Source organism: Tomitella fengzijianii (assembly GCF_007559025.1).
In the GTDB taxonomy this organism is placed as follows: domain Bacteria; phylum Actinomycetota; class Actinomycetes; order Mycobacteriales; family Mycobacteriaceae; genus Tomitella; species Tomitella fengzijianii.
Genome location: NZ_CP041765.1, coordinates 512458 through 569466 on the forward strand (window position 1 = coordinate 512458; position 57009 = coordinate 569466).

Genomic DNA, 57009 nt, shown 5'->3' on the forward strand with positions numbered 1-57009 from the left:
GCCCGTGCGCGGCCAGCGCGTCGGCCATCGGCCGCTTGACGCTGACCACGTCGGTGATCGGGCAGTGCGGGGCGTGCTCCGCGATGGCGGCGGCCACCCCGTCCACGGCCGGCAGCGGGACGGCGATGACGAGCAGGGCCTGCGACGCGGCCGCCCGGCGCAGGACCGCGGGGAGATCGCCGGACACGTCGTAGCCGGCCTCCTCGGCCTCGCGCACCGACTCCGCCGAGCGGTTGTACCCCCACACGGTGCGGCCGGCCGCAACGGCCGCACGCAGCAGCGATCCGCCGATGAGGCCGAGTCCCAGAACGCACACGTCGGGCCGATCCGGGTTTCCGGCCGCATGGTCGGAGGGGCCGGCCGCAGGGCCGACGGCCGGCGGCGTGCCGGCAGGCGATGGCGTCGTCACCGTTCCAGGTTGGCACATCCGACGCGGGGGTCGTAAACGGTGCGATCAGGGGCTACCGTTGCGGCATGGCTGCACAGGGTGTGGACACGGACGTCGAGCACGCGTCCGTCGACGGCACGGGTGACTTCACGGACGGTTCCGACGAGCTCTACGGCTTCGCCGTGGCGGTGGTGTTCGACGACGGCCGCTGGTCGTGCACCCCGATGAGCGATGAGGCTCGCGAGAGCCTCGACGCCGCCGTGACCGAGCTGCGCGGGCTGCGCGCATCGGGGCCGGCGTTCGGCCTGTTCGACGTGGACGAGGCCTTCTTCGCCATCGTGCGGCCCGGCCCGGAGACGGTCCGCTTGGCGCTGTCCGACGCGGTCTGCGCCATCGACTACGACCTGGCCGCGGACATCCTCGACGTGCTCGGGGTGGACGTCCCGGACCTCACGCCCGACGAGGTGGACGAGGCGGACCCGTGGCCCGAGGGCGACCTCGCGGTGCTGGCCGACCTGGGCCTGCCGGAGCCTGTGCTCAGCGTGATCATGGACGAGGTGGACCTGTACCCGGATGAGCAGCTGGGCACCGTCGCGCAGAACCTCGGGTTCGCCGACGAGTTCGCCGCGGTGCTCGACAGGATCGACCGCTGAACGATCGCCTGCGGGCGTCGCCGTCGCGCGGCGGCCCCGGTCGGCGCGACGAGGAGATGATGCGCGCAGCCCTGGACGCGGCGCGCACCGCCGGCGGTGCGGACGTCCCCGTGGGGGCCGTGGTCTTCGACGCGGCGGGGCGGGAGTTGGCGCGCGCGGTCAACGCGCGCGAGACGCTGGCCGATCCCACCGCGCACGCCGAGATCATCGCGCTGCGGGAGGCGGCCCGCAGGCATGGCGACGGATGGCGCTTGGCCGGCACCACGCTCGCTGTCACGCTCGAACCGTGCACGATGTGTGCGGGCGCCCTCGTGTTGGCGAGGGTGGGCCGCGTGGTGTTCGGGGCGTGGGAGCCCAAGACCGGCGCCGTCGGATCGCTTTGGGATGTGGTGCGCGACCGCCGGCTGACGCACCGTCCCGAGGTGCGCGGCGGCGTGCTGGAGCGCGAGTGCGCCGACGTGCTGACGGGATTCTTCGGCGAGCGCCGCTGAGACGGGCCCCGGTGCAGGTCACGGTGGCGGTTGTGTGATGACGGCCGTGTCCGTGTACAGTACTTCCCGGTGGCGTGACCGAGCGGCCGAAGGAGCTCGCCTCGAAAGCGAGTGAGGGGCAACCCTCCGTGGGTTCAAATCCCACCGCCACCGCGCTGGAAGTGCCGGGGCACCGTGTGAACGGGGCCCCGGCACTTTTCATTCGCGGCGGGCTTCCTGCAGAACCCGGGCACTTCTTGTGCGACCCGAGCGCCTGATCCAGGGGCATCCGCGGGAGACGGTGCTCGGAGCGGGGCGCAGGCGGTCGGACTATTCGCACAATGCGTGGCGGGGCACCCCGGGCAGGTAGCGGGCCCATTCCTCCTCGGTGAGCGGGGTGCCGCGGGTGGCGCAGATCTCCGCGGCTGCGGAGTCGGGATCCGTCGACCACAGTCGTACGGCACCGTCGGGCCCGCCTGCCGCGAGCAGCCCGTCGCGGCCGAATTGCGCGTCGAACGTCCTGTCCCCGTAGGCGGTGAGCTTTGCCGCGGTGGTGGGCATGGCGATGCCGTCCACGTTCCACATCCGGACCGTGCCGCTGCTGGTCGCGGCGACCAGCCGGGTGCCGTCGCCGTTGTAGTCGAGCGAGTAGACGGCGCCGCCGGCGTCCGGGAGGGCGCCGATCTCCCGCGGCGCGTCGATGTCGCTGACGTCCCACTCGCGTACGGTCTGGTCGGCGCCGCCCGCGGCGAGCAGGGTGCCGTCCGGGCTGAAGGTCACGGCCTGCGCGTAGGTGGTGAAGCCGGTGAGGACGGTGCGCAGGACGGGGCGCGCGGGGGTCGTGATGTTCCAGAGCTCCACCGTGTTGTCGGCGGTGGCTACCGCAATGGTGCCCCCGTCCGGGGCGAACGAGATGGACTGCGGGTAGTTGGCGGCGTCGAACCGCGCCACCGGGCGCGGGTGGGCCGGATCGGCGACGTCGAGCAGGTGCACCGTCTTCGCGGACTGGTCGGACACCGCAAGCAGCCCGGCGCGGGGGCCGAACGCCACCACCGCGACGATGCCGTCGACCACATGATCAGTCCTGCTCAGCTTCGCCGGTGTCTCCGGCGCGGTGACGTCCCACAGGTACACCGCGCCAGTGGCCGCGCCCGCGGCGGCGAGCCTGCGGCCCTCGGGGGTGGTGCCCAGGGCGGTGGCCCCGGTGAACCGGTCTTCGCCGTCCGGGATCAGGTCGGCCAATCGCCGCGCGGTGTCGGGGTCGGATATGTCCCACAGGTGCTGCCCGGTGCCGTGGGCGCCCGCCCCCACGAGCAGCAGCGTGCCGGTCGCGTCGATCGGGTCGGTGAAGATGGTGTCCGCGGCGCCCCCGAGCACCGGGCCGGGCAGCGGCCACAGGCGGCTGACACCGTCGACGCCCGCGCTCAGCAGCCGGGTGCCGCCGGACATGAACCGCGTGGACGTCACGACGGCACGCCCGGCGAGTGTGTCGATGAGCGTGTCGTCCGCGGTCGACCAGATCCGGATCGTGTTGTCGGAGCTGCCCGCCGCCACCTGTGTTCCGTCGGCGCTGACGGTGACGGAGTTGACGTAGCTGGTGAAACCGGTCAGCGGAGACAGGGGCCGGGGGTTCCGCGGATCGGCTACGGACCAGCGTTCGACCCTCCGCGCCGTGGTTCCGGCGAGCAGGGTGGAGCCGTCGGGGGTGAACACGAGGGACAGGCGGGCGTCGGTCGATTGCGGGTCGGGCGGGATCTCGAAGAGCGGCACCCCCATGTCCGGCTCCGCGATGCGCGCGGCGTCCCAGACGCGCAGCGTGCTCTGCGTGCCGCCGGCGGCGAGGAGCCGGCCGTCCGGGCTCACCGCCAGAACCTCCCGCCCGGTCCCGGGCAGCGTGATCGCGGGCAGGGGCCCCGGGCGGGCGGGGTCGGCGATGTCCCAGCGCAGCAGCGCGGAGCCGCTGGTGCCCGCCAGCAGGTACCGCCCGTCGGGCGTGAACGCGAGGTCCTGGATCGAGCCGTCGGCGGGCGGGTCGAAGCCCGCGAGCAGCCGCGGGGCCGCCGGGGCGGACACGTCCCACAGCTGGGTGCCGCCCTCGCCGCCGACGGCGGCCAGGTCGCCCGCGGGGCTCACCGCCAGCGCGTACGGCGGCGCGTCGGCGTCGAACGCGTCGAGCACGGACAGCGGTGTCGGGTCGGTTCCGGCGTCGGCCGTGCGGTAGATGCGCACGTCGCCGTCGGACGTGGCGGTGGCGAACCAGGTGCCGTCGGGCGAGGGCACCGCCTTCATCCCGCCGGCCGTGCCCACGATGCGGGTGGACGAGTGGACGGCCGTCGCGTCGAGAAGCGCGGACCGCGCCTCGAGGACGGGCGCAACCCGGTACGACGCGAGCGCCATCTGGGCCGCGAGCGCCGGGTCGGCCGGGCGCAGCTTCTGCGACTCCGTGGCGATCTGCCGGGCCATGGCTTCGTTTCGTGCGGTCACCGCAGCGCCGCGCGCCTGGTCCGCGTCGTACTGGGACACCCCGGCGACGACGGCCGCGGTGACGGCGACGATGGAGACGACCGCGAGGGCGACGACGAGCCTGCGAAGCACCCGGAAGCGGCGCTGCTCCTGCTCGGCGCGCGCGTTCTCCTCGGCGGAGGAGGCATCGAGATACCGGCGTTCGACGGGGCCGATGAACTGCTCGGATCCGACGGTGTCCGACCACTCGCGCATGATCGCCAGGCGGTTGCCGGACAACAGCGTGCCGGGATCGTGGTCCGAGGACTGCCACAACGCGGCAGCCTCGGTCAGCTGCCGGCGGACGACCAACCCGGCGCGGTTCTCGTCGATCCAGTCGTGCAGGCGCCGCCACGCGGTGAGCAGGACCTCGTGCGAGAGTTCGATGGTGTCGTCCCCCACGGTGAGCAGCCGCCGGTCGACGAACGCGTCGATCACCTCGCCGGTCTCCGCGGATCCGGCGCCTTCGCCGGAGAGCCCGGTGAGTTCGGTGAGCGAGGCCCGACGCCGCAGCGCCGTCCCGGCGTCGTCGCCGAGCGTGTCTGGGCCGACGGTGACCAGCCGCAGGAACACGCGTTGCGCCGTGATCCGTCGCGCCGGGCTCAGCGAGGCGTAGACGGATTCCGCGCTCATCTCGACGGCGCCGCCGATGCCGCCGGACGCGTAGTAGTCGGCGACGGTGAGCGTTTTGTGGCGGGACCGGGACCAGGTGGTCAGCAGCGCGTGCGACAGGAGTGGCAGCATGCCGGGGCGTGCGGCGCCGGGGGCGGAGCCGGGCGGGCGCGCCTCGTCGATGAGCATGCGCACCAGCGCCTCGTCCACGGTGGCGCCGGCCTTGCGCGCCGGTTCTGCGATGATCTCGCGGAGCTGTTCGTCGTTCATCGGTCCCACCACCACCGGGGATCCGAGCGCGGGGACCAGGGCGGGCTCGGCAGCCGCGCTGCCGTAGAAGTCGGCGCGCAAGGCCAGCACCACGCGCACCGGCGGCCGGTCGCCGGACGGTCCCTCGGTGAGCGCCGCGATGACCGCGGCGCGGTGGGCGTCGGTGAGGCCCAGGGTCCACAGCTCCTCGAACTGGTCGACGATGAGCACCGGGCTCGTGGTCGAGGCGGAGGCGGTGCGCAGATCCGCGAGTGCGGTCACGGCGAGCTGGGGTGTGGTGACCGTGACGGCAGCGGCGGCGCCGCACACGCCGTTGCGGAGGGCGGGGACCACCCCGGCGCGCAGGACGGACGACTTCCCGGAGCCCGACGGCCCGATGACGATCATCGGGGTGAGCGGGTGATCGGGGGCGACCAGCCGTTCGACGATCGACCGGGTCAGTTCCGCGCGACCGAAGAACCACTCGGCGTCGGCCTCCTGGAACGACTCCAGCCCGCGGTACGGCAGGGCGGGCCGTGGTCCCGTCCTGCGCGAGCCGCTCCCGCGGGCGCGGGCGACGGCGTCGTGCCACCGCGTCCGCCCGTCGTCATCGGTGACTCCGCACGCGTCGAGCATGGCGTCGAACATCGGGAGGCTCGCGGTATTGGGGAGGTGCTGGCCGGACAACCACCCGGAGATGGTGCCGTGCAGTCCGCCGGAGCGGGCGACGACGTCGCGGACGGTCAGACCCGCGGCCTTCCGCAGAGCGGTGAGGGCTGCGGCGAACTCGGCGCGTGAGGCCACGCCGTCGGGGTCGGTGGGGGCTTTCCGGCGCGCGCCCTGGGGCGTATTGCTCTGCGACGTCACCCGCTCAATGGTAAGGAATAAGCTGCTCGTGCGCGGAGGAACTCCCTGGTCCGGCGGTGTATGGCGGTCGCGCGCCGTATTGACTTCGTACGGGTGCGCCGCAGGATGCGGAAGTTGTCGCACCGATCGGCCACGATGAAGGCGTCGGGTTTCCTGCCCGATGAATTATGGACGGCGTCATCGGCGCGGGTCGCCCGGCGTGCAGGGATGGGAGTGGGTATGACTGTGGACGGATCGATCGCATACGGCGGCCGGGCTGAACCTCGGCTACGCCTGGTGGGTGCCGCCGGCGTTCAGGCGCGGGGCCCTGCGCTGTCCGCGCGCGAGGTCGAGGTACTGCTCGCCTGGTTCAGGTCGGACTCCAAGGCGGAGGCCGCGCAGGATCTGTTCATCTCCGTGGGCACGTTGAACACCCACCTGGCATGCGTGCGCGCCAAGTATGCGAAGGCCGGGCGCGTCGCCTCGACCAAGGCCGCGCTTGTGGTGCGCGCGCTGCAGGACGGGCTGGTCTCGCTCGACGACTGGTGAGCGCGCTACGAACGCACGAGCCGCCGGATCGCGGCGGTGGCCTCGTCCAGTTTCTCGTCGGCGTTGTCGCCGGACGAGATCGCGTGCGAGACACAGTGATGCAGGTGGTCGTCCAGCAACGCCAGTGCGACGGACTCCAGTGCGCGGTTGACGGCGGAGATCTGGGTGAGCACGTCGATGCAATAGGTGTCCTCCTCCACCATGCGCTGGATTCCGCGCACCTGACCCTCGACCCTGCGCAGCCGCGTGCGCACGGCCGCTTTGTCCGCTGCGTACCCGGGCTTGCCGTCCGTTCCGGGGGTGTCGGTGGATTCCGTCATCGTCCTGCCTGGCCTTCCGTCCGATCCGTGGGCGGTTCTCCGCCGTTGGACCACTGTTGATCCCATGGTACCCGTAGGGGGTATGTACGGCCACTCCCGTGGCCGCCACCCGGGGCACGTTTGGTTTGATGGCCCGGTGACCGACACCGGCGAGTTCTTCAGCGTCAGCACCCGGATGGAATCGGGTCTCGGCCGCACCGGCAGAATACGCACCCCGCACGGCGACATCCGCACGCCCGCATTCGTCGCCGTCGGCACCAAGGCCACGGTCAAGGCGGTGCCGCCGGAGTCGATCGCCGAGCTCGGGGCGCAAGCGGTGCTGGCCAACGCCTACCACCTCTATCTCCAGCCGGGGTCGGACATCGTAGAGGAGGCCGGCGGCCTGGGCGCGTTCATGAACTGGCCGGGCCCCACCTTCACCGACAGCGGCGGCTTCCAGGTGCTGTCGCTGGGGGCGGGGTTCAAGAAGGTGCTCGCGATGGAGTCGGTGTCGGTGCAGGCCGACGACGTCATCGCGGCGGGCAAGGAGCGCCTGGCGCACGTCGACGACGACGGGGTCACATTCAAATCGCACCTCGACGGGTCGCGGCACCGGTTCACCCCCGAGGTCTCGATGGGGATCCAGCACCGGCTCGGAGCGGACATCATCTTCGCCTTCGACGAGCTGACGACGCTGATGAACACGCGCGGCTACCAGGAGGAGTCGGTGGAGCGCACCCGGCGGTGGGCGCAACGGTGCCTGGACGAGCACCGGCGGCTCACCGCGGAGCGTGCCGGAAAGCCGCGCCAGGCCCTCTTCGGGGTCGTGCAGGGCGCGCAGTACGAGGACCTGCGCCGGCAGGCTGCTCAGGGGCTCGTCGCGTTGCGCGACTCCGAGGGCGGCGGTTTCGACGGATACGGGATCGGCGGCGCGCTGGAGAAGCGGAACCTCGGCACCATCGTCGGCTGGGTGAGCGAAGAGCTGCCGGAGGACAAGCCGCGGCACCTGCTGGGCATCAGCGAACCGGAGGACCTGTTCGTCGCCGTCGAGAACGGCGCGGACACCTTCGACTGCGTCCAGCCCTCCCGAGTGGCGCGCAACGCCGCCCTGTACGCGCCCGACGGCCGGTTCAATATCACCACGGCGCGCAACCGGCGCGACTTCGGGCCCATCGACGCCGACTGCGACTGCTACACCTGCGCGCACTACTCGCGCGCCTACCTCCACCACCTGTTCAAGGCTAAAGAACACCTGGCTGCGACGCTTGCGACGATCCACAACGAGCGATTCACCGTGCGGATGGTCGACGGGATTCGCACGGCCATCGACCGCGGCGAGTATGCGGAGTACAAGCGAGAGGTGCTCGGGCGGTTCGCCGGCGGGAGCTGACGGGTCAGGCGGCGTCGCCGGGGTGGGCGCCGTAGCCGGGCTCGCGTGCCTTGAGCGCCGCGATCACGCGGTAGGTCACCGGCATGATCAGCACCTCGACGGCGGTCTTGTAGACGATTCCGAGCACGACGTACGTCGTCATGTCGCCGGCGCCGCTGAGTCCGATGGCGCCCGCCGCGATCAGGCAGAACACCAGCGTGTCCGCGAATTCGCCCACCACGGTGGAGCCGATCAGGCGTGCCCACAGGTGGCGCTCGCGCGTGACCGCCTTGATCCGGACCAGGACGTAGGAGTTCAGCGTCTGGCCCACCAGGTATCCGGCCAGGCTGGCGGCGAGGACCTGGAAGAACGCCTGCGTGACGGTGTCGAAGGCCTCCTGGTTCTCGTAGAAGTCCGCCGCGGGCAGGATCGACGTCACCCAGAAGGCGAGCGCGCCGAGGGCCGCCACGCCGAACCCCAGGAAGATGGCGCGCCGCGTGGCGCGGAACCCGTACACCTCGCTCAGCACGTCGCCCAGCACGTAGGCGAGGGGGAAGAGGAAGAATCCGCCGTCGGTGATGATCGACCAGTCGCCGATGATCGGGCCGAACTCGACGCCCTTGGTGGCGCAGAGGTTGGAGATCAGCAGCAGCGGCGCGAAGATCGCGATGATCGCCGGATAAAACGAGCGGCCCACCGCGGCGAAGGCCGCTCCGCCCGCGGCGCGGTCTGCGGGTGCGGCCTCGGCCGGCGTCGTCGGAGGGGTGCGGTCGGAGGATGTCACGTGACCAATTGAAACACCCGTCAGGCCGGGGGATACACCCACGGCTCGAGGGGGAGGGCGGCGGGGGAGAAGCGGTCGCGGAGCATCTCCACGGCCACCGGTTCGCCGGGCTCGGCCAGACGCAGTGAGACGGCGATCGTGGACAGCGCCCACGCGGCAGTGGCCTCGGGAGTGGCAGCGGTACCCGACGCGTCGGCGAGGTCCGCGAGAGTCACCGCGCCGTCGCGCTTGGCCAGCCGCTTGCCCTGCGGCCCCAGCGCCAACGGCACGTGTGCGTACTCCGGCACCGGAAGCCCCAGCAGGGTTGCGAGATACGCCTGCCGGGGTGCCGAACTGAGCAGATCGTCGCCCCGCACCACCTGGTCGATGCCTTGCGCGGCGTCGTCCACCACCACCGCGAGGTTGTAGGCGGGGGTGCCGTCGCCGCGGCGCAGCACCAGGTCGTCGACCATCCCCGTGTACTCGCCGTGCAGGACATCGGTCACGGTGAACCCCGCGGCTCCCGCGCGCAACCGCAGCGCGGGGTCGCTGCGCACCGCGCGGCGCTCCGTCCGTTCCGCCGCCGTCAGGTCGCGGCAGGTCCCCGGGTACGCGCCGTCCGGCGCGTGCGGCGCGGAGGGCGCCCGCAGGATCTCTTTGCGCGTGCAGAAGCACTCGTATACGAGCCCCGCGGCGTCAAGCCTGTCGATGGCCTCGTCGTATCCGGCGCGGCGCTGCGACTGGCGCGACACCGGCCCGTCCCAGTCGAGCCCCAGGGAGCGCAGGTCGGCGAGTTGGCGGTCCTCCGCGCCCGGGCGCACCCGGTCGAGGTCCTCCACGCGCAGGAGGAACCGACGGCCGGTGGTGCGGGCGAAAAGCCACGCGAGCAGTGCGGTGCGCAGGTTCCCCAGGTGCAGGTCTCCCGACGGGCTGGGGGCGAACCTGCCCGCCCCTTCGTCGTCGCGGTGCGGGCCGGAGGAGGGGGCCGGTGCGGGGCCGGCGGGCAGTGCGGGCTCGGTCATCGACACCGATTGTGCCCTGTGCGCAGCGGCGCGTCGCACGTGATCTACGCGACTATGACAATACGGTGGAGGTGCCGCGACGACCGTCGCCGGCCGCCGCGCCGCCGCCATCCGGCCCGGCGATCGTGTGCGGGTAGCAGGAGGCGTTGTATGGATCCGAGAAAGCTGTTGGCGGAGGCGCTGGGCACGGCGCTTCTGGTGTTCGTCGGTGTCGGAGTGGCGACGTTGTCGTTCGGCTTCGGGCTCACCGGCCAGTCCCCGGCCGCGGGGATCGTGGCGACTGCACTGGCATTCGGCCTGATCATGCTGATCATGGCGTACGCGATCGGTCCGATCTCGGGAGCCCACATCAACCCGGCGGTGACGCTCGGCTTCGTCGTGTCCGGGCGGATGCGGATCACCGAGGCGGTCGCGTACTGGGTGGCGCAGATCGCCGGCGGCATCATCGGCGCGGGCGTCCTCCGCGGGATCTTCGCGACCACGGACTTCTACAGCACCGACAAGGTGGGCCTGGGCACCAACGGGTGGGGCGAGGGCGTCTCGTTCATCGGTGTCGACTGGGTGGGCGCGTTCTTCATCGAGATCGTGCTGACGTTCATCTTCGTGTCGGTGGTCCTCGCCGTGACGACGAAGCTGGGCTCCACCGCGGCCTCCGGCGCGGCGATCGGCCTTGCGCTGGCGACGGTGCACCTGGTCGGGGTCGCGGTCACCGGAACCTCGGTGAACCCGGCCCGCAGCATCGGGCCGGCGATCTTCGTCGGCGGGGATGCGCTGAACCAGCTGTGGCTGTTCATCGTCGCCCCGCTGATCGGCGGCGCGCTCGCGGCCGTCGTCGTCTGGTTCCTGTATTCGGGCAAGTCGTCGGAGGTCGGCGAGGACCTGGTCGAGCCGGACGTGGTCGAGGGGCCCGCCGCCGGGCAGGCGTAGGCGGTTCGGCGGGTCGGGCGCCGGGGCGGGTTCGATGCCCCGGCGCCTTTCCATGCCCGCCGTTCAGAGGCTTCCGCCGGTGTCAGTCGCGCAGCCTGCTCAGGTCCGTGCGCAGGATCATCACGTTGTAGTCGGACCACGTGGTGCCGGTGAAGTACAGGGTGCTGTCGCCGGAATCGGACGATTCCGGGTGCATGAACGCGCCGTAGAACGCCGGCACCTGGACCGGGCTGATCAGCGTGGTGGTGTCGCTCCACGGCCCGGTGAGGCTGTCCGCCGTGCGCACGACGAGGCCCTTGATCGGGTGGGTGTACATGGCGATGTACTTGCCCAGGTAAGTGTTGTAGGCGACGGAGAGCTCGCTCACCTTGCCGTCGATCACCACTGCGGCCTGCTCGGGCGTCGCGGCCCAGCCCGAGCCGTCCCAGTAGGTGTAGGCGGCGGCGTTCTCGATGTCCTTCTGCTGCACGCGCGACAGCCGGGCCGAGCCGCTGCGGCCGGACGGCGTCCCGAAGAAGTACACGTAGCTGTCCGGGTCGCTCACGTCGGCGCCGTGCTCGCGGACGAAGGCGCCCATCTGGAAGTCCGCGTTGCCGCCGGCGTTCAGCCGCACGGATGAGAGCGCGGCCGTCGCCGTTCTGAACGCCTTGGCGCCGGTGCCGGGTGCGACGACGTTGCCGGCCATGTCCTGCACCGACCCGAAGGTGGGCGAGACCCAGTTCTCGCCGTTGTCGTCGGAGTACGCGACGGCCGAGTAGTTGGTGGTCCACTCGCCGGGCGCGCCCCAGCTCTTGACCGACATGAAGTTGATGTACTGGCGGAATCCGCCGGCGGAGCCGGCGTGCGGGACGGCGATGCCCGCGGTGGGGATCACGGTGTGTTCGACGCCGGGCACTTTGAGGCTCGGCAGGATCTCCTTGGCCTGGCCGGGGGAGGCCATCGCCGCGCCGTCGATGCTCATGCCGTCGGAAAGGTCGTCGTCGTCGCTGCGCAGCAGCACGTTGGAGCGCCACTGCCCGACGAGTCCGTTGCAGATCGGATCGTCGTTGGCGCCGGTGGTGTCGCCGAAGGCGAGCATCGTCTGCCCGTTGCCGTTGTCCCACATGATGCCCAGGTCGGTGCCGATCACGTTGAAACGCGGCACGGTCTCGTTGGTGCCCGACGGCCCGGTGATGTGCGCGATGGCGTCGGTGGTGCCGGAGACGTACGGCAGCATGCCGTCCTGGCCGTTGAGCCACGGGACCGGGTGCATCGGGCCGCCCGAGGATCCGACGCTGCCGCTGCCCGTCACGCCGGTGCTGCCCAGCGCACAACCGAGGGAGCCGCCGCCGAAGCTGTCGCTGAGCCCGGTACTGGCCAGGCTGGACAGGCTTCCGCCGCCCTCGAGCGGGGCCGTGAGGGCGCCGAGCGCGCTGCTGCCCGCGGTGCCGATGCTTCCGGCGCTGCCGAGGCTCTGCATGCCGTCCTCGCCGAGCGGCGTGCCGTCCAGGCTGGACTGATCGGTGACGCTTCCCATCGACCCGTTGTCCACGGGTGCCGCGCCGGCCGGGGCCGCAGCGAGCGTGGCGGCCGTTCCGGCGGCGACGGTTGCTGCGAACAGCGAGCGGGACAGGCGGCGCGAGGCGCGGCGTGTGAGCGGGTGGTCCGGCATGGCGGCCCTTCTTATCGGCGATACGGTGTGCGACGTCACTCTATGCGACTTCATGCACCGGAACTTCACGTGCCGGAACCGTCAGGATCGCACGCGCACCGCCGTTGCGGGCCCGGGAACGGAAAAACGCCCGCGGACCATGTGCACGGTCCGCGGGCGTTCCCCATCGGCGGAGGATAGGGGATTCGAACCCCTGAGGGCGTTAACCCAACCCGCGTTCCAGGCGAGCGCCATAGGCCACTAGGCGAATCCTCCGAGAGCAGCATAACCGGTGGGGTGCCGCCCACGCACATCACCCCTGGGGGTCGGCGATGCGGCACGTCTGCCTGCGGTTTCCGTGCGGACGGGGGTGCGGGTGGTCGCGCGTCCGGGGTGCCGTTAGACTGTCCACGGACCCCGCGCGGCGTCCATCCTGTGAACTCCCCCAGGGCCGGAAGGCAGCAAGGGTCAACGGGCTCTGGCGGGTGCGCGGGGTCCTTCACTTTGTATGCTTCTGCCCCCATAAGTCCGGGTGCTGACGGCACTCGCCTCGCGGTACGCATGTGTCGGGCCCCGGGAAAGGCTCCCCCATGTGGATCGATTCACTCGGTCGTGACGAACTCATCGTCGAGCATCAGCGTCAGAGCGCAAACTACACTGCACTGCTGGACGCCGCGCTCGCGCTGAATCTCACTCGGGGCAAGCCGTCGCCGGAGCAGCTCGACCTGGCCAACGGCCTGCTCTCGCTCCCGGGGGAGGATTACAGGGATCCGGAGGGGACGGACTGCCGCAACTACGGCGGCATCAAGGGCCTGCCGGCGCTGCGCGCGATATTCGGCGAGCTGCTGCACGTGCCGACGGACAACATCATCGCCGCGGGCAACGCGAGCCTCGAGATCATGCACGACCTCATCGTGTTCTCCCTGCTCAAGGGCACGCAGGATTCGCCGCGCCCGTGGTCGCAGGACCCGGGGGTGAAGTTCCTGTGCCCCAGCCCGGGATACGACAGGCATTTCGCCATCTGCGAGCAGTACGGGATCGAGATGATCCCGGTGCCGATGCGCGAGGACGGCCCCGACATGCACCGGGTCGCGGAGCTGGTCGCGTCGGATCCGTCGATCCGCGGCATGTGGGCCATCCCCAACTATTCCAATCCCACCGGCGCCGTCTACTCGGAGGACGTGGTGCGCGAGCTCGTGTCGATGCCCGCCGCCGCGCCGGACTTCCGGCTGTTCTGGGACAACGCCTACGCGGTCCACCCCCTGGTGGGCGAGCCGGCACCGGTGTGGGACGTGCTCGGCATGGCCGCGGAGGCCGGCAACCCCGACCGCCCCTACGTGTTCGCGTCCACCTCCAAGATCACGTTCGCCGGCGCGGGCGTCGGGTTCTTCGCGTCCTCCGCCGCCAACCTGGAGTGGTACCTGGGGCTGGTGGGCAAGAAGACCATCGGGCCGGACAAGGTCAACCAGTTGCGCCACCTGAAGTTCTTCGGCGACGCCGACGGCGTGCGCGCGCACATGGAACGGCACCGGGAGCTGTTGGCGCCCAAGTTCCGTGCGGTGATCGAGATCCTCGAGGACCGGCTGGGCGCCAACAAGGCGGCGTCCTGGACGACGCCGGACGGCGGATACTTCATCAGCGTGGACGTCGCGGGCGGCACCGCGAAGCGCGTGATCGACCTGGCTGCGGAGGCGGGGATCGCGCTGACCGCGGCCGGGTCCGCCTACCCCTACAAGGACGACCCGACGGACAGCAACATCCGTCTGGCGCCCAGCTATCCGTCGCTCGGAGAGCTGCGGACCGCGATGGACGGCGTCGCCACGTGCATCGTGCTCGCCGCCACCGAGAAGGCGCTGGCCCGGCACGACGAGGGCTGACGGACTGCCCGCGGCCGTTCTGAGGGGCTATCCGGCCAGCGGCTCGACGCGCAGGAGCATCGAGCGGGCTGAGAGGAAATCCGCGAGGGTCGTCCTGTGTTCGTCGCAGGCAGCCCAGATCTTCTCGCGGTCCGGCGTATGGATCCTGGGGTTGTTCCAGACGACGGCCCACAGCGCGGTCGCCCGGCAGCCGCGTGCGGAGCAGACCGGCGCGGGCTCCGGCCCGGCGGATCCTGCGGTTTCGGGGGCATCGGCGGAATCGGAAATGTGTGCCACGGGTTCCAGTCTGGACTTCCGGCGCCGCCGAATGTGAGTCACGACCGGTTCGGTTCGGGATCCCGGCCGGTGGAATTCCGGGCCGGTCGGTAACCTTGACCGGTAAGGCGATCACCCTGCGGAGGTCGCGGGCGGTGTGCGGGGACACCGCCACGCCTCCGGGGTTGATGCTGCGTGCGGAAGTGATGTGCGGGCGAGGAGTGAAGATGCGGGCGTCCCGACGGATGTTTTTCGGGCTCGTGTGCGCGCTGCTGGCGGTGGTGACACTGGCGGGGTGCACGATCGGCGGAGCGGGCGGTGGCGGCGCGGCCGGCACCACGGAGGCGCCGCCCCCGACCAGCGACGCGCGCATCACCGTCACCCCGGGACCGGACACCCCCGTCAACCCCCTCGACCCCGTCGAGGTGAAGGTGGACAAGGGCACGCTCACCGACGTCGTCATGTCCAACTCGGAGGGCGAGAAGGTCGACGGGGTGATGACCCCGGACAAGATCTCCTGGAAGACCACAGAGCCGCTCGGCTATGCGAAGAAGTACACGATCCACGCGACGGCGGTGGACGCGAAGGGCCTGTCCACCGACATCACCAAGTCCGTCTCCACGCTCACGCCCAGCAACAAGACCAAGCTCTATTTCGAGACGACGGGCGGCGGCGCGATGCAGGACGGCGCCACGTACGGCGTCGGGATGGTGATCGTCGCCCACTTCGACGAGCCGATCAAGGACAAGGCCGCCGCGCAGAAGACGCTGTCGGTGACGACCAGCCCGCATGTCGACGGCGCGTGGAACTGGGTCAGCGATTCCACCGCGCACTGGCGCCCGAAGGACTTCTACGCGCCCGGCACAAAGGTGACCGTGAACGCCAAGCTCTACGGCGTCGACGTGGGCGGGGGAATGTACGGCCAGGAGGACGAGTCGATCTCGTTCACCATCGGCGACGCGCACATCTCGGTGGCGGACGACAACACCAAGACGGTCACGGTCAAGAACAACGGCCAGGTGGTGCGCACCATGCCGACGTCGATGGGCATGGGCGGCACGCAGTCGATCGGCGGCCGGACCCTGTCGTTCTGGACTCAGCCGGGCACCTACACCGTGCTGGGCAAGGCGAACCCGGTCGTGATGGACTCGTCGACGTACGGACTGCCGATCAATTCGCGCCTGGGCTACAAAGAGTCGATCAACTGGGCCACCCGGATATCCAATGACGGGATCTACCTGCACGCGCTGGCGTCCACCATGTGGGCGCAGGGCAATACGGACACCAGCCACGGTTGCCTTAACCTCTCGCCCGGCAACGCGGAGTGGTTCTACAACTTCTCCCGCATAGGCGACGTGGTGAAGGTCATCAACACCGGCGGATCGCCGTTGCAGCTGTGGCAGAACGGCGACTGGTCGGTGCCGTGGGAAACCTGGGTGGGCGGCAGCGCGGTCTGATCGCGGGCGCTCACGCGTCGTTGGCGCAGCGGAATCCCAGGTTGGCGGAGGCCGAGTCCGGCGTGTTCGACGAGCGCGCCGCCACCCGATAACGGTTGCAGTACGAGTCGTGGCACAGGAACGATCCGCCGCGCATGACCCGTGCGCCGGTGGCCTCCGGCGGGCCCTGCGGATCCTGGTGCGGCGCGCGCGCGTAGTAGCCGGGGTCGAAGTGGTCGGCGCACCATTCCCACACGTTGCCTGCGGTGCCCCAGAGCCCGTACCCGTTGGGGCGATAGGACTTGACCGGTGCGGTGGTCAGGTGCCCGTCGTCGAGCGTGTTGACGTCGGGGAAGCGGCCCTGCCAGATGTTGCAGCGCCACTCGCCCCGCGGCGTCAGCTCGTCGCCCCAGGCGTATCGCCGCCCGCTCAGCCCGCCGCGTGCGGCGTACTCCCACTCGGCCTCGGTGGGCAGCCGTTTGCCGGCCCACGCCGCGTAGGCGGTCGCATCGTTCCAGGACACGTGCACCACCGGATGGTTCGAGCGCTCGCCGATGGTCGACCGGGGGCCCTCCGGGTGCCGCCAGTCGGCGCCGCGCACGGCCACCCACCAGTACGTGGTGTCGAGCCTGTGCAGGATGTCCTCCGGCCCGGCGGCCACGGCGAGGTGGAACACGGGGGACACGCCGAAGCGCTCGGACTCGGTGGTGTAGCCCGTTTCGCGGACGAACCGGGCGAACGCCCTGTTGGTGACGGCCGTCTCGTCGATGTGGAACGGCGCCAGTCGCACGGGGTGCACCGGCGTCTCGCCGTCGTTCGGGTAGCCCTCGTCGAAATGGTCGCCCATCGTGAACTCCCCGCCGGGCAGCAGCGCCTGGCCCTTGGTGCTGCGCGGGTTCCGGGGAACCGCGACGGGCGGACTGGAGACCGGGGCTGCGCCGGCCGGGGCGCTCGCGGCGCAGCACGGGCTGACCGGTCCGGCTGGGTCGGAGGGGCCGGAAGGTTCGGTGGGCGGTCGGTTCATCGCGTCGCCTTCGGGGTCGGTGCGGTCAGTTCGGCGAGCAGATCGGCGATGCGGTGCTCGAACTCGGCGCGGCGGTCCTCGCCCACGTCGAAGGCGGAGAGCATTTCGCGGCTGAACACCGACCAGCCGTAGATGACGGTGAGGGCGGTCATCAGCCGGGCGTCCAGGTCCGGGTCGGGATGCGGCTCGCCGGGGGCGGCGGTACCCGGGGCACGACGGACCTCGGCGATGGTGCGGTCCGGCGCGAACGCCAGCGGAGATGCGCCGTCGGGCCCGCTCTCGAGGGCCATCCACGCGATCATCCGCACGAAGTCGGTCTGCGTGGTGGAATCGAGGAACATCGACCGCATCGTGCCGGCGGCGTTGTCTGCGACGTGCTGTTTGCTGGACTGCAGTGTGTGCTCGATGACCTGGCTGACCAGCTGGTCTTTGCGGCCGAAGTGCCGGTGGATGAGCCCGGGGTTCACACCGGCGGTATCGGCGATGTCGCGCAGCGAGGCCCGGGATCCCTCGCGGGCGAAGTGGTGACGCGCCGCGCGGAGGATCGACCGGCGTACGGCGTCGCGACCGGTCGGGCGTTCCGGGTCCTGTCTCGATTGCACGAGTCTGACTGTAGTCGGTCGGCTACAGTGGTGGGCGTCACGGCTGTAGTCGGATGACTACAGTGCCGTGTTCCGCATGTTTCGACACCCACCCACGACACGAAAGCGAGTCGCCGTGGTCAACCGGCATTCCATTCCCATCGAGGCCCCCGAGTCGACGACGCACGCCGCCGTCGACTACCGCAGCCAGAACCCGCCGTTCCGGCGCCCCGACCCGATCCGCCCGCCGGAGGGCGCGCCCAACGTGCTGCTCGTGATGATCGACGACGTGGGCTTCGGCTCCGCGTCGGCCTTCGGTGGCCCCTGCCGGACCCCCACTGCGGAGCGGCTCGCCGATGACGGACTCACTTACACCCGATTCCACACCACCGCGCTGTGTTCGCCGACCCGCGCGGCGACGCTCACGGGACGCAACCACCACAGCGTCGGCTTCGGCGTCATCGCGGAGATGGCCGGCCAGGCGCCCGGCTACAACGGCACGCGTCCCGCGTCGGCCGCCACCGTGGCGCGGGTGCTGCAGGGGAACGGCTACGCCACGGGTGCATTCGGCAAGATGCACCAGACGCCGCCGTGGGAGATCTCGCCCGCCGGGCCGTTCGACCGTTGGCCGCTGCGCGAGGGGTTCGAGAAGTTCTACGGGTTCCTCGGTGCGGAGTCCGACCAGTTCGAGCCGGTGCTCTACGACGGCTTCCGCACGGTGGACCTGCCGGCGACGCCGGAGGAGGGGTACCACCTGTCCGAAGACCTCGTGGACCGCGCAATCGAATGGGTCGACTCGGTGGAGACGATGGACCCCGACAAGCCGTGGATGTGCTACCTGCCGTTCGGCGCGTGCCATGCTCCGCTGCAGGTGCCGGACGAATACCTCGACAAGTACCGCGGCGAGTTCGACCACGGCTGGGACCGCCAGCGCGAGATCACCCTGGAACGCCAGAAGGCGCTCGGCGTCGTCGCCGAGGACACCGAGCTTGCCCCGTGGGCGCCGGGCCTTCCGCACTGGGACGAGCTGGACGAGGACCAGCGGACCGTCGCGGCGCGGTTCATGGAGATCTACGCCGCCTTCCTCGAGCACACCGACGACCAGGTGGGCCGGATGGTCGACGCGCTCCGTGAGCGCGGCGACCTCGACAACACGCTGATCATCTACATGATCGGCGACAACGGGGCGTCCGCCGAAGGTGGCATGGAGGGCGCGTTCAACTACCTGGCCAACCTCAACGGGTACAGCTCCGGCACTGCGGAGGCGTTGGAGCGGATCGACGAGATCGGCCGCCCGTCGAGCTACTCGCACTTCCCGTCGTCCTGGGCGATGGCGCTGGACACCCCGTACCAGTGGGCCAAGCAGGTGGCCTCCCACTACGGCGGCACCCGCAACGGGCTGATCGTCCACTGGCCGAAGGGCATCACGGAGCCGGGACTGCGGCACCAGTGGCACCACTGCGTCGACATCACCCCGACCATCCTCGAGGCCGCGGGCGTCCCGGTGCCGCAGAGCGTGGACGGGGTGCGGCAGAAGCCGATGGAAGGCACCGCGATGAACTACTCGTTCAACGCGCCCGAGGCCGAGGACCGGCACGTCACCCAGTACTTCGAGATCTTCGGCAACCGCGGCATCTACGACCACGGGTGGACGGCGGTGACGGCGCACCGTGCGCCGTGGCTGATGGCCACGCCGGTGCACGATCTGCCCGCTCTGGACAAGGACCGCTGGGAGTTGTACGACACCACCACAGACTGGTCGCAGGCGCGGGACCTGTCGGCGGAGTACCCCGACAAGCTCGCCGAGCTGCAGAGCAAGTTCCTCGTGGAGGCCGCCCGCCACCAGGTGTTGCCGCTCGACGACCGCACCGTGGGACGCTACCCGGACCCGGCCACCGGCCCGCCGCATCCGATGCGCGGCCGCACCGGGATCACCCTGTACCCGCACATGGACGGCCTGGTGGAGAAGGCGGCGCCGAACTTCTTCAACCGTTCGTTCACGCTCACCGCCGCCCTGGCGCCGAGCTTCGCGGGCGGGGCCGGTGCGGAGGGGCTGCTGGCGAGCATCGGCGGCCGATTCGCGGGGTTCGCCTTCTACGTGCTCGAGGGCCGTCCCGTGTTCTGCTACAACTTCGTCGGCCGCAACCTGACCTACGTCCGGGGCGGCGAGGCGCTGCCGGCGGGCGCGGAGACGGTCACCGCCGACTTCGTCTACGACGGGTCCGGTTTCGGCAAGGGCGGAGAGCTGACGCTGTCCGTGGACGGCGTGGCCGTCGCGTCGGGCCGCATCGAGAAGACCGTGCGCGCCATGTTCAGCATGAACGAGCAGTTCGACGTGGGCCGCAACCGCGGCAGCGCGGTGAGCCCGGAATACGCGGGTCGCGGCGCGTTCGCGTTCGGCCCGGCGCTGAAGCATGTGCACGTGGAGTTGCCGCAGGCACGCGACATCCCACCGAGCGAGAAGGCCCGGATTGCGATGGCCACCCACTGATCGGATGGTCGCGACGGTTCAGGACGGATCCAGTCCGGACAGGGAACAGGGAGGTCACTGATGGGAACACTCGACGGGCGCGCGGCCATCGTCACCGGCGGGGCGATGGGCATCGGCCGGGGGATCGCGCACTCCTTCGCCCAGGAGGGCGCCTCCGTGCTGGTCGCGGACATCGACGAGGGCCGGGCGCAGTCCACCGTCGACGAGATCGCCGCTCAGTGGGGGACACCGGCGCACGCGCTGCGCACCGACGTCACCAGCAAAGATGATGTGCACGCAATGGTGGATACGGCTGTGGAGCGGTTCGGCCGCCTCGACATCCTGGTCAACAACGCCTGGAAGCCCAGCGGGTACGCGCGGCTCGAGAACATCACCGACGAGCAGATGCGCGGCGGGTTCGAGATGGCGCCGATGGCCGCGTTCTGGTCGATGCAGCGGGCGCTGCCGGAGCTCGCGCGCGGTGGCGTGGGGCGCGTGATCAACATCTGTTCACTGAACGGGGTCAACGCGCACATGTACTCGGTGCACTACAACGCGGCCAAGGAGGCGCTGCGCACGATCACCCGCACGGCGGCGCGCGAGTGGGCACCGAGGCAGGTGTGCTGCAACGTCATCTGTCCGGGGGCCAAGAGCGACGCGTTCGCGCGCGTGGCGGAGGCCAACCCGCAGATGGCGGCGAGCATGGATTCGGCGAACCCGATGGGGCGGATCGGCGACCCGGTCGACGATATCGGCCCCGTGGCGGTGTTCCTCGCCGGCGACGGCGCCCGCTATGTCACCGGCAACACGATCCACGCCGACGGCGGCGGGCACATCAACGGCGTCCAGTGGGCGCCCGACGTGGACTGACGTCCCGGAACTGCGCGAAGGGCGGGTGCTCCATGAGGAGCACCCGCCCTTCGCGATTCCGGGACTGCGGTCAGACCAGGGTCACTTCTTGATCCAGGTGTTGCCCAGCAGCATGATGCCGTCGTTGCTCGGCGTGGCGCCGTAGACGTCGGGGTTCCAGGCGACGAAGTTCGCGCCCCAGCCCAGGCTCAGGTACGGCACGTCGTCGTGGATCTTCTGCTCGATGGCCTTCAGCGCGGCCTTCTCGGCTTCGTCCGTGGTGGCGTGCTGCGCGGTGTCGAGCAGCTTGTCCATCTCGGGGCTGTCGTAGCCGAGGATGTTGTTCGACGAGTTGCTGCGCAGCGCAGCGTCCAGGCGCATGAACGGCACCGCGTCCGAGATGCTGTACGAGCCGTAGGTCAGGTCGAAGTCGTGGTCGACGTAGAGGCGCTTGACCATGTCGGTGATCGTGGCGGTGTACTGCACGTCCACGTTGAAGCCCACCGCGTTGAGCATCGCCTGGGTGGAGGTGGCGATGGCCTGCGAGACGGGGTTGTTGACCGTGACGTAGCTGATGTTGCCGTCGAACCCGTTCGCCTTGGCGGCGTCGACGAGCTCCTTGGCCTGCGCGGTGTTCTGCTCGAACGCGGGGACGTCGTTGTGCCACTTGGACCACTCGGCGAAGATCTTGGTGGTCGGGTGGGCGTCGCCGCTGAAGGCCCGCTGGTTGATCACCTCGGGGTCCATGGCCAGGGCGATCGCCTTGCGGATGTTCGGGTCCGCACCCGCGTGACCCTCACGGTTGTTGATCTGCAGCACGTCGGCCACGTTCAGCGGCTCGTAGAACCCGGGGTACTTGTCCTTGGCGTTGGCGACCCACTCGGCGGAGCGCAGGAAGGTCATCTGGACGCCGCCGGAGTCCATCGCCTGGATGCGGGGCTGGCCGCCGGCGATGTTGACGAACTTGAGCGTGTCGAGGTAGGGCTTGCCGTCCCAGTAGTCCGCGCGCGGGGCGAGCTCGAGCGACTCGGCGGGTGCGAAGTCGGCGACGGTGTAGGGGCCGGCGCCGATGGGCTTGAAGTCGTTCGGGTCCGCATAGGCGGCCGGGGCGAGGATCATGCCGTAGCCGAAGGTGAGCACCGCGGGGAACTCCGACCACGGCGCGTTGAGGGTGACCGTGACGGTCTGCGGGTCGGTGGCCTCGATGCTCTTGACGCCGGCCTTGAACTGCTGGCTGTTGGCGCCGCGGTTCTCGGTGAAGCGGTTCATGCTGTCGACGACGGCCTGGGCGTCCAGGGGCGTGCCGTCGGAGAAGGTGACGCCGTCGCGCAGGCCGATGGTCCACGTGAGGTGGTCGTCGCTTTCGGTGAGCGACTCGGCGAGCTGGGGAACGTACTCCTGCTTGGTCGCGTCGAAGCGCACGAGAAGGCCGTAGATGTTGGCCATCTCGGTGCCGCCGGTCGAGCCGGCGGGCTGAGTCTTGGTGGGGTCGAGGCTCGACGGCATCGAATAGCCGGCGAAACTCAGGGTGCCGCCGCTGACGGGCTCACCGGCCTCCGGCTGGTCGCCGACGATGCCGGCCTGCGTGACCTCCGCCGCGCCGCCATCACCGGAACCGCTGGAACCGGATCCGCCGCCGCTACTGGCGCAGCCTGCCAGCAGCGCGGTGCTCGCGAGCATCGCCGCTGCGGCCACTCCCATCTTTTTGCCCCGTAACCTGCGTGTCATGGGTTCCTCCCGATCGCCTGTGACATCGACGGACGTGTCAACCGTCTCCGGTGTCACAGTCTGTGACGGGGTGCACAGCGATATGGCCCGGATCCCACTCTCCGGGAATTATCGGTCCGTGATGCGCAATGGCGTGGCGATCGGGCTTTCCGATCGCCACGCCATTGCGATGCCCGGCAGTCAGTGCAAGGTCACTTCTTGATCCAGGTGTTGCCCAGCAGCATGATGCCGTCGTTGCTCGGCATCGCGCCGTAGACGTCCGGGTTCCAGGCGACGAAGTTCGCGCCCCAGCCCAGACTCACGAACGGCGCATCGTCGTGGATCTTCTGCTCGATCGCCTTCAGCGCCGCCTTCTCGGCGTCGTCGGTGGTGGCCTGCTGCGCGGTGCTGAGCAGCTTGTCCATCTCGGGGCTGTCGTAGCCGAGGATGTTGTTCGACGAGTTGCTGCGTAGCGCGGAGTCCAGACGCATGAACGGCACCGCGTCCGAGATGCTGTAGGACGAGTAGGTGATCCCGAAGTCGTGGTCGACGTAGAGGCGCTTGACCATGTCGGTGATCGTGGCGGTGTACTGCACGTCCACGTTGAAGCCCACCGCGTTGAGCATCGCCTGGGAGGAGGTGGCGATGGCCTGTGAGACCGGGCTGTTGACGCTCACGTAGGTGAGGTTGCCGTCGAACCCGTCCGCCTTGGCGGCGTCGACGAGCTGCTTGGCCTGCGCGGTGTCCTGCGTGTATGCGGGGACGTCGTTGTGCCACTTGGACCACTCGGCGAAGATCTTGGTCGTCGGGTGGCCGTCGCCGCCGAAGGCCCGCTGGTTGATGACCGCGGGATCGATGGCCAGGGCGATCGCCTTGCGGATGTTCGGGTCCGCTCCGGGGTGGCCCTCGCGGTTGTTGATCTGCAGCACATCGTTGACGTTGAGGGGCTCGTAGAAGCCGGGGTACTTGGCCTGCGCGGCTTTCACCCATTCCGGTGACCGCAGGAAGGTCATCTGGACGCCGCCGGAGTCCATTGCCTGGATGCGGGGCTGGCCTCCGGCGATGTTGACGAACTTGAGGCTGTCCAGATACGGCTTGCCGTCCCAGTAGTCCGCGCGCGGGGCGAGCTCGAGCGCCTCGGCGGGCGCGAAGTCGGCGACGGTGTACGGGCCGGCGCCGATGGGCTTGAAGTCGTTCGGGTCCGCGTAGGCGGCCGGCGCGAGGATCATGCCGTAGCCGAAGGTCAGCACCGCAGGGAACTCCGACCACGGCGCGTTGAGGGTGACCGTGACGGTCTGCGGGTCGGTGGCCTCGATGGTCTTCACCGCGGCCTGGACCTGCTGGCTGTTGGCGCCGCGGTTCTTGGTGAAGCGGTTCATGCTGTCGACGACGGCCTGGGCGTCCAGGGGCGTGCCGTCGGAGAAGGTGACGCCGTCGCGCAGGGCGATGGTCCACGTGAGGTGGTCGTCGCTTTCGGTGAGCGACTCGGCGAGCTGGGGAACGTACTCCTGCTTGTCGGCGTCGTAGCGCACCAGAGTGTCGTAGATGTTGGCCATCTCGGTGCCGCCGGTCGAGCCGGCGGGCTGGGTCTTGGTGGGGTCGAGGCTGGACGGCATCGAGAACCCGGCGAAACTCAGGGTGCCGCCGCTGACGGGCTCACCGGCCTCCGGCTGGTCGCCGATGATGCCGGCCTTGGTGACGTCACCGGACCCGCCGCCGGAACCGGTGCTGTCGCCGCCGGATCCGGAGTCGCCGCTACTGGAGCAGCCGGCGAGCAGTGCGGCGCTGGCGAACAGCGCGACTGCGACGGTGCCGACCCTTCTCCGCCTTGAATATGCCATCGACTTCCCTTCGGTTGATCCGCAGCGGACATGCGTCGACCCCGACCTGCAGGCCCCTGCGGCATTGAATTCGATGGAGTGATTTATAGCACAGACGAACCACATTGCGGAATGGATCTCTCATGGGGGAAGACGAAAGAGGGGGCGTACGAGTGTGACTCGTACGCCCCCTCTTTCAGGATCGTTCCGGGCTCGGTCCGGAGCTGCGGATCCTTGCTGGTCAGCCCTGTGGGCGACCGGATGCGCGGGTGGCGCGGCGGCGGCCCTGCGTCTGACGGGACTGACTCTGCGACTGACCGGACTGGCCCTGCGACTGCCGCGGCCGGCCCGGGGCCTGGCGCTGCTGTCCTTGCCGGGACTGGCCCTGACGGGCCGGGGCGTGCTCGCCGCCGCGCCCGGCGCCGGACCGTCCGCCGCGCCTGCGGCCTCCGGGGAGGCTGCCGCCGGTCCGTCCCGCCGGTGCCGACCGCGGAGCGTTCTGCGGCACGGCCGGGGCCGGTTCGCGGTGCGGGGCAAGGTCGCCGACGAGTGCGATGACGGCGGCCGACGACGCGCTCGCCGGCTGCGGCTTCGCCGTGATGCGGGCCTTGCGGAGCAGTTGCGCGACATCCCGGCGCTGTTCGGGGAGGACGACGGTCACGACGTCCCCACTGTGGCCCGCGCGTGCGGTGCGGCCCGAGCGGTGCAGGTATGCCTTGTGCTCCGCCGGCGGATCGACATGGACCACCAGCTCGACCTCGTCCACGTGCACTCCGCGCGCGGCGATGTCGGTGGCGACCAGGACACGCACGTCGCCGGATGTGAACGCGGCGAGGTTGCGGTCGCGGGCGTTCTGGGAGAGGTTGCCGTGCAGGTCGACTGCCGGAACACCGGAGGCGGTGAGCTGCTTGGCCAGCTTCTTGGCCTGGTGCTTGGTGCGCAGGAACAGGATCCGGCGTCCGGTGCCGGATGCGAGGTACCGCACCAGCTCCTTCTTGGCGTCGACGCCGGCCACCTCGTACACGTGGTGGGTCATCGCGACGACCGGCGATTCCGCGGAGTCCACCGAGTGGTGCACGGGGTTGTGCATGAACCGCTTGACCAGCTTGTCCACGCCGTTGTCGAGGGTCGCGGAGAACAGCAGGCGCTGCCCGGACCGGTCGGTGGCGGAGAGGATCCGCGTCACCCCGGGGAGGAATCCGAGGTCGGCCATGTGGTCGGCCTCGTCGAGGACGCTGATCTCCACGGAGCCCAGGTCGACGTGGCCCTGCCGCATCAGGTCCTCGAGGCGTCCGGGGCAGGCGACCACGATGTCGACGCCGGAGCGCAGCGCATCGACCTGGCGTCCCTGCTTGACCCCGCCGAAGATCGTCGTGACGCGCAGGCCGGCGGCGGATGCCAGCGGCTGCAGCGTGTCGGTGATCTGGGTGGCCAGCTCGCGGGTGGGCGCCAGGATGAGTCCGCGGGGCCGCCCGGGGCGCGTGCGGTTGCCGCTGAGCGCCAGCCGAGCTGCCATGGGAATGGAGAATGCGAGTGTTTTGCCGCTGCCGGTCTTGCCGCGCCCCAACACGTCCCGGCCGTCGAGGGTGTCGGGGAGCGTGTCCGTCTGGATGGGGAACGGGCTCGTGATCCCGGCGGTGGTGAGGGTCTCGACCAGGGGTGCCGGAACGCCGAGGGCGGCGAACGACGGTGAATCAGTCCGGCCTCCGGCGTGTCGGTCGTCGACGTCGGGAGCTGTGGTGACGGTCATGGATGGGGCCTGCCTTTCACTGGCATAGGGGCGCACGGCAGACGGATGCGCCCCGCCGTGGGGGCGGGCCTCGTTGCACCGTGCCGCGTGCGCTGGGGCGAGATCGCCTGTGGGCGAAATCGATCGCCGCGAGAACCGCTGGTGCTTGAACGAGCACTGTCGATCAGGATCCGGCGGCATCGCAGCGGCCGGTCCTTGTGGGGCCGGATGAGGGCTGACGATCGCCGGAGTGAAAGAGCATTCCACGACGTTGCCGGCGGGACTGCGCCTCTGCAGGCGCCCGTGTCCTCGCCGGGCAGGCCCAGTGTAGCGGTCGTCGGTCGGGCGAGGCCGCATGCGCACCGGGCGGTCCGCCCGGTCGCGTGGGCGGTGAAAGTGCAGCTCAGTCCGGGTTTCGGGCCGGGCGGACCGGGCGTGAGGGGGATCGGGCCGTGGTGAAGATCACGGGCGTGCGCGGATTGGTGTCACGCAATCGTGTCGTAACCGCGGAGGATGTGGTTAACTTGGAGACGGTCGCCGTGTTTGTGTATGTGTTTCCACGCTCGCACATTTTTCAAGGGCGTGATGGATTTCCTCTTGTGGAGCCGTCAACATCGCCGTGTGACACCGGCCCTGGGGTTCGATGGACGAGCCTCAGACGTGGACACTGTAAGAGGAGTAAGGCATGGCAGAAGGCACTGTGAAGTGGTTCAACGCTGAAAAGGGCTTTGGTTTCATCGCCCCCGACGACGGCACCGCCGACGTGTTCGTCCACTACTCGGAAATCCAGACCAGCGGTTTCCGCAGCCTGGACGAGAACCAGCGTGTGAGCTTCGAGGTGGGTCAGGGCCAGAAGGGCCCGCAGGCCACCGGCGTCACCCCGCTCTGAGGGCAGGTGCCAGCAGGACCCACGGCCGCGTGAGCGGTCGCCGGGAGAACGAGAACGAGCTTCCGTTCCACCCTTGAGGTGAACGAGTTCGGAGCGAAGGCCCCCACTCCGTCAACGGAGTGGGGGCCTTCGTGATGGCGGGGGCTGCTGCGCCCGCCCGCGATCACTGCGTCGCCGCGCCCATCCGCCGGATCGCGTCGAGCATGACCGCCGGCGCGTCGGGCGCATGGTCGCCCGGGCGGTAGGTGATCCGCTGCCACGGCCCGGAGTACGGGAACATGCCGCGGCGGCGGTAGAGCTCCCAGGAGACGGGGGAGCGGTGCATCGTCCCCGTGCTGAGGCCGCTGAACGGCACCAGCCACGACAGCTGCAGCATCTCGACCCCCTCTCGGACGACGGCGTCGTCGACGGCGAGGGACGCGACCCAGCGGTGCTTGCCCGGCGCGGTCACCCGCAGGCCGATGCGCTGCGCGCCGGCCGGTACCGGAACGGGTTCCGCGGTGATGGTCCGGCCCCACGCGTTCTGCTCCAGGTGCAGCAGGCCGTCCTCGATGTAGAGGACGTACCCGGCCTCCTGGCCGCCGTGCGCGACGAACACCCCCTCGTCGCCCGGGCGGTAGCCGCCGTCGCCCAGGTCGACGTCGACCGTGAACGAGCGGCCGTCGATCAGCTGCGAGGCCCGGAACCGTTCCAGCGGAGGGGTCTCCGGGAGCAGCACCGTCTCGCACGCCAGGCGTTCCTCGGCCGGGTCGCGCTGAAGGAAGTGCAGTGGGCTGCCGTTGGACATGGGGTAGACCATGTTGGCGGCGGCGGCGCCCTCCCAGCGGGACACGAGATCGGCGACGGTGTCGGGGCGGTCCGCTGCGACGTCGTCGAGCTGGATCGGGTCGCGCTCCACCTCGTAGAGCGCCCACGTGTCTTCGGCGAACGGCGTCAGCTTCGTGCGCTGGGCCACCACCTCGTAGTCCCCCGCGTAGTAGGCGCGTTCGCCGAGGCACTCGTAGTACTGGTCGCCGTGCGCGCCCGGCGCGTCCGCGCTGCGCAGGGCCGGCACCATCGACGTGCCGTCGAGCGGGCGTGCCGCGGCGCCGCCCCTGGTGTTGGGCACCTGCACACCGGCGAGTTCGGCGAGAGTCGGCAACAGGTCGGTCACGTGCGCGTACTGGCGCCGCACCGCCCCGCGTCCGGAGTTCTCCCCGCCCAGCTCGCCGAGGCCCGCAGGCCAGGACATGACGAACGAGACCTGGTGCCCCCCGCGGTAGGTGCTGAACTTGTGCCGACGGAAGGGGGTGTTGGCCACAGTGGCCCAGGCGGTGGAGTACTGCGGCCAGGTGGTCGGGCCGCCGAGGGCATCGAGCAGGCCGATCTCCTCGGCGATCCGCTCGTCGGTGCTGGGGACGCGGGAGCGATTGAGATTGGAGAGGTGGTTCATGATCCCGACGTCGCCGCCCCCGCCGCCGGAAGCGCCGTTGTCGGAGAGGAACACGAAGATGGTGTTCTCCAGGCGGCCGAGCCTGCGCTGGATGTCGCGGATGCGGCCCACCGACTCGTCGATGCTGACGATCATCGCGGCGTAGTTCTCCATGTGCCGGGCCGCGAGCCGCTTGCCGTCCTCGGGCAGCGAGTCCCAGGCGGGCACGTCGGGGCCGGTCTCGTCGTCGAGGGGCGCGGTGCCCACCTCAGCGGGGGCGATCCCGAGCTCGTCCTGGCGTTGCCGCCGCTGCGCCCGGGTCTGTTCCCACCCGCCGTCGTACTGTCCGCGGAAGCGTTCGGCGGCACCGGTCTTGATGTGCATCGGCGTGTGCACGGCGGCGTGCGCGAAGTACATCATCAGCGGCTTGCCCGGGTCGGAGGCGTGCGACTCGGCGATCATTCCCACCGCACGGTCGGTCAGGTCGTCCGTCAGGTAGTACCCCTCCGGGTACTCGGTGACGTGGACGGGGCTGTTGCCCTCGAACAGCTGCGCGGGGGCGTGCAGGTTGGCCTGGGCCTCGAGGAACCCGTAGTACTGGTCGAAGCCGCGCTGCAGCGGCCAGGAGTTCCGGTCGCCTGCCGCGTGCATGTCCTGTTCGCGGCACAGGTGCCACTTGCCGATCGCCATCGTCGCGTACCCGGCGCCGCGGAACGTCTCGGCGATGGTCGGCTGGTGGGCGGGAAGCTCGGCAGCGTAGCCGGGGAAACCGTCGTCGACATTCGCCACCGCGCCCATGCCGACGGAATGCGAGTTGCATCCGGTGAGCAGCGACGCGCGGGTGGGCGAGCACGTGGGGGTGACATGGAAGTCCGTCATCCGTGCTCCCTCCGCTGCCACCGCGTCGAGGTGCGGCGTGGGGATCTCCGAGCCGAACGGGCCGATGTCCGAATAGCCCATGTCGTCGACGAGCATGACGATGACGTCGGGGGCGTCGGCCGCGGGGCGGGGCTTGCGCGGCCAGGACGGGGTGGCGGTGGGGAGGCTTTCGGTGACCGTGCCCGTGAAACCGGGCGGGGTGGGGATGCCGGATTCTCCTGAATTCCCCGTGGCACTCGAAGGGCCCGGACGGCCGATGTTGTCAGTCATCTTCGTGACGATAGTCACCGGCGATCCGGGCCCGAGTGCGGCGTACTGACCAGCGGGATGCTAGACGAACGGCACCCCGTCCCGCTTGGCCTGCACGATGTCCTTGACCACGCCGATGGTGAGCAGTACCAGGACCACCGCCGCGATCGCGGGCCACATCAGAATGTAGATCGTCATCATCACTGTGGTCACTTGTCATCTCCTCCAAGGTCTTCGGGATTCTTGTCGGCGTTGGTGCCGTCTTCCGCCGGCTCTGCGGCGGCCGCCTCGTCGCGCTCGAGCGTCGCGACCGCGGCTCCGGCAGAGCCCGTTCGGGGCGGCGTTCCGGGCCGCTTCCCCGCAGCTCCGCCACGGTCGGCCTCGTCGCCGTGCTGACGCATCTCCTCCTGCTCCTGCTGGAACAGCACCACTCGCTGGTCGATGAGGTCGAAGTCGAACAGCTCCTTGTTCCGCATGCTGATCGCGGTACACACGATCGCGCTGACCCCGTAGGAGACAAGCGAGCCCAGCAGTACCTCGTAGTCGCGGAGGAAGCCGATGAACAGCGGCATCATCGCGAGGAACATGACGGTGCCGGAGACGAACCCCGCGATCCGGCCGAGCATGCCGAACACCAGCAGTCCCACTACGACGGCGGCACCGGCCGCGGCCAGAGTCTCGAACAGCACCGCCTGCACGCCCGCCATGGGGATCAGGGTGAATCGGGCGATCAGGAAGAACACGAGTGCCACGACCACCGACACCGTGAACGCGACGTTGGTCATGCGCCGCCAGTAGAAGCTCACGATCACGGGGAAGACCAGCGCACCCCAGAGCGCGCCGACGAAGACGAGCAGGTCGAGGATGTCGAAGCTCGCGAATGCGAACATCACGCCGGCCGCGGTGGCCGCGACCATCGTCAGGCGGCCGATCAGCAGCATCGTGCCGGGGTTGACCTTGCCGCGGGCCAGATTCTTGCCGTAGATGTCGGCCATCGTGATCGAGGCGAGGGCCGACAGGTCGGAGTCGGCGGTGGACGCGAGCGAGCCGATCACCATGATGAACAGCGCTGCGACAAGGACGCCCGGCAGGAACTCGACGGCCATGTCGGGGATCAGGTTGTTGGTGTCGCCGTCGGTGGGCTTGAGCCCGATCATCGCCGCGAGCATGCCGAGCATGCCCAGGCCGATGACGGTGCCCGCGTAGCCGAACGTGGCGGTGACGAACGTCGACTTGATCTTGTCCTGGCGCACAGCGAACAGGCGCTGGGCGATGGTCTGGTTGCCGATCGCGTAGGCCAGCACGGCCACCAGGTAGGGCGCACCCTGGTACAGGAACGCGTCCATGGAGAAGAAGTTCGCCATCTCGGGATCACCCGAGTCGTAGAACGAGTCGAGGCCGCCCCGGATCATGTCGGGTCCGCCGGCCGCGAAGAAGATGACGGGGATGATGACGACCGCGGCGCCCATCAACGCGACGAGCTGTGCGGCGTCTGTGAGCACCGCCGCGCGGAAACCCGACCAGATGCTGTACGACAGGATGCCGATGGCCACCACGAGGACGCCGGTGGTGAAGCTGAACGGCGTGAGGATGTAAACCAGGGCGCCGGCGGCGGTGAAGTTGGCGGTGATGCTGATGATGCTGCCCACCACGTTGGACACCGCCAGCAGCAGCTGGCTCGACGTGCCGTGCCGCGCGTGCATCACTTCTGCCAGGGTGTGCGCATGCGGCGCGATCTTGCGGAACCTTTTGCCGAACGGATAGATGCACAGGATCATCAACGCGCCCCAGAGCCCGTAGTGGATGGGGCCGGAGATCCCGTACTTGTAGCCCGCCGTGGCGGCGGCATAGAACGACGCCGCCCAGATCCATGTCGCCGTCATGGACGACGAGGAGAGCCCGAATCCGACGGCGCCGTTGGACACCATGAATCCGTCGGCGTTCTCTTTCTTCTCACGGATCGTGAGGGTGAGGAGAAAGGTGATTCCGAAGAATGCCACGAGTAATAAGATCGTGGTCGTCGCGCTGAGTGGGTACACATGTCCTCCGTTAGGGGGACCGCTGCCGGACGCGCGCCGTCCCCTCGGAAGTGCGGGCAGGCGGGCGCAGCGACGGGGGTCGGGCAGGACGTCGGACAATCGGGTTGTCCGTCCTGTCCGGTGCACGCGCGAGCGGTCCCGGGCCAATAGGGTCCTTGCAGATGCCGCCCGGCGCAGGTTGGCGCCCCTGATCGGCAGGCTCGCCTGGATCAGCGGTCACCGGGGGACCGGCGGATGCAATGCATTCGGACTGTATCAAGTTCTGATTGCCTATCCGCCGGGCGCGTAATGGGGATTTGTTGAAACGTCTTACCGCGTGGTACGGTTTATGGTTTCGTTCTTTGGTGCGTCATTTATTGAATCCGCACCGTAAGCATTGTTTCCGTCTCCCGCCCTGTCTCTGCGGCGGTATGCGCGGACTCACATGTCGAGTGCTGGCGCCTACCAGGCCTGTGATGTAGTGCTGTCGTGGGTCGGCTGTGCCGGACGAAGGGTGCGGCCGTGTCGGACGAGGGACGGGTGATGAGGTTGATGGGCACGCCATCGGCGCAGGGCCGCGGTGCAGTCGTGGTCGTGGGCGGTACAGGGGGGATCGGCAGCGCCGTGGTCCGGGGGTTCCGGCGCGACGGCGCGCCGGTGTGCCTGACTTATCGTAGGAACAGGGAGAGGGCGGAGGCGCTGCTCGCCGAAGCGCCCACGGCGGCCGAGGCCTCCGGGCGCGGATCGGGCGTCGCCGCGGAATCGGCGGCGCTGCCCCTCGACATCACGGACTTCGACGCGGTGGCGGAATTCGCTTCGACGGCGGGCCGGCGCTTCGGCAGTATCGCCACAGTGGTCTACGCGGCAGGGCCGTTGGTCCGCCAGCGCCACCTGAGCCGGGTCGCGCCGACGGAGATGCGCGACGTGCTCGTCGGCGACAGCGCTGCGTTCTTCGCCGTGGCCCACGCCTTCCTGCCGGCTCTGCGCGAGACGGGCGGGTCCATCGTGGCGGTGACGACTGCCGCGGGCAGGCGATTCGCGGTGCGCGACGGCATGTCGGCGGTGCCCAAGGCGTCGGTGGAGGCGGTGGTCACCGGTCTGGCAGTGGAGGAGGGGCGGTTCGGGGTGCGCGCGAATTGCGTCGGTCCGGGGATGTTGTCCGACGGGATGGCGCAGACGCTGGCCGCCGCGGGCGACCTGGACGATGCCGCGCTGGAGGCGGCCCGCGTCAATACCCCGCTGCGCAGGTTCGGCTCGTGCGAAGACGTCGCGGAGGCCGTGCGGTTCCTCGCGTCGGACCGTGCGGGCTTCATCACGGGTCAGAAGCTGGACGTGGACGGCGGGTACGGAGCCTGACCGGTGTCGGAGACGGCCGGTAGTCTCAGCGCGTGGCGCTTTACCGGAAGTATCGACCGGCGGCCTTCTCGGAGGTCGTGGGACAAGAGCACGTCACCGAGCCGCTCAGCGCGGCCCTGGAGTCGGGGCGGATCAATCATGCGTATCTGTTCTCAGGCCCGCGCGGTTGCGGCAAGACGTCGTCCGCGCGCATCCTCGCGCGGTCGCTGAACTGCGTCGAGGGGCCCACGGCGTCGCCCTGCGGAGTGTGCAGGTCGTGCGTCGCACTGGGGCCGGGGGGCACCGGCAATCTGGACGTCGTCGAACTCGACGCGGCCAGCCATGGCGGCGTCGATGACACGAGGGACCTGCGTGACAAGGCCTTCTACGCGCCGGCGGAGTCGCGTTACCGCGTGTTCATCGTCGACGAGGCCCACATGGTCACCAACGCGGGCTTCAACGCGTTGCTCAAGATCGTGGAGGAGCCGCCGGAGCACCTGATCTTCGTCTTCGCCACCACGGAGCCGGAGAAGGTGCTTCCGACGATCCGGTCGCGCACCCACCATTACCCGTTCCGGCTGCTGCCGCCGACGGTGATGCGCGGACTGCTCGACGGCATCTGTGAGCAGGAGCACGTCACCGTGGAGGACGCCGTGTTTCCGCTCGTCATCCGTGCGGGCGGCGGGTCCCCGCGTGACACGCTCAGCGTGCTCGACCAATTGCTGGCGGGCGCCGGGCATGAGGGCATCGCCTACGACCGCGCGCTGGCGTTGCTCGGGGTCACGGACGTCGCGCTCATCGACGACGCAGTGGACGCGCTCGCAGTGGACGACGGTGCGGCGATGTTCGAGACCGTCAACAGGCTGATCGAGGCCGGGCTGGACCCGCGGCGGTTCGCGTCTGACCTGCTCGACCGTCTCCGTGATCTCATCGTGCTTCGTGCGGTGCCCGACGCCGGCGAGCGTGGCCTGGTCGACGCCCCGGGAGACGCGCTGGAGCGCATGCGTGACGAAGCCGACCGCTTAGGCCCGGCCACTCTCACCCGGTACGCGGAGGTGGTGCACGATTCGCTTACGGACATGCGCGGCGCCACCGCCCCCCGCCTGCTGCTGGAGGTGATGTGCGCGCGGCTGCTGCTTCCCGCGGCTTCGGACGACGTGCCGGCGCTGCTGCAGCGGATCGAGCGCCTTGAGCGCGGCGGAACGGCGGGGGCTGCGGCGCCGGGTGGTGTCGCAGCTGGGGGCGCCGTGTCCGGCGCCCCTGCGGTGAGCGCTCCGGAGGCGGATGGCAGCGGCCAGGGCGCGTCGCCCGAGCGGGCGGCGCCGCGTTTCGTGCGCCCGTCGCAGCGTCGGGCCGGTCAGGAAGCGCCGTCGCCGCGCCGCGAGGAAGAAGACCGTCCGCGCACTGCGCCGCGACAGGATGCGACGGTGGAACAGAGCGCCGCGCCCCGGCCTTCGACAGGGGAGAGCGCAGCCGCGGAGCCGGTTTCCGAGAGGGCCGACACCGACGCGGCGCCTGCACCCGTGGTGGCTCCGGAACCTCCGGAGGCGCCTGAACCTGCGGCTGCGACCGAATCCGCCGCAGCGCCCGAACCTGCCGCAGCGCCCGAACCTGCCGCAGCGCCCGAACCTGCCGCAGCGCCCGAACCTGCCGCAGCGCGGCAACCGCCTGCGGACGCCTCGCCGAATCCCGTTCCGGACGGGGATCCTGAGCAGGAAACAGTCACGGCGTCGGGTGTGGAGGATGCGCCCGGCGGTGCGGAGGACCCCGCTGCGGTCGGCGGGCGCCCCGATGCAGTGGCGGTCCGCGCTGCGTGGTCCGAGGTCCGGGCGGCGATCCGTTCGCGAAGCCGCACCGTCGAGGTGATGCTGGCGGAGGCCGTCGTCAAGCGCGTGGACGACGACGTGGTCGTGCTGGCGCACCCGTCGGCACCGTTGGCCACCAGGCTTGCCGAACAGCACAATGCGCAGCTGATCAGGGAGGCCATCGCGCTGGTGTACGGCGGCGAGTGGCGACTGGCTGTGGAGAACGACAGCGGGCCGGCTCAGGCCGGGGGGCCGCCGCAAACCACGCGCGCACAACGGTCTTCGCGTCAGGCGCAGTCCGACAAGCCGGCTTCGCAGGGGTATTCGCGGCCCAGTCAGGCCGCCCGGGCGAGTGCCGGGCAGGGTGACGGCGGTTCTCCCCGTGCCGATTCCGCTGCGACGTCGGCCGCGCCCGCGGTTGCGGCCGGCGCCGGTGATCAGACCGGCGGATACTCAGGATCTGAGGCTCCGGAGGGCGGGGCACATGATGTGAGCGCGATGCCGCCTCCTCGGGACGAGGACGTTCCGCCGGAATCGGGCTACGAGGAACGGTTCGACGAAGCGGCGGCCGAAGAGGAGATGATGGCCGAAGCGGCCGCCGGTCCGGGAGTCACCGCTGAGCGCAGGGACCCGGAGGAGGCCGCGGTGGAGTTGCTGCGAGGGACGCTCGGAGCCACGCCGATCGACGAGTGACCCGGCTGCCGGCCGTCCTTCTGATTCGGTCGTCATGGCTCGAGAACGCGGTTGGAAGACCATGGCGCCAAGCGTCGAATATATGTACTATAGAACACATGAACGGGGTGGGGTTCGGGGGATCGGCTCGTGCGGCGGCAGGCGGCGCGGGCGTGGTCGATGGGCAGTTGGAGGCGATGCTGCCGGAGTGGTGCCGCGAGCTGATGGTGGCGCATCAACGGGACGAGAATGCGGCCGCGGCACGGCGTCTGCTCGGGGTTCGTGAACTGGTGGACGCGCGCATCGCGATGCTACAGCGCGCCGGCACCGGCAGGGGGCGTGCTCGGCGCGCGGCGCTCTCGGAGGTCGCCGCGGCATCGACATGCACGATGCACATGGCGGAGGTGCACTACGGGATCGCGGAACTTCTGGAACAGCATCTCTCCGCGGTGCGGGATGCGGCGCTCGCCGGCCTGGTCGACTATGCGCACCTCGCCGTGCTGTATCACGCGCTGGCCCAGGTGGATCCGGACGTGATCCGTGCGCTCGACGAGGAGATCGCCGCATCCGCCAGGCTGCTTGCGCCCGGCTCATTCGGCAACGAGGTCGAACGTCTGTTGATGGAGCGTGACCCCCGTATGGCCGAGCGTTTGCATGCGCGCGAGCGCTCACGTCGGCGGGTCACAGTCTCACGCCGCACCAGCGGCATGGCGGACGTGCGGGCGTACCTTGCAGCGGATGAGGCGGTCGTCGTATACGAGGCCATCGATGCGCTGGCCGATTCGGTATGTGCTGCCGACCCGAGGGACCGCGCCGCACGGCGCGCCGATGCGGTGGTGGCAATGGCGCTCGGCGCCGACAAGCTCGAATGCAGGTGCGGGCGGCCCGCGTGCACGAAAGCCTCGTGTGCGGCTTCGGATGCCACGGGGGACGCAGCGCCGGCGGACCCCGAGACGGGCGGCGGCACGGGCGCTCCGGGCGCAGGCTCGGGGGCGCAGCGACGGGTTCACGTGTACGTGCACGTGGACCTCGCCACGCTCGCGCACCTGACGGACACCCCGGGCCACCTCGAAGGGTACGGCCCGATCTGCGCAGAGTATGCGCGCATGCTCGCCGAGAACTCGACGTGGCAGCTGGTGTTCGCCGAGGCCAAGTACCTGGCCGAGCATTGGCTGGCGCAGAACCCGCAGGCCGCATGCGGGGCGGACGGGAACCTGCCGCCGGGCGCCGGCCATGCCCCGACCGGCGACGGGGGAGGGGTCTGTCCCGGGGACGAGTCGGACGATCCCACCGCCGATGAGAAGGTGGCGGGAATGCACGATGGCTCCTACGATCCCGAGCTCGACGATCCCGAGTACATCGCGTTCCTCGAAGCGGCATTTGAGCGTTGGCAGGCGAAGGAGAACCGCCTGCGGCACCAAATCGAGACCGTCCATGAGCGGACGCTCCCGGAAACATCGGGGGCCGCGCTGGGGCTTTCGCGTCCGGCGCCGCCGACCCCGTTGCGGCACGCCCGGATTCCCGCACTGCGGACGGTGCCCATCATCGGCGACGGGAGACTCATCGACACGATCCGTTCCCGGGTCGCGGCATGCCGCGGCATGGGTTCCGGCATCCACCCGGACGGTCACGGCGGATACGACAAACCGCCGCCGGGCGCGCTCTCCTACAAACCGTCGCGGAAGGTCACGCAGGAGGTGCGCACGCGCGACGGGCACTGCCGCCACCCCGGATGCATCGTGCCGGCCGGGCGGTGCGAAATCGACCACGTGGTGCCGTTCGACCACGATGCCCCGGAGCATGGCGGTTGGACGGTGCCGCAGAACCTGCACTGCCTGTGCAAAATGCACCATCAGCTGAAGACCTGGCGGATATGGGACGTCGCCGTGCTTGCGGGTTACGCCGAATGCTGGTCGTGCCACGCGACCGGGCAGTGGCTGATCAGTGTGCCCGGAGGATTCCGCGCCCGGCCTGTGCCTGCTGCCTCCGTGGAAAGGGACGGCACCGTGGAACGGGACGGCACCGTGGAAAGGGACGGCACCGGCCAGGTGCACGGTCCGCGTGCACACCCGGCCATGTCCGCCAGGGACATCGCCTTCGGTGCAGCGGATCCGGAGGCGGACCCGGACGAGGACCTGCCGTTCTGATCCTCAACCCAGGTGCGCGGCCAGGAACTCCCTGGTGCGGATGCCCGCGTCCTCGGCTGCCTCGCGCACGTGCTTGGGCGACGAGGGGTCCGAGGCGAACGCGTGGCCCGCCCCCGGGTATCTCACGATCTGCGTCGGCGCGTTGACCGGCTCGATCGCAGTGCGAAGTCGCTCCACCTGCGCCGGCGGGATGGACCGGTCCTCGTCGCCGTAGAAACCGAGCCAGGGCACGCGCACGCTCGGCGCCGTCTCCAACCCGGATTCGAATCCGGACCATCGGGCTTTCTCGATACCGCTGCCGTAGAACGTGACCGCCGCGTCGACGTCGGCGTGGGCCGCCGCCCACAGGGCGATCGTCCCTCCCATGCAGAATCCGATGATCCCGGCGCGCGGGGCGCCCTCGTGGCGCAGGAACGCGGTGGCGTTGCCGACGTCCATGGTGATGGCGTCGCCGTCCAACGTCGCCATCACCGGCCTGGCCTTGGCGAAATCGTGGTCGTCGATCACCACGTCACCGCTGCGGTGGTAGAGGTGCGGCGCGGCGGCAACGTATCCCACATCGGCGAACACCCGCAGCAGCCATTCGATGTAGGTCGTGACCCCCCACGCCTCCTGTACGACGACGATCCCGGCACGCGGCGCACCGTCGGGGCGCGCGACGGTGAGCGGAGTGCCGCCGTGGTCGACGCGCGCCAGCGGCCGCTGCGGCGTGTCCTGGGGGCCGCGGGGCAGGGGCGGCAGGTCTCCGTTGCTCCCCGTCACGCGCTCACCAACTCCACCAGGGCTGCAACGGCACGTCGGCGCTGCCGTCCGACAACGGCTTGACCGCCAGAACCTGGTGCAACTGGATGACGTTGGTCTCGAATCCCAGACGCGAGCCCGCCATGTAGAGTCCCCAGATCCTGGCAGTGCCCTCGCCGACTTCGCTCACGCAGAAGTCCCAGTTGTCCACGAGGTTGCGGCACCAGTCGCGCAGGGTCAGCGCGTAGTGCTCTCGGATGTCCTCCTCGTGCCGCACGTTGAACCCGGTGTCCTGCATGATCCGGATGATCGTGCCGGAGCCGGTGAGCTCGCCGTCGGGGAAGATGTAGCGGTCGATGAACGCGCCGGCCTTGGCGTTGCCCGCATTGCCGGGTCGGGTGATGCAATGGTTGAGGATCCGGCCGCCCGGCCGCAGCTTGGAGTAGAGGAACTCGAAGTAGTCGGGGTAGTTGTGCACGCCGATGTGCTCGGTGAGCCCGATCGAGGACACGCGGTCGAAACCGCTCTCGGGCACGTCACGGTAATCGCAGTGACGCACCTCGGCGAGATCCTGCAGCCCTTCCTCCGCGATCGCCTTCTGCGCCCACTCGGCCTGGTTCTTCGACAGCGTGGCGCCGATGACCCGGACCCCGCGCCGCGCGGCGTAGCGGACCATGCCGCCCCAGCCGCAGCCGACGTCGAGCAGCCGCATCCCCGGTTCCAGCCCCAGCTTGTCGAACACCAGGCGGTACTTGTCCTCCTGGGCCTGCTCGAGCGAGTCGTCGGCGTGCCGGTAGGTGGCGCAGGTGTAGGTCATCGACGGTCCCAGGACCCGCTCGTAGAAGGCGTTGGACACGTCGTAGTGGTGGCTTATGACCTCGGCGTCGCGCTCCTTCGAATGGCGAAGGCCCTCGGCGATCCGGCGCCAGCGCGGCAAGGTCTCCTGCGGCGGCGGGGTGAGGATGCGCAGCCGGTCGCGGCCCAGCGACCGGATGATGGCGGCGCCGTCCCGCAGCGACGGCCGGTGCATCGAGATCGACTGCAGGCGCTTGAACACCTCGTACGGGTCGCCTGGATGCGCCCCCACGAGGTCCAGGTCGCAGAAAGCGTAGGCGCGGGCCATGCCGAGGTCGCCGGGGGCGGTGGCGACGAAGTTCGCGCCGCGGGGAGTCTTCAGGACGAGCCCGTACGGCGAGTCCGGGTCTCCGGCGGTACTGCCGTCGTAGGCGGTGAAGTGGAGGGGGATGGGGCCGTCGGTGACCTTCTCCAGCATTTCGGCCAGCGTCAGCTGGGGCAGCCCGCCGCCCGTGATGCCGGCGAGCGCGCCGGACGAGAACGCGTTGTTCATGGGGGCTCCCTTGAACGAGATCACTTTTGCTTTACCGCCTTTGCGTACAGATCGAGTAGACGCGAATCCGGGTCGTACCGCGACTTGAGGCCGGTGTAGCCGGTGCCGCCGTACATGCCGTCGAACTCGTCCTGCTCGTAGAACGACTCCGAGTAGAGCGACTTGTGCCCGCCCAGCTCGGCCACCTTGCGTTCGATGCGCCGGTTCATCGCGCCCACAGGCTCGCCGGGAACGATGGGTACGGACGACCAGAAGCCGATGTTGACGTAGGTGCGCCCGGCCTCGAGGGGGTACAGGGTCCAGGGCTGCCCGGGGTCTGTGTCGCTGCGGCGCCCGTCGTCCGCCGGAACGCTGCGCAGCGCCAGCGGGCACAACCACACGGGTTCGATCCCGGTCTCGGGGAGGAACCACCGGGTGAACTCGGCGGTGCGTTCGAGGGGCACCTCGATGTCCTGCACCACGCGCTCGCGCGGGGGCAGGCCTTTGCGCTTCTCGAGCCGGTCGCCGATGTCGTACTTCTGGTCGAGCCCGATCAGCTTCCAGTAGATGCTGCTGCGCAGGTACTTGCGCGGCCAGAACCGGCGGATCCGCGGGTTCTGCGTGCCGAACGCCCGCGAGCACCAGAACCAGTCGGTGTCCCACCGCCAAAGATAGTCGCGGATTGTGAGCAGGTCGGTCTTCGGCGACGCCTCGAGCGCGTGCTGGATGGACCGGTAGTAGATGTCCATCCCGGTGTAGTCGGAGGTGCGTTCGCCGCGGCGGAGGTCGGATGCGTCGGTCTGCATTCCCAGGACCAGGTATGACTCGTCGGGCGTGAAGACGACCCCGTCGAGATAGTCGACCGTCACTGTCGCGCCGTCGGGGCCGGCCCAGGTGCCGGAGTCGGCGATCCGGCCCATTGCCTGCTGCAGCGCGTCGAGGTCGGTGAATCGCACGTGGTGCAGCCGGACGTACGGCTTGACGGCCTCGAGCTCGATGCGCAGGCGCGTGGCGTACCCGAGGGTGCCGTACGAGTTGGGGAACCCGCGGAAGAGGTCGGCCGTCCCGCCTTCCGGTCGTGCGGTGACGATCTCGCCGGTGGGGGTGAGCACGTCCATCTCGAGCACGGACTCGTGCGGAAGGCCGTTGCGGAACGAGGTGGACTCGATTCCCAGTCCGGTGACCGCGCCGCCGAGGGTGATCGTCTTGAGCTGTGGGACCACCATCGGTGCGAGCCCGTAGGGCAGCGTCGCGTCCACCAGGTCCTCGTAGGTGCACATGCCCTGCACGTCGGCCGTCCACGCGGAGGGATCGACGGAGATGACCCCGCCGAGGCCCGTCACGTCCAGGCCGGGTGCGCCCGTGGCGCTGCGCGCGCGGAACAGGTTCGAGGTCTTCTTGGCCAGCCGCACCGGCGCGTCCGCGGGGATAGCGTGGAAACTGGCGAGCAGCCGCTCCACGCCGGCCTGATGTGCGACGGTCCCCACAAGGCGGGCTGGCGGGGGCACGGGCCCGCGCGGCGGTCTACGCAGAACCGGGGTGGCATTCACGTGGCGCTCGAACCTTTCGTCAACTCGGACTCTACTGGTGCACCGCGCGCGAGGGCGGGCATTGGTCCCGCGGTGAGGAACGCTGTGCTCCCGCGGTGAGGAACGCTACGACTCCGTCCGCGGTGCCGCGCGCGCACCCCCGCTCACCGGCCGGGCGTTGCGCACCCGGTGCGGCGGCTACGCTGGTGACCGAGTTTCCCGACGAGAGGACCGCGCCGATGCAACCCGGAGACCCGACGCAGCCCGGCGGTATGCCGGATATGCAGCAGCTGATGGCGCAGGCCCAGCAGATGCAGCAGCAGATGGTCCACGCCCAGCAGGAGCTGGCGAACCGTCAGGTCGACGGCCAGGCCGGGGGCGGACTCGTCAAGGCGACGGTCACCGGCACCGGCGAGCTGACGTCGATCGTCATCGACCCGTCCGTCATCGACCCCTCCGACGCCGAGACGCTGCAGGACCTCGTCGTGGGTGCCGTGCACGATGCCTCGGCGAACGCGCAGCGGACCGCCGCAGAGCTCATGGGTCCGCTCGCGGGGCCGCTGGGCGACATCGGCCTGCCCGGCTTCTAGCGACAGCGGGTCGCTGCATGTACGAGGGTCCTGTTCAGGATCTCATCGACGAGCTGGGCAAGCTCCCCGGCATCGGGCCCAAGAGCGCCCAGCGGATCGCCTTCCACATGCTCACGGTGGAACCGTCGGACATCGACCGGCTCCTGGCGTCGCTGCAGAAGGTGCGTGAGGGTGTCCGGTACTGCGTCGAGTGCGGCACTGTCGCGGACGGCGAGCGCTGCCGCATCTGCCAGGACCCCCGCCGCGACCGCACCCGGATCTGCGTCGTCGAGGAGCCCAAGGACGTGCCCGCCATCGAGCGGACCAGAGAGTTCAAGGGGCTCTACCACGTCCTCGGCGGCGCGCTGAACCCGCTCGACGGCATCGGGCCCGACCAGCTGCGGGTGCGCGAGCTGCTGCAACGGCTCGGCGGTGCTGCGCCGGGGCCGGACGGCGGGACGGTGGAGGTGGCCGAGGTGATCATCGCGACCGACCCCAACACGGAGGGCGAGGCCACCGCCACCTACCTGGTCCGCATGCTCCGCGACTTCCCCGGGCTGTCCGTCAGCCGCCTGGCGTCCGGGCTGCCCATGGGCTCCGACCTCGAATACGCGGACGAGATGACGCTGGGTCGCGCGCTCACCGGGCGCCGGGTGCTGTAGGGGCGGCGGCGTGAGCCTCGAGGTCCGGGCCGTCGACGGCCCGTCGGGCTCCGGCAAGACCGTCTTCGCCGACGCGTTGGCGGCGCGGTTGCGCGGTGCCGGGCGCGACGTGGCGCTGGTGCGGGCGGACGACTTCGCGACGTGGGACGCCCCGGCGTCATGGTGGCCGCGGCTGGAATCCGGGGTGCTTCGGCCGTTGGCGCAGGGCCTGCCCGGCCGGTACCGGCGCGTGGAGTGGCGCCGGCAGTCGGATCGCGCGGAGGCCGTGCCGGTGCCGGGGCGGTGGGTGGACGTGCCGGTGCCGGAGATCCTGATCCTCGAGGGCGTCACCACGGCACGACGTTCGATCGCGGACCGGCTTACCCGGGCGTACTGGGTGCAGTGGGGGGACGAGGCGGCGCGGCTGGAGCGGGCCGTCGCCCGCGATGGCGGGGACTGCCGCGAACACCTCGAGCGGTGGCAGAGGTTCGAGCGCGGCTGGTTCGCGGTGGACGGCACGCGATCGCGGTGCGAGCCGGCGTGAGGCCCTGCCCGCGGCCCCTACCGTGAAGCGAGCCGCTCGGTGCGCAACTGTTCGACATCCGGCATCTCGAGCGGCGCCAGGTCTCCGGGGGCGACGCCGAGCGCGCGGGCGATGAGCAGGTCCGCCAGCTCCGGGTTGCGCGCGAGCACGGGGCCGTGCATGTAGGTGGCCACGAGCGACCCCTGGACGGCGCCCTCGAACAGCGTCTCGTCGGCGGCCGGGCCCTCCGGGTCCGAGGCGCGCTTGTTCCCGGTACCGCGCACCACCCGGCCGAGCGGGCGCGCCGCCGGCCCCAGCGTGGTGTTGCCGCCGTGGTTCTCGAACCCGGTGAGCGTCGCGGTGAGCCCGTCGACGAGGGGGGATGCGGCCACCTCGCCGATGATGCGCCCGGGTGCGTGGCGGGGCGTCACCAGCCCGCGGGCGACGAGGGCGCGGGACACGCGGCCGCCGGCCTCCGGCCGCCCGGGCTCGGTCGTCGCGTCCAGCAGGCCCAGGCCGTCGACCCGGCGCAGCGCGCCGCCGGGGCCGTCGGACGCGGTGAACCATTCGCCCATCACCTGCAGCCCGGCGCACACCGCCAGGACCGGCGCGCCGCGGTGCGCCGCGTTCTGCAGCCCGGGATGCGCGGTCATGTGGCGGGCGGCCAGCCGCTGCGCCGCGTCCTCCCCGCCGCCGAGTGCGTAGATGTCGAGGGAGTCGGGGACGGGTTCGCCGAACCCGGTGGCGACGATCTCGGCACGGTATCCGCGCATGCGCAGACGCTCACGCAGCACCACCGCGTTGCCGCCGTCGCCGTAGGTGCCGAGCACATCCGGCAGGATCAGCCCGATCCGGACGGTCGAATCGCCTGCTGTCGTGTCGCCGCTCATCGCGCCGCCCCCTCCGGGCTCGTGTCCGTCCGGCTCGTGTCCCCTTCGAGGTTCTCGCGGTCCAGCGCCCGGTCGAGGCCCAGGAGCGCCGTGTAGTTGGCCAGCACCTCCACCCTGCCCGGCGGGCACCGGTCGACGGCGCGCAACACGTCCTTCTCCAGCGTGTGCGCGACGCCCGCATAGGAGAGGCGCACGGCCAGGTCGGTGCCGCGTTCGCCGGTAGCCACGACGGGGGCCGGGCTCGCCGCGAGCGCCTCGAAGTCCACATCCCAAAGCCACGACAGGTCCTCGCCGTCGGGGACCTGGCCGTTGACGGCGATGACGACTCCGTCCGCGGTGCGGTCCGACATCGCCAGGGCCTCCTGCCATCCGGCGGGGTTCTTGGCCAGCAGCATCCGCAGCCGGTGCGGGCCGCGGACGACGGTGCGGTACCGGCCCGCCACCTCGGTCACGGTGCCGACGGCGTGCACGGCAGCGGACGGGTCGACGCCGACGGCGACCGCCCCGGCGACGGCCTGCGCGGCGTTGCCGAGGTTCGCGCGGCCCGGGATGCGCAGGTTCAGCACGGCCGTGAAGCCGCCGGGGCCGGACAGGACGTCCCCGTCCACGGACCAGTGGGTCTGCGGGCGGGCGAGATCGCAGCCGGAGCAATGCCAGTGAGGGTGCGGGTCCTGGACCGGGCCTCCCGTTGCGGCGGCGTGGACGACCGGCTCGCCGCAGCGCGGGCACCCGGCCGAGTCGTTGGTCCAGCCCGCCCCGGCGCCCACCCACACGACGTCCGGTGCGTCGAAGGCGACCGAGCTGACCAGGACATCGTCGGCGTTGGCGACGAGGACCGTCCCGGGGTGCCGGGCCAGGCCCTCGCGCAGGCGGCGCTCGACGGCGTTGATCTCGCCGACACGGTCGAGCTGGTCCCGGCTGAGGTTGAGCAGGACGACCGCCGACGGGGCGACGGCGTCGGCCACGTGGGGGACGTGCAGCTCGTCCACCTCGAGGGCGGCCGTACGGGCGGAGCGGGACTCGCCGAGCGCGGCGACCAGGCCCGCGTCCATGTTGGCGCCGTCGGCATTGGTGGCCACCGGGCCCAGCGACGACAGGGCCGCCGCGACCATCCTGTTGGTGGTGGACTTACCGTTGGTGCCGGTGACCAGCACCGTGCGCTTCCCCGCGCCCAGCTGCCCCATGATCGAGCGGTCCACCTGCAGTGCGATGAGCCCGCCGATCATCGCGCCCCTGCCCCGGCCGGACTTGCGGGACGCCCATGCGGCCGCCGATGCGAGCCGCATCGCCGCACGTCCTCGCAGAGTCAGTCCGGCGGCCGGGGTTTCGGGGGAGGCATCGGTCATGCCGGAAAGTCTGACACAGCGACCGGCGCCCGCTGCGGGCGCCGGTCGCTGTGTGCACGCGCTACTTGTGGGCGCGGTTGACCGCGGAGATCACGGCGCGCAGCGACGCCACGGTGATCGACGGCGCCAGGCCGACGCCCCAGAACACCTTGGTCTCGCCGTCGGGGCACTCCACCGCGCACTCCAGGTAGGCGGCGGCCACGGCGTCGTCGCCCGCGGACATCGCATGCTCGGTGTAGTCCAGGACCCGCACGTTGTATCCGGCGGTGGCGAGCCCGTCGACGAGGGCTGCGACGGGACCGTTGCCGAAGCCGTGCAGCTCGCGTTCGATGCCGTCGATCTTGACGGTGGCGATGATCTCGTCGTCGTCGCCGTCGTTCTGCGCGGGCGTCATCTCCTGGGAGATCCGCTCGATCGGCAGCCGGCGGTCCAGGTACTCCTCGGCGAAGACGTCCCACATCTCCTTGGGGTTGATCTCGCCGCCCTCGGAATCCGTGAGCCCTTGCACGATCCGGGAGAACTCGATCTGCAGCCGCCGCGGCAGGTCCAATCCGTGGTCGGTCTTCATCACGTAGGCGATGCCGCCCTTGCCGGACTGCGAGTTGACGCGGATGACCGCCTCGTAGGTGCGGCCCACGTCCTTGGGGTCGACGGGCAGGTAGGGGACCTGCCAGACGATGTCGTCGATGTCCTGGTCGGCGGCGTCGGCGTCGAACTTCATCGCGTCGAAGCCCTTGTTGATGGCGTCCTGGTGGCTGCCGGAGAATGCGGTGTAGACCAGGTCGCCGCCGTACGGGTGGCGCTCGGGCACGTTCAGCTGGTTGCAGTACTCGACGGTGCGCCGGACCTCGTCGATGTCCGAGAAGTCGATCTGCGGGTCCACGCCGCGCGTGAACAGGTTCATGCCGAGCGTCACCAGGCAGACGTTGCCGGTGCGCTCGCCGTTGCCGAACAGGCAGCCCTCGATGCGATCGGCGCCCGCCATGTAGCCCAGCTCCGCGGCCGCGACGGCGGTGCCGCGATCGTTGTGCGGGTGCAGGCTCAGGATGATCGCCTCGCGCCGGGCCAGGTTGTCGCTCATCCACTGGATGGAGTCCGCGTAGACGTTGGGGGTGGCCATCTCCACGGTGGCGGGCAGGTTGACGATCAGCGCGTTCTCCGGCGTCGGCGCGATGATGGCGCTGACGGCGTCGCAGATGTCCTTGGCGTAGGAGAGCTCGGTGCCCGTGTAGGACTCCGGCGAGTACTCGAACCGCCAATGGGTGTCCGGGTATTTGGCCGCCTCCTCCAGGACCTTCTGCGCAGCGTCCGTGGCGATCTTGGTGATGGCGGGCTTGTCCGCCTTGAACACCACGCGGCGCTGCAGGATCGAGGTGGAGTTGTAGAAGTGCACAATGGCGTTGGCCGCGCCCTCGCAGGCCTCGAAGGTGCGCTCGATCAGCTCCGGTCGGCTCTGGGTGAGCACCTGGATGGTGACGTCGTGGGGGATGGCGCCGTCCTCGATGATCTCGCGGACGAAGTCGAAGTCGGTCTGGCTGGCGGCGGGAAAGCCCACCTCGATCTCCTTGTACCCCATGCGCACGAGCAGCTCGAACATGCGGCGCTTGCGGGCTGGGGTCATCGGGTCGATCAGGGCCTGGTTGCCGTCGCGCAGGTCCACGGCGCACCACAGCGGCGCGCGGTCGATCACCGCGCCCGGCCAGCGGCGCTCGTCGAGCGCGATCTCCTCCACCTCGTCCGCGAACGAGCGGTAGCGGTAGGCGGGCATCGACGAGCCGCGCTGGGTGTTCCAGGCGGGCTGGTCGGCGGGGGCCGGGCGGCTGGGTGTGACGATGTTGCGCCGGCCGGCGGTGAAGGCGTCTGCGGAAGTCATGATGGGATTCTCCCTGTGTGCGGGGCACGGGCGCGGGTGGGCCCGGAACCTGCTGGCGGATAGACCGACGTGCCTGGATGACGTTGCGGATCCCGTGGTGGACCTGTGGGCCCGGCGGGTGGTCCGCACTGGCGCGGCGTGGCGGAGACGACTGCGGCGTGGGCCGCGCGATGCTACGGCGTGCGAGTGCTGCTACGGCATGGAGAAGGGCCCGCGACGGGGAGCCGGTCTGCTGTGTCAGATCCCGCCGCGGCACTCAAGGAGGAGCACGCGCTGCATGAAGGCGAGTCTACTACCCGCTCCGCCTCCGATCCAGACGGAGTTCAGGGGCACCGCATTCCCGGCCGGCCGCAGCGCCTGCGTGAGGCCTCACCGATCGTTCCCCGCAAGTCCACACGCAGGCGGGTCGACTCGGGCAGGATCGGAGTCGGGGACACCGTGACCCCAAACCGCATGACCGGATGACTCCATGACACTGCAACCAACCGTGCGAATCTCGCAGGAGGACGACGCCGATGACCTCGACCGACAATCCGAAGGCGGATCCGAGCACGCTGACCACAGCGGTCGGGGCGCCGGTGCCGAACAACCAGGACGTGCAGACGGCCGGACCGCGTGGGCCGCAGCTGCTGCAGGACGTGTGGTTCCTGGAGAAGCTCGCGCACTTCGACCGCGAGGTGATCCCGGAGCGCCGCATGCACGCCAAGGGCTCGGGCGCGTTCGGCACGTTCACCGTCACCGGTGACATCACGCGCTACACCCGAGCGAAGATCTTCTCGGAGATCGGCAAGAAGACCGAGCTGTTCGCGCGGTTCTCCACCGTGGCGGGCGAACGCGGCGCGGCCGACGCGGAGCGCGACATCCGCGGCTTCGCCGTCAAGTTCTACACCGAGGAAGGCAACTGGGACCTCGTCGGCAACAACACCCCGGTGTTCTTCTTCCGAGACCCGCTCAAGTTCCCCGACCTCAACCACGCCGTCAAGCGCGATCCGCGCACCAACATGCGCAGCGCGGAGAACAACTGGGACTTCTGGACGCGGCTGCCCGAGGCGCTGCACCAGGTGACGATCGTGATGAGCGATCGCGGGCTGCCCGACGGGTATCGGCACATGCACGGCTTCGGCTCGCACACCTTCAGCCTGGTCAACGCGGACGGCGAGCGCTTCTGGGTCAAGTTCCACCACCGTTGCCGGCAGGGCATCAAGAACCTCACCGACGACGAGGCGGCGGCCGTCGTCGCGGGCGACCGTGAGTCCAGCCAGCGCGACCTCTACGAGGCCATCGAACGCGGCGACTACCCCAAGTGGACGCTGTGCGTGCAGGTGATGCCGGAGGCGGACGCGGAGAAGGTGCCGTACCACCCGTTCGACCTGACGAAGGTGTGGCCCAAGGCCGACTACCCGCTGATCGAGGTGGGCGAGTGGGAGCTGAACCGCAACGCGGACAACTACTTCGCGGACGTCGAGCAGGCCGCGTTCAATCCGGCGCACGTGGTGCCCGGCATCGGGTTCTCCCCGGACCGCATGCTGCAGGGGCGTCTGTTCTCTTACGGCGACGCGCAGCGCTACCGGCTGGGCGTCAACAACTACCAGATCCCGGTCAACCAGGCGCGCTGCCCGGTGGGCAACTTCCACCGCGACGGGACGATGCGGGTGGACGGCAACCAGGGGTCCACCAAACACTACGAGCCCAACGGCCACGGGCTGTGGCAGGAGCAGCCGGGGTATGCGGAGCCGCCGCAGACGGTCGGGGCGGTGGCGGATCATTTCGACTTCCGCGCCGATGACGACGACTACTTCTCGCAGCCGCGGGCGCTGTTCAACCTGATGGACGCCGGGCAGAAGCAGGCGCTGTTCGACAACACCGCGCGCAACCTGGCGGGGGTGTCGCAGGACGTGGTCGAGCGGCACATCGCCAACTGCACGGCGTGCGACCCCGCCTACGGCGAGGGGGTGCGGTCGGCCATCGACGCGCTGGGGTGATCGGTCGTCGGAGGCCCGATCGTCACGCCGGCGGGTCGAACGGCGTCTCCTGGTACACGCAATAGTTGAGCCAGTTCGCGAACAGCAGATGACCATGGCCGCGCCACCGGTTCACCGGCAGGGCGGTCGGGTCGTCGTCCCGGAAGTAGTGCGCCGGGACCGGGACCGGCAATCCCTGCTCCCGGTCACGCGCGTATTCGCGGGCCAGGGTGTCCGCGTCATACTCCGGATGGCCGGTGACGAACACCTGCCGGCCGTCCGGAGTCGCAGCGAGGAACACCCCGGCCTCGTCGCTGCGAGCCAGCACTTCGATCTCGCCGGTGGCCTCGACGTCGTCGGCCCGGACGTCGGTGTACCGCGAGTGCGGTGCCACGAACTCGTCGTCGAAGCCGGTGATCACCGCCGACCGCCGACCGGTGAGCCGATGGCTGAACACCCCCGACAGCTTCTGCGGCATCTCGTATTTGCCGATCCCGTAGTGGCGGTACAGCGCGGCCTGGGCGCCCCAGCACACGTGCAGGGTGGACTGGACGTTGGTGCGCGACCAATCCAGAATCCTGGTCAGCTCAGGCCAGTAGTCGACCTGCGCGAAGTCGAGGCGCTCGACCGGGGCTCCGGTGATGACCAGTCCGTCGAAGTGCTGCTCGGATACGTCGTCGAACGTCGAGTAGAACGCCTCGAGATGTTCGGCCGACGTGGTGCGCGAGACGTGGCTGGCCATGTGCAGCAACGTGATGTCGATCTGCAACGGCGTGTGGCTGAGCAGCCGCAGCAATTGCGTCTCGGCGACGATCTTGACCGGCATCAGGTTGACGATCGCGATCCGCAGCGGACGGATGTCTTGGTGTCCGGCACGCTCGTCGGACATGACGAAGATCCGCTCGGACTCCAGGACCGCGCGGGCCGGCAGATCGTACGGCATGGTTACAGGCATCGGCGACCACAATATTCCGGTGGGGGCGTCAGCGCCCGCGCCGGGGGGCTGATCACGCTCCGGCCGGGAAGGGCGCCCCCCACTGCTCTCCGAACACCATGTCCGTCAGCGTGGGGCGCCGTCGCGGCTTGCGGTCCCGCTCGACGATCGCCGGGTCCGCACCGTCCTCGTCGCCGATATGCCCCAGCGCGATCATCACCAGCGGTTCGAAGCCGTCCGGGATCCGCAGGGACCGCCGGGCCTCGTCCCGGTCGAATCCGGACATCGGGTGTGCGACGAGGCCCATGGACACGGCCTGGAGCGACAATTGCGCCGTCGCGAGGCCGGCGTCGAACATCGCGTACGGCAGGTCGCCCTTGTCGTTCACCGTCTGCACGACGCCCAGAACGAGAGCCCCCGCGGATGTCGCCCACCTCTTGTTCCCCTCGGAAAGCAACGACGCGAGGGTCGCGTGCGCGGCGTCGCCGCGAAGCCCAGCGAGGAACCGGACTGGGAATGTGCCGCCCCACGATGCGGCGACCCGCGCCGATTCGACCGCCGCGAAGAGATCGTCGGGCGTCACCACGGCGTCGGGGTCGAGGTTGCGCGCGCTCCACCGCTGCGCGATCACCGGGTGGATCTGCACGCCCGAACCCGCCGAGCGGTCGGCGTGCGGATGATGCGGCTGCGCGGGTCCGGGTCCGTCGAAGATCTGCGACACCGCCGCATGGTATCGACGCGAGGGCACACCGGACCCGTCGTGGTGACCGACGCCTCACCCCGGAGTGACGTGACGCAGTGCACGCCCCGTGGCGGCAGCCTGATGCGGTGGCCGGCTGATCGGTACCCTGGATCTTTGATTACGACCGATAGAAGCAGTGACCGACCAACGACCAGTGATCGAAGAACACTGTCTGGAGGTACCCGAGCGTGGCAATCGTCGTACAGAAATACGGCGGATCGTCGGTGGAAAGCGCCGACAGGATCCGGCGCGTGGCCGAGCGAATCGTCGAGACGAAGAAGCAAGGCAATCACGTCGCCGTCGTGGTCTCCGCCATGGGCGACACCACGGATGAGCTGCTGGACCTGGCGCAGCAGGTGAACCCGGTGCCCCCCGCCCGTGAGATGGACATGCTGCTCACCTCAGGCGAGCGCATCTCGAACGCGCTCGTGGCGATGGCGATCAGCTCGCTGGGCGCCGAAGCGCGCTCGTTCACCGGTTCGCAGGCCGGCGTCGTCACCACGGCGGCGCACGGCAAGGCCAAGATCATCGATGTCACCCCGGGGCGCGTGCAGCAGGCCCTCGACGAGGGCTCGATCGCGATGGTCGCCGGATTCCAGGGCGTCAGCCAGGACACCAAGGACGTGACGACGCTGGGGCGCGGCGGGTCCGACACCACGGCCGTCGCGCTCGCCGCGGCTCTGGGCGCCGACGTGTGCGAGATCTACTCGGACGTCGACGGCGTCTACACCGCGGACCCGCGGATCGTGCCGGACGCGAAGAAGCTCGACAACATCTCGTTCGAGGAGATGCTGGAGATGGCGGCGTGCGGGTCCAAGGTGCTCATGCTGCGCTGCGTCGAGTACGCGCGCGGAGCGAACCTGCCCATCCACGTCCGCTCGTCATACACCGACAAGCCGGGCACCATCGTGTCCGGATCGATGGAGGATATCCCCGTGGAAGAAGCCGTCCTGACCGGCGTCGCGCACGATCGCGACGAGTCGCAGATCACCGTGCAGGGGCTGCCCGACTCGCCCGGGTACGCCGCCAGCCTGTTCCGGGTGGTCGCCGACGCCGACATCAACATCGACATGGTGCTGCAGAACGTCTCCGAGGTGGAGACCGGCAAGACCGACATCACCTTCACGCTGCCCACCGAAGACACGTCCAAGTGCGTCGAGGCGCTCACCGCCGCCAAGGACCGGATCGGCTTCAGCAAGGTCGTGTTCGACGACCACATCGGCAAGGTGTCGCTTGTGGGCGCGGGGATGAAGAGTCACCCGGGCGTGACGGCCACGTTCTTCGAGGCGCTGGCCCAGGCGGGCATCAACATCGACTTGATCTCCACCTCCGAGATCCGCATCTCGGTGCTGGTGAAGGACACCGACGTGGACGAGGCCGTCCGCGTCGTGCACAAGGCGTTCGATCTGGGCGGCGAGGAGCCCGCCAAGGTCTACGCCGGAACGGGGCGCTGATTCCGATGACCACACTCGCAGTAGTGGGAGCCACCGGCCAGGTGGGCGTCGTGATGCGCCGTCTACTCGAGGAGCGCGCCTTCCCGGCCGACAAGGTCCGCTTCTTCGCGTCCGCGCGCTCGGCGGGCACGACGCTGCCGTTCCGCGGCGAGGACATCGTCGTGGAGGACACCGCGGCCACGCCCGACGAGGACTTGCAGGGCATCGACATCGCCCTGTTCTCCGCGGGCGGCACGCTGTCGAAGGAGCAGGCGCCGCGCTTCGCGGCGGCCGGTGCCGTCGTGGTCGACAATTCGTCAGCCTGGCGCAAGGACCCGGACGTCCCGCTGGTGGTCAGCGAAGTCAATCCGGGCGACCTGGCGAACCGGCCCAAGGGCATCATCGCCAACCCCAACTGCACCACGATGGCCGCGATGCCCGTACTGGGGCCGCTGCACCAGGCCGCGGGCCTCAAGCGGCTGATCGTCTCCACCTACCAGGCCGTCTCCGGCAGCGGGCTGGCCGGCGTCAAGGAGCTGGCCTCGCAGACCCGCGCCGTCATCGACGACGCCGAGAAGCTGGTGCACGACGGCTCCGCCGCCGACTTCCCCGAGCCGGAGAACTACGTGGCGCCCATCGCGTTCGACGTGGTTGCTCTCGCCGGCGGGCTGGTCGACGACGGCTCCGGTGAGACGGACGAGGACCAGAAGCTGCGCAACGAGTCACGGCGCATCCTGGGCATCCCCGAGCTGTTGGTGTCCGGCACGTGCGTGCGCGTTCCGGTGTTCACCGGCCACTCGCTGGCGATCAACGCCGAGTTCGACCGCCCGCTGAGCGTGGAGGACGCGCAGAAGGTCCTGGCCGAAGCCCCGGGCGTGGAGCTGGTGGACGTGCCCACCCCGCTGGCCGCGGCAGGCCAGGACAACTCGCTGGTGGGCCGCATCCGCAACGACGAGGGAGCCCCGGAGGGCCGTGGTCTGGCCCTGTTCGTCTCCGGCGACAACCTGCGCAAGGGTGCCGCGCTGAACACCATCCAGATCGCAGAGCTGCTGGTAGAGGAGTAGTCGCCGGGCGCGACGCCGAGTGCCGCACGCCGATCAGGTACTTTCTGCCGATTCCGGGAGGAGAATCGGCGGGGAGTACCTGATCGACGGTGCGTGCGAGGTGCGTCATGACGGACAAGCGGGCCGATCTCGTCTGCGAGGGCGGCGGAGTGCGGGGGATCGGCCTCGTCGGCGCGGTGGACGTGCTGGCGGAGGCCGGCTACTCGTTCCCGCGCGTCGCGGGATCCAGCGCGGGGTCGATCGTCGCGGCGTTCGTGGCGGCGCTGCAGAAGGCGGGCGAACCGCTCGGCCGCCTGCACGACATCGTCGACGCGATCGACTACACCAAGTTCCCGGACCGCAGCCCGGTCGGACACGTACCGCTGGTCGGTCCGATGCTCTCGCTGTTCCTTTCGGACGGCATCTACGAGGGCGCCTACCTCGAGTCCTTCGTGGCGGGCGTGCTGAAGGATCTGGGGGTGCGGACCTTCGGCGACCTGCGCCTGGGCGACGGCGGCGCCACCGGGGACGGGCTGGAACGCAAATACGCCTGGGCCCTCGTCATCACGGCAAGCGACCTTTCCCGGCGCCGTCTGGTGCGCATCCCGTGGGACCTGCCCGCGTACAAGAAGGACCCCGACGAGTTCCCCGTGGCGAAGGCGGTGCGCGCGTCGGCGGCGATACCGTTCCTGTTCCAGCCGGTGCGGGTGTCCGGGGCGACGTGGGTGGACGGCGGACTGGTGGACGACTTCCCCATCGAGCTGTTCGACCGCCCCAACAGTGCCGAGCCGCAATGGCCCACGTTCGGGATCCGGCTCAGTGCGCGCCCGGGTCTGGTGCCGCCGACGCATGCTGTGAAAGGCCCGTTCTCGATCGCGCTGGCCGCGCTCGGAACCTTGCTGAGCAATCAGGATGCCGCGTACCTGAACGACCCGTGCACGGTGCGCCGCACGGTGTTCGTGCCCTCGGACGCGGTGAGCCCCATCGACTTCGACATCACCGACGCGCAGGTGGACGCGCTCTACGAAAGCGGCTCCGACGCGGCCCGCAAGTTCCTGGCCGCGTGGGACTTCGGCGAGTACGTGGCGCAGTGCCGGCACGGATTCTCGGGGTGACCGGGAGGGTCGTCAGCCGGTGAACGCCCGCGTCACCTCGCCGTGCCCCACGCCTGCAGCGAGCAATGCGGCCAACAGGATTCTGGCCTGGCCGGCCCGCAGCACGGGGCTGAACACCGCCCCCGCGCGGGCCAGGTTCGTGCCCCCGCCCCCGCCGCCGTAGTCGGCGAAGGCGGGGCCGTGGGGCACCCTGGTGGTGACCACGACGGCGACGCCGGCGGCCGCCGCAGCGCGCACGGCACGCACCGCCGCGGCATTCGCGTTGCCGGCGCCCATGGCCTCGAGCACGATCCCGCGGGCGCCCGCGGCCCGGCAGGCGTCGATGACGACGGCGTCGGAACCCGGGTACAACGCGACGGTGTCCACGCGGGGGAGGCTTCCGGTGGCGAGGCCGCCACCGGGCACGGCGGCGAGTGCGCGGCGGCGCGACTGTTCCGCCTCGTGCCGGTCCGGCCAGGCTGCGAACGCGTCCAGGTCTACTGTGCTCAGTTTGCGTGTTCCCCAGGCGGGCATTGTTCTTCCGGCGAAGGCGATCAGTACGCCCGCCTCGGAGTCGGCGGCCGGACCGGACGCCGTGTCCACCGCGCGAGCGAGATTGCCGGGCCCGTCCGCACCGGGCTGATCGGCGCCGCGCTGCGCCCCGGTGAACACCACCCGTACGCGCCTGCGGCCGCCTCGAGCGAGAACAAGGTCGGTCAGCAGCGCGGTCTCCTCCATGGTGTCGGTTCCATGGGTGACGACGATCCCGTCGACCGCGTCCCCGGCACTCGCAGCGGCGACGTGCCGTGCGATGGCGTAGGCCGACGTGACGTCCATTGCGGCGCTGTCGACCGACATGAGCGCGCGCGCCTCGACATTCACCCGTTCGAGGAGGGGGGACGGGAGCGTCGACCGAAGGTCTGCGGCGTCGACTGCCGGCGCGAGACCGCCGTCGGAGCCGCGCACTGCCGCGATCGTGCCCCCGGTGGTGAGCACCAGGACGCGCGGGTGCGCGGCGCCGGATCGAGCCCGTGCCCGAAAGGGCGTCACGGGTTTCGGCGGGGCGTGATGCGCGCGTGGGGCAACGGTGGTGCGGGCAGCCGGTCGATGCCCTGCGGGTCGTGCCCCGCGTATCCGTGCACCTCGCCGAAGCGCGGGGAGCGGTCCTGCCACTCCTCGCGGAAGGCGGCGATCTCCTCATGGGACCGACCGACGAAGTTCCACCACATGACGATCTCCTCGCCGAAGGGCGGTCCGCCGAGCAGTAGCATCCGGGCCGGGTCCGCACCCGTGTTGCGGAGGGTGAGGGTCCGTCGTCCTTCGCCGGAGAATCCGAGTTCCGCACGCTCCAGGGCGGTCCCGCAGAACTCGACGCTCCCCGTGTCCACCAGCAGCCCGTGCTCGAAGTCGTCCTCCACCTCGATGCGCGCCGACGAGCCCACCGGCAGCAGCAGCTCGGCGCCCAGAATCGGGGCGGCAGTCTCCACCGGGGAACGCGAACCCAGCAGGGAGCCGAGGAACACGCGTGCGGTCAGGCGGTCGCTGCGAAGCGGCTCGGGGACGTAGTGCGTGAAATCGCGGGGGCCGTCGCGGTGCGACTGCGGCAGCGCGATCCACAGCTGCGCGCCGTGCAGCACAGTGGTGGCCGCGGTGGACACCTCGGAGTGGCAGATCCCGCGGCCCGCGCTCATCAGGTTGAGCTCGCCCGGCCGCACCATCGCGTGCATGCCCAGGCTGTCGCGATGCTCGATCTCGCCGGTGAACAGCCAGCTCACCGTCTGCAACCCGGTGTGCGGGTGAGGCGGGACGTCCATTCCGCCGGACGCGGAGACGTCGTCGGGCCCGTAATGGTCGAGGAAGCACCAGGCGCCGATCAGCGACCGCTTGCGCTGCGGAAGGGTCCGCCGCACCGTCATCGCGCGCGGACCGCCCAAGGGGACGTCACGAGGCGGGATGACCTCCACCGCGTGCTGGGGCGGATCCCCCGCGCCGCACACGACCTCCGGGGGATGCGCCTCGACGTTGCTCATGCCTCCGATGCTGCCAGAGATCGTCGCGCGGAGGCGATCGAATCCGGTCCCGCCGCGGTCCGGGCTGCCGTAGCGTCGGAGGTGAACGTCGCACGCCGAGGTCGATTCGCCGAGGAAGGTGATCACGATGGGTTCAGAGGGGCACGTCTATCGGATGACGGAGGTCGTGGGTTCCTCTCCCGACGGCACCGACGCGGCCATCCGCAACGCCATAGCCAAAGCGTCCGAGACCATCCGCAACATCGGGTGGTTCGAGGTGGCGGGGACCCGTGGCTACGTCGACGGCGACCAGGTGGCGTACATGCAGGTGACACTGAAGATCGGGTTCCGCGTGGACTGACCGCCGCTGCGACGGGCAGCCGGCAGCGGTTAAGCTCGGACGCGGCGATGGATCTCCGCCGAGGCCGCGCATCGGCCTGAACCGCCCCGCCCGGGGCTGATGGCTCCTTCCCCCGTGGAAAGGAGACCTGTGTCCGCACCACTGCATCGTCGGGCGACCCTCGCAGCGCTGGTCGCCGTGGGCGGCGTCGTCGGCACTCTCGCACGCCACGGCCTGGGCTTGCTCTTTCCCGATGATCCGGGGCAGTGGCCGGTGACGACGTTCGCCGTCAACATCGCGGGGGCGTTCCTGCTGGGAATGCTGCTCGAAGCTCTCACCCGGTTCGGGCGCGGCGCACCGGGGGGTTCGGGTACGGGCCGGTCGACGCTCGTGCGACTGGGCGTGGGGACCGGAATGCTCGGTGCGTTCACCACCTACAGCACCCTCGCATTGGACACCGACCTGCTGCTGCATCGGGGTGCCGCAGGCGCCGCCGTGTCTTACGCACTCGCCACGGTGCTCGTCGGCGCGGTCACCTGCGCACTCGGCATCGCGGTGGGCGCACGGCTGGGGCCGCGCGTC

The 57009-nt window shown here is 70.1% G+C and carries 47 protein-coding genes, 2 tRNA genes and 1 other RNA gene (2 of these 50 cut by a window edge); 24 read left to right on the forward strand and 26 right to left on the reverse strand.

Annotation, left to right across the window (positions count from 1 at the left end; translation table 11 throughout):
* Positions 1–409: the beginning of a prephenate dehydrogenase gene (locus FO059_RS02340; RefSeq protein WP_268968811.1), read on the reverse strand. The gene continues 623 nt to the left of window position 1, outside the view; 409 of the gene's 1032 nt are visible here — the first part of the coding sequence; it begins with the start codon at positions 407–409; its stop codon lies beyond the left edge, outside the window.
* A gap of 65 nt (positions 410–474) precedes the next feature.
* Here FO059_RS02340 and FO059_RS02345 point away from each other — a divergent pair, with 65 nt between their 5' ends.
* The 3 genes from FO059_RS02345 (at position 475) to FO059_RS02355 (ending at position 1685) form a co-directional block, all read left to right on the forward strand.
* On the forward strand, positions 475–1041 hold the full coding sequence (locus FO059_RS02345; protein WP_143906027.1) for a tRNA adenosine deaminase-associated protein: 567 nt from the start codon (positions 475–477) through the stop codon (positions 1039–1041).
* Between the two features lie 56 nt (positions 1042–1097).
* A complete protein-coding gene (locus FO059_RS02350) occupies positions 1098–1532 on the forward strand; it encodes a nucleoside deaminase (protein WP_143906029.1) in 435 nt (144 codons plus the stop codon).
* A gap of 68 nt (positions 1533–1600) precedes the next feature.
* Positions 1601–1685: transfer RNA gene (locus FO059_RS02355), tRNA-Ser, on the forward strand.
* Positions 1686–1841: 156 nt separating this feature from the next.
* Here FO059_RS02355 and FO059_RS02360 read toward each other — a convergent pair.
* Positions 1842–5741: an nSTAND1 domain-containing NTPase gene (locus FO059_RS02360; protein WP_143906031.1), complete on the reverse strand. Its 3900-nt coding sequence runs from the start codon at positions 5739–5741 to the stop codon at positions 1842–1844.
* 219 nt (positions 5742–5960) lie between these two features.
* Here FO059_RS02360 and FO059_RS02365 point away from each other — a divergent pair, with 219 nt between their 5' ends.
* Positions 5961–6269: a LuxR C-terminal-related transcriptional regulator gene (locus FO059_RS02365; protein ID WP_235671110.1), complete on the forward strand. Its 309-nt coding sequence runs from the start codon at positions 5961–5963 to the stop codon at positions 6267–6269.
* Between the two features lie 5 nt (positions 6270–6274).
* Here FO059_RS02365 and FO059_RS02370 read toward each other — a convergent pair whose 3' ends face one another.
* On the reverse strand, positions 6275–6589 hold the full coding sequence (locus tag FO059_RS02370; RefSeq protein ID WP_143906032.1) for a metal-sensitive transcriptional regulator: 315 nt from the start codon (positions 6587–6589) through the stop codon (positions 6275–6277).
* Positions 6590–6764: 175 nt separating this feature from the next.
* Between FO059_RS02370 and tgt the strand changes: the two genes are divergently transcribed.
* On the forward strand, positions 6765–7958 hold the full coding sequence (gene tgt, locus FO059_RS02375) for a tRNA guanosine(34) transglycosylase Tgt (protein WP_235671137.1): 1194 nt from the start codon (positions 6765–6767) through the stop codon (positions 7956–7958).
* A gap of 4 nt (positions 7959–7962) precedes the next feature.
* On the opposite strand, the gene FO059_RS02380 is transcribed toward tgt, so the two are convergent.
* Both FO059_RS02380 and gluQRS read right to left on the reverse strand, forming a co-directional pair.
* Entirely contained in the window at positions 7963–8721 is a 759-nt protein-coding gene (locus tag FO059_RS02380; RefSeq protein ID WP_143906033.1) for a queuosine precursor transporter, read from the reverse strand.
* Positions 8722–8741: 20 nt separating this feature from the next.
* Positions 8742–9722 carry a tRNA glutamyl-Q(34) synthetase GluQRS gene (gluQRS, locus tag FO059_RS02385; protein WP_143906035.1) on the reverse strand — a complete coding sequence of 327 codons (981 nt, stop codon included), beginning with the start codon at positions 9720–9722 and terminating at the stop codon, positions 8742–8744.
* Positions 9723–9872: 150 nt separating this feature from the next.
* Between gluQRS and FO059_RS02390 the strand changes: the two genes are divergently transcribed.
* A complete protein-coding gene (locus FO059_RS02390; RefSeq protein ID WP_143906037.1) occupies positions 9873–10649 on the forward strand; it encodes an MIP/aquaporin family protein in 777 nt (258 codons plus the stop codon).
* Positions 10650–10731: 82 nt separating this feature from the next.
* Here FO059_RS02390 and FO059_RS02395 read toward each other — a convergent pair whose 3' ends face one another.
* Positions 10732–12300, reverse strand: a complete 1569-nt coding sequence (locus FO059_RS02395; protein WP_235671111.1) for a DUF4185 domain-containing protein — start codon at positions 12298–12300, stop codon at positions 10732–10734.
* Between the two features lie 170 nt (positions 12301–12470).
* A tRNA-Ser gene (locus tag FO059_RS02400) sits at positions 12471–12555 on the reverse strand.
* A gap of 133 nt (positions 12556–12688) precedes the next feature.
* Between FO059_RS02400 and ffs the strand changes: the two genes are divergently transcribed.
* Both ffs and FO059_RS02410 read left to right on the forward strand, forming a co-directional pair.
* Positions 12689–12783, forward strand: an RNA gene (gene ffs / locus FO059_RS02405) — signal recognition particle sRNA small type.
* Between the two features lie 86 nt (positions 12784–12869).
* Positions 12870–14156, forward strand: a complete 1287-nt coding sequence (locus tag FO059_RS02410) for an aminotransferase class I/II-fold pyridoxal phosphate-dependent enzyme (protein WP_143906046.1) — start codon at positions 12870–12872, stop codon at positions 14154–14156.
* Between the two features lie 27 nt (positions 14157–14183).
* On the opposite strand, the gene FO059_RS02415 is transcribed toward FO059_RS02410, so the two are convergent.
* A complete protein-coding gene (locus FO059_RS02415) occupies positions 14184–14432 on the reverse strand; it encodes a hypothetical protein (protein ID WP_210416603.1) in 249 nt (82 codons plus the stop codon).
* A gap of 206 nt (positions 14433–14638) precedes the next feature.
* Between FO059_RS02415 and FO059_RS02420 the strand changes: the two genes are divergently transcribed.
* Complete coding sequence (locus FO059_RS02420) at positions 14639–15868, forward strand: L,D-transpeptidase (protein ID WP_143906048.1); 1230 nt, start codon at positions 14639–14641, stop codon at positions 15866–15868.
* A gap of 10 nt (positions 15869–15878) precedes the next feature.
* Here the strand turns inward: FO059_RS02420 and FO059_RS02425 are convergent, their stop codons facing one another.
* Both FO059_RS02425 and FO059_RS02430 read right to left on the reverse strand, forming a co-directional pair.
* Positions 15879–16871, reverse strand: a complete 993-nt coding sequence (locus tag FO059_RS02425) for a formylglycine-generating enzyme family protein (RefSeq protein WP_143906049.1) — start codon at positions 16869–16871, stop codon at positions 15879–15881.
* Complete coding sequence (locus FO059_RS02430) at positions 16868–17473, reverse strand: TetR/AcrR family transcriptional regulator (protein WP_143906051.1); 606 nt, start codon at positions 17471–17473, stop codon at positions 16868–16870. Before FO059_RS02430 ends, FO059_RS02425 begins: the two co-directional genes overlap by 4 nt.
* A 115-nt stretch (positions 17474–17588) precedes the next feature.
* Here FO059_RS02430 and FO059_RS02435 point away from each other — a divergent pair, with 115 nt between their 5' ends.
* Complete coding sequence (locus tag FO059_RS02435; RefSeq protein WP_235671112.1) at positions 17589–19943, forward strand: arylsulfatase; 2355 nt, start codon at positions 17589–17591, stop codon at positions 19941–19943.
* Between the two features lie 60 nt (positions 19944–20003).
* The gene (locus FO059_RS02440) at positions 20004–20792 is read left to right on the forward strand and encodes an SDR family NAD(P)-dependent oxidoreductase (RefSeq protein WP_143906056.1); all 789 of its coding nucleotides are present in this window, start codon (positions 20004–20006) and stop codon (positions 20790–20792) included.
* 81 nt (positions 20793–20873) lie between these two features.
* Here the strand turns inward: FO059_RS02440 and FO059_RS02445 are convergent, their stop codons facing one another.
* The 3 genes from FO059_RS02445 to FO059_RS02455 all read right to left on the reverse strand — a co-directional run bounded on the left by FO059_RS02445 (position 20874) and on the right by FO059_RS02455 (position 26048).
* Positions 20874–22472 (reverse strand): ABC transporter substrate-binding protein, encoded by a 1599-nt coding sequence (locus tag FO059_RS02445; protein ID WP_143906058.1) that lies wholly within the window; start codon positions 22470–22472, stop codon positions 20874–20876.
* Positions 22473–22690: 218 nt separating this feature from the next.
* Positions 22691–24319, reverse strand: coding sequence for an ABC transporter substrate-binding protein (locus FO059_RS02450; protein WP_143906061.1), 1629 nt, complete (start codon positions 24317–24319; stop codon positions 22691–22693).
* Positions 24320–24539: 220 nt separating this feature from the next.
* Complete coding sequence (locus FO059_RS02455; RefSeq protein WP_143906063.1) at positions 24540–26048, reverse strand: DEAD/DEAH box helicase; 1509 nt, start codon at positions 26046–26048, stop codon at positions 24540–24542.
* A gap of 664 nt (positions 26049–26712) precedes the next feature.
* Between FO059_RS02455 and FO059_RS02460 the strand changes: the two genes are divergently transcribed.
* Positions 26713–26916: a cold-shock protein gene (locus FO059_RS02460; RefSeq protein WP_143906065.1), complete on the forward strand. Its 204-nt coding sequence runs from the start codon at positions 26713–26715 to the stop codon at positions 26914–26916.
* A 163-nt stretch (positions 26917–27079) separates the two neighbouring features.
* Here FO059_RS02460 and FO059_RS02465 read toward each other — a convergent pair whose 3' ends face one another.
* From FO059_RS02465 to FO059_RS02470, 3 genes are read right to left on the reverse strand one after another with little or no spacing between them, the layout of a single operon-like run.
* A complete protein-coding gene (locus FO059_RS02465) occupies positions 27080–29476 on the reverse strand; it encodes an arylsulfatase (protein WP_143906067.1) in 2397 nt (798 codons plus the stop codon).
* Positions 29477–29536: 60 nt separating this feature from the next.
* Positions 29537–29668, reverse strand: a complete 132-nt coding sequence (locus FO059_RS18525) for a putative transporter small subunit (RefSeq protein ID WP_210416604.1) — start codon at positions 29666–29668, stop codon at positions 29537–29539.
* The gene (locus tag FO059_RS02470; RefSeq protein ID WP_308339553.1) at positions 29665–31455 is read right to left on the reverse strand and encodes a sodium:solute symporter family transporter; all 1791 of its coding nucleotides are present in this window, start codon (positions 31453–31455) and stop codon (positions 29665–29667) included. The genes FO059_RS18525 and FO059_RS02470 overlap by 4 nt, the downstream gene beginning before the upstream one ends.
* Positions 31456–32016: 561 nt before the next feature.
* On the opposite strand from FO059_RS02470, the gene FO059_RS02475 reads away from it, so the two are divergent.
* From FO059_RS02475 to FO059_RS02485, 3 genes are all read left to right on the forward strand, one after another.
* Complete coding sequence (locus tag FO059_RS02475; protein ID WP_372497872.1) at positions 32017–32829, forward strand: SDR family NAD(P)-dependent oxidoreductase; 813 nt, start codon at positions 32017–32019, stop codon at positions 32827–32829.
* Positions 32830–32861: 32 nt separating this feature from the next.
* Positions 32862–35306 (forward strand): DNA polymerase III subunit gamma and tau, encoded by a 2445-nt coding sequence (locus tag FO059_RS02480; RefSeq protein WP_143906073.1) that lies wholly within the window; start codon positions 32862–32864, stop codon positions 35304–35306.
* Between the two features lie 98 nt (positions 35307–35404).
* Positions 35405–37432, forward strand: coding sequence for an HNH endonuclease signature motif containing protein (locus FO059_RS02485; protein WP_143906075.1), 2028 nt, complete (start codon positions 35405–35407; stop codon positions 37430–37432).
* Positions 37433–37435: 3 nt separating this feature from the next.
* Here FO059_RS02485 and FO059_RS02490 read toward each other — a convergent pair whose 3' ends face one another.
* The 3 genes from FO059_RS02490 to FO059_RS02500 are packed head-to-tail and all read right to left on the reverse strand — an operon-like array spanning position 37436 to position 41008.
* Positions 37436–38194, reverse strand: a complete 759-nt coding sequence (locus tag FO059_RS02490; RefSeq protein WP_143906076.1) for a dienelactone hydrolase family protein — start codon at positions 38192–38194, stop codon at positions 37436–37438.
* Positions 38195–38198: 4 nt separating this feature from the next.
* Positions 38199–39521: a class I SAM-dependent methyltransferase gene (locus tag FO059_RS02495; RefSeq protein WP_143906078.1), complete on the reverse strand. Its 1323-nt coding sequence runs from the start codon at positions 39519–39521 to the stop codon at positions 38199–38201.
* A gap of 20 nt (positions 39522–39541) precedes the next feature.
* Complete coding sequence (locus FO059_RS02500) at positions 39542–41008, reverse strand: FAD-binding oxidoreductase (protein WP_143906080.1); 1467 nt, start codon at positions 41006–41008, stop codon at positions 39542–39544.
* Between the two features lie 260 nt (positions 41009–41268).
* Here FO059_RS02500 and FO059_RS02505 point away from each other — a divergent pair, with 260 nt between their 5' ends.
* The 3 genes from FO059_RS02505 to FO059_RS02515 are packed head-to-tail and all read left to right on the forward strand — an operon-like array spanning position 41269 to position 42783.
* Positions 41269–41619 (forward strand): YbaB/EbfC family nucleoid-associated protein, encoded by a 351-nt coding sequence (locus FO059_RS02505; protein ID WP_235671113.1) that lies wholly within the window; start codon positions 41269–41271, stop codon positions 41617–41619.
* A gap of 17 nt (positions 41620–41636) precedes the next feature.
* On the forward strand, positions 41637–42260 hold the full coding sequence (gene recR, locus FO059_RS02510; protein ID WP_143906082.1) for a recombination mediator RecR: 624 nt from the start codon (positions 41637–41639) through the stop codon (positions 42258–42260).
* Positions 42261–42270: 10 nt separating this feature from the next.
* Positions 42271–42783, forward strand: a complete 513-nt coding sequence (locus FO059_RS02515; RefSeq protein ID WP_143906084.1) for a uridine kinase family protein — start codon at positions 42271–42273, stop codon at positions 42781–42783.
* Positions 42784–42800: 17 nt separating this feature from the next.
* On the opposite strand, the gene FO059_RS02520 is transcribed toward FO059_RS02515, so the two are convergent.
* From FO059_RS02520 to leuA, 3 genes are all read right to left on the reverse strand, one after another.
* Complete coding sequence (locus FO059_RS02520; RefSeq protein ID WP_143906086.1) at positions 42801–43652, reverse strand: type 1 glutamine amidotransferase; 852 nt, start codon at positions 43650–43652, stop codon at positions 42801–42803.
* Positions 43649–44998 carry a Mur ligase family protein gene (locus FO059_RS02525; protein ID WP_143906088.1) on the reverse strand — a complete coding sequence of 450 codons (1350 nt, stop codon included), beginning with the start codon at positions 44996–44998 and terminating at the stop codon, positions 43649–43651. The genes FO059_RS02520 and FO059_RS02525 overlap by 4 nt, the downstream gene beginning before the upstream one ends.
* Positions 44999–45059: 61 nt before the next feature.
* Positions 45060–46871, reverse strand: coding sequence for a 2-isopropylmalate synthase (gene leuA / locus FO059_RS02530; RefSeq protein ID WP_143906090.1), 1812 nt, complete (start codon positions 46869–46871; stop codon positions 45060–45062).
* Positions 46872–47386: 515 nt separating this feature from the next.
* Here leuA and FO059_RS02535 point away from each other — a divergent pair.
* Positions 47387–48853 carry a catalase gene (locus FO059_RS02535; protein ID WP_143906092.1) on the forward strand — a complete coding sequence of 489 codons (1467 nt, stop codon included), beginning with the start codon at positions 47387–47389 and terminating at the stop codon, positions 48851–48853.
* Positions 48854–48875: 22 nt separating this feature from the next.
* Here the strand turns inward: FO059_RS02535 and metA are convergent, their stop codons facing one another.
* Together metA and FO059_RS02545 are read right to left on the reverse strand one after the other, a co-directional pair.
* Complete coding sequence (gene metA, locus FO059_RS02540; RefSeq protein ID WP_143906094.1) at positions 48876–49787, reverse strand: homoserine O-acetyltransferase MetA; 912 nt, start codon at positions 49785–49787, stop codon at positions 48876–48878.
* A 52-nt stretch (positions 49788–49839) separates the two neighbouring features.
* A complete protein-coding gene (locus FO059_RS02545) occupies positions 49840–50487 on the reverse strand; it encodes a nitroreductase family protein (RefSeq protein ID WP_233267023.1) in 648 nt (215 codons plus the stop codon).
* Positions 50488–50696: 209 nt separating this feature from the next.
* Between FO059_RS02545 and FO059_RS02550 the strand changes: the two genes are divergently transcribed.
* The 3 genes from FO059_RS02550 (at position 50697) to FO059_RS02560 (ending at position 54099) form a co-directional block, all read left to right on the forward strand.
* Positions 50697–51962 (forward strand): aspartate kinase, encoded by a 1266-nt coding sequence (locus FO059_RS02550; RefSeq protein WP_143906096.1) that lies wholly within the window; start codon positions 50697–50699, stop codon positions 51960–51962.
* 5 nt (positions 51963–51967) lie between these two features.
* On the forward strand, positions 51968–53005 hold the full coding sequence (locus tag FO059_RS02555) for an aspartate-semialdehyde dehydrogenase (protein WP_143906099.1): 1038 nt from the start codon (positions 51968–51970) through the stop codon (positions 53003–53005).
* 107 nt (positions 53006–53112) lie between these two features.
* The gene (locus FO059_RS02560) at positions 53113–54099 is read left to right on the forward strand and encodes a patatin-like phospholipase family protein (RefSeq protein WP_143906101.1); all 987 of its coding nucleotides are present in this window, start codon (positions 53113–53115) and stop codon (positions 54097–54099) included.
* A gap of 12 nt (positions 54100–54111) precedes the next feature.
* Here FO059_RS02560 and FO059_RS02565 read toward each other — a convergent pair whose 3' ends face one another.
* Together FO059_RS02565 and FO059_RS02570 are read right to left on the reverse strand one after the other, a co-directional pair.
* A complete protein-coding gene (locus FO059_RS02565) occupies positions 54112–55128 on the reverse strand; it encodes an asparaginase domain-containing protein (RefSeq protein WP_143906103.1) in 1017 nt (338 codons plus the stop codon).
* On the reverse strand, positions 55125–56108 hold the full coding sequence (locus FO059_RS02570; protein ID WP_143906105.1) for a pirin family protein: 984 nt from the start codon (positions 56106–56108) through the stop codon (positions 55125–55127). The genes FO059_RS02565 and FO059_RS02570 overlap by 4 nt, the downstream gene beginning before the upstream one ends.
* Before the next feature lie 127 nt (positions 56109–56235).
* Here FO059_RS02570 and FO059_RS02575 point away from each other — a divergent pair, with 127 nt between their 5' ends.
* Both FO059_RS02575 and FO059_RS02580 read left to right on the forward strand, forming a co-directional pair.
* Positions 56236–56448 (forward strand): dodecin, encoded by a 213-nt coding sequence (locus FO059_RS02575; protein WP_143906106.1) that lies wholly within the window; start codon positions 56236–56238, stop codon positions 56446–56448.
* Positions 56449–56577: 129 nt separating this feature from the next.
* Positions 56578–57009, forward strand: the 5' portion of a protein-coding gene (locus FO059_RS02580) for a fluoride efflux transporter FluC (RefSeq protein ID WP_233267021.1). Its footprint extends 30 nt past the window's final position; 432 of the gene's 462 nt are visible here — the first part of the coding sequence; its start codon is at positions 56578–56580; its stop codon lies off the right edge, out of view.

What these genes read in the sequence shown, in the direction of transcription:
- FO059_RS02495 (WP_143906078.1), bottom strand. Translation starts at nt 39,521, where the DNA reads ATGAACAACGCGTTCTCGTCCGGCGCGCTCGCCGGCATCACGGGCGGC.
- FO059_RS02525 (WP_143906088.1), bottom strand. Translation starts at nt 44,998, where the DNA reads ATGACCGATGCCTCCCCCGAAACCCCGGCCGCCGGACTGACTCTGCGA.
- FO059_RS02395 (WP_235671111.1), bottom strand. Translation starts at nt 12,300, where the DNA reads ATGCCGGACCACCCGCTCACACGCCGCGCCTCGCGCCGCCTGTCCCGC.
- leuA (WP_143906090.1), bottom strand. Translation starts at nt 46,871, where the DNA reads ATGACTTCCGCAGACGCCTTCACCGCCGGCCGGCGCAACATCGTCACA.
- FO059_RS02475 (WP_372497872.1), top strand. Translation starts at nt 32,017, where the DNA reads ATGAGGTTGATGGGCACGCCATCGGCGCAGGGCCGCGGTGCAGTCGTG.
- FO059_RS02505 (WP_235671113.1), top strand. Translation starts at nt 41,269, where the DNA reads ATGCAACCCGGAGACCCGACGCAGCCCGGCGGTATGCCGGATATGCAG.
- FO059_RS02410 (WP_143906046.1), top strand. Translation starts at nt 12,870, where the DNA reads ATGTGGATCGATTCACTCGGTCGTGACGAACTCATCGTCGAGCATCAG.
- FO059_RS02455 (WP_143906063.1), bottom strand. Translation starts at nt 26,048, where the DNA reads ATGACCGTCACCACAGCTCCCGACGTCGACGACCGACACGCCGGAGGC.
- FO059_RS02560 (WP_143906101.1), top strand. Translation starts at nt 53,113, where the DNA reads ATGACGGACAAGCGGGCCGATCTCGTCTGCGAGGGCGGCGGAGTGCGG.
- FO059_RS02485 (WP_143906075.1), top strand. Translation starts at nt 35,405, where the DNA reads ATGAACGGGGTGGGGTTCGGGGGATCGGCTCGTGCGGCGGCAGGCGGC.
- FO059_RS02450 (WP_143906061.1), bottom strand. Translation starts at nt 24,319, where the DNA reads ATGGCATATTCAAGGCGGAGAAGGGTCGGCACCGTCGCAGTCGCGCTG.
- FO059_RS02350 (WP_143906029.1), top strand. Translation starts at nt 1,098, where the DNA reads ATGATGCGCGCAGCCCTGGACGCGGCGCGCACCGCCGGCGGTGCGGAC.
- tgt (WP_235671137.1), top strand. Translation starts at nt 6,765, where the DNA reads ATGGAATCGGGTCTCGGCCGCACCGGCAGAATACGCACCCCGCACGGC.
- FO059_RS02440 (WP_143906056.1), top strand. Translation starts at nt 20,004, where the DNA reads ATGGGAACACTCGACGGGCGCGCGGCCATCGTCACCGGCGGGGCGATG.
- FO059_RS02570 (WP_143906105.1), bottom strand. Translation starts at nt 56,108, where the DNA reads ATGAGCAACGTCGAGGCGCATCCCCCGGAGGTCGTGTGCGGCGCGGGG.
- FO059_RS02535 (WP_143906092.1), top strand. Translation starts at nt 47,387, where the DNA reads ATGACCTCGACCGACAATCCGAAGGCGGATCCGAGCACGCTGACCACA.
- FO059_RS02465 (WP_143906067.1), bottom strand. Translation starts at nt 29,476, where the DNA reads ATGACTGACAACATCGGCCGTCCGGGCCCTTCGAGTGCCACGGGGAAT.
- FO059_RS02445 (WP_143906058.1), bottom strand. Translation starts at nt 22,472, where the DNA reads ATGGGAGTGGCCGCAGCGGCGATGCTCGCGAGCACCGCGCTGCTGGCA.
- recR (WP_143906082.1), top strand. Translation starts at nt 41,637, where the DNA reads ATGTACGAGGGTCCTGTTCAGGATCTCATCGACGAGCTGGGCAAGCTC.
- FO059_RS02420 (WP_143906048.1), top strand. Translation starts at nt 14,639, where the DNA reads ATGCGGGCGTCCCGACGGATGTTTTTCGGGCTCGTGTGCGCGCTGCTG.
- FO059_RS02365 (WP_235671110.1), top strand. Translation starts at nt 5,961, where the DNA reads ATGACTGTGGACGGATCGATCGCATACGGCGGCCGGGCTGAACCTCGG.
- FO059_RS02425 (WP_143906049.1), bottom strand. Translation starts at nt 16,871, where the DNA reads ATGAACCGACCGCCCACCGAACCTTCCGGCCCCTCCGACCCAGCCGGA.
- FO059_RS02520 (WP_143906086.1), bottom strand. Translation starts at nt 43,652, where the DNA reads ATGAGCGGCGACACGACAGCAGGCGATTCGACCGTCCGGATCGGGCTG.
- FO059_RS02575 (WP_143906106.1), top strand. Translation starts at nt 56,236, where the DNA reads ATGGGTTCAGAGGGGCACGTCTATCGGATGACGGAGGTCGTGGGTTCC.
- metA (WP_143906094.1), bottom strand. Translation starts at nt 49,787, where the DNA reads ATGCCTGTAACCATGCCGTACGATCTGCCGGCCCGCGCGGTCCTGGAG.
- FO059_RS02390 (WP_143906037.1), top strand. Translation starts at nt 9,873, where the DNA reads ATGGATCCGAGAAAGCTGTTGGCGGAGGCGCTGGGCACGGCGCTTCTG.
- gluQRS (WP_143906035.1), bottom strand. Translation starts at nt 9,722, where the DNA reads ATGACCGAGCCCGCACTGCCCGCCGGCCCCGCACCGGCCCCCTCCTCC.
- FO059_RS02460 (WP_143906065.1), top strand. Translation starts at nt 26,713, where the DNA reads ATGGCAGAAGGCACTGTGAAGTGGTTCAACGCTGAAAAGGGCTTTGGT.
- FO059_RS02555 (WP_143906099.1), top strand. Translation starts at nt 51,968, where the DNA reads ATGACCACACTCGCAGTAGTGGGAGCCACCGGCCAGGTGGGCGTCGTG.
- FO059_RS02370 (WP_143906032.1), bottom strand. Translation starts at nt 6,589, where the DNA reads ATGACGGAATCCACCGACACCCCCGGAACGGACGGCAAGCCCGGGTAC.
- FO059_RS02345 (WP_143906027.1), top strand. Translation starts at nt 475, where the DNA reads ATGGCTGCACAGGGTGTGGACACGGACGTCGAGCACGCGTCCGTCGAC.